The organism is Streptomyces sp. NPDC091209 (genome assembly GCF_044757755.1).
Lineage (GTDB): Bacteria > Actinomycetota > Actinomycetes > Streptomycetales > Streptomycetaceae > Streptomyces.
The window spans coordinates 113704-161262 of record NZ_JBIVVR010000019.1 but is presented as its reverse complement, the minus strand read 5'-3'; the positions used below and the strand labels follow the sequence as shown (position 1 = coordinate 161262).

General features: G+C 70.8%; 37 protein-coding genes, 1 tRNA gene and 1 rRNA gene (1 of these 39 only partly in view). 23 read left to right on the top strand and 16 right to left on the bottom strand.

Annotation, left to right across the window (positions count from 1 at the left end; translation table 11 throughout):
- The 3 genes from rrf to ACIQRL_RS37560 form a co-directional block, all read left to right on the top strand.
- A 5S ribosomal RNA gene (gene rrf, locus ACIQRL_RS37570) occupies positions 1–91 on the top strand; the annotation flags it as partial.
- A 113-nt stretch (positions 92–204) separates the two neighbouring features.
- On the top strand, positions 205–867 hold the full coding sequence (locus ACIQRL_RS37565; protein ID WP_401340224.1) for a DegT/DnrJ/EryC1/StrS family aminotransferase: 663 nt from the start codon (positions 205–207) through the stop codon (positions 865–867).
- 86 nt (positions 868–953) lie between these two features.
- Positions 954–1026: transfer RNA gene (locus tag ACIQRL_RS37560), tRNA-Thr, on the top strand.
- Positions 1027–1119: 93 nt separating this feature from the next.
- Here the strand turns inward: ACIQRL_RS37560 and ACIQRL_RS37555 are convergent.
- Complete coding sequence (locus ACIQRL_RS37555; protein WP_401340209.1) at positions 1120–3867, bottom strand: SpoIIE family protein phosphatase; 2748 nt, start codon at positions 3865–3867, stop codon at positions 1120–1122.
- 388 nt (positions 3868–4255) lie between these two features.
- On the opposite strand from ACIQRL_RS37555, the gene ACIQRL_RS37550 reads away from it, so the two are divergent.
- The 9 genes from ACIQRL_RS37550 to ACIQRL_RS37510 all read left to right on the top strand — a co-directional run bounded on the left by ACIQRL_RS37550 (position 4256) and on the right by ACIQRL_RS37510 (position 18758).
- Positions 4256–9754, top strand: coding sequence for a HAMP domain-containing protein (locus tag ACIQRL_RS37550; RefSeq protein WP_401340207.1), 5499 nt, complete (start codon positions 4256–4258; stop codon positions 9752–9754).
- Between the two features lie 325 nt (positions 9755–10079).
- A complete protein-coding gene (locus ACIQRL_RS37545; RefSeq protein ID WP_401340205.1) occupies positions 10080–10763 on the top strand; it encodes a two-component system response regulator in 684 nt (227 codons plus the stop codon).
- Positions 10764–10935: 172 nt separating this feature from the next.
- Positions 10936–13659, top strand: a complete 2724-nt coding sequence (locus ACIQRL_RS37540; RefSeq protein WP_401340202.1) for a DNA translocase FtsK — start codon at positions 10936–10938, stop codon at positions 13657–13659.
- A gap of 332 nt (positions 13660–13991) precedes the next feature.
- Positions 13992–14852 carry a helix-turn-helix domain-containing protein gene (locus ACIQRL_RS37535; RefSeq protein WP_401340200.1) on the top strand — a complete coding sequence of 287 codons (861 nt, stop codon included), beginning with the start codon at positions 13992–13994 and terminating at the stop codon, positions 14850–14852.
- A gap of 91 nt (positions 14853–14943) precedes the next feature.
- A complete protein-coding gene (gene rimO, locus ACIQRL_RS37530) occupies positions 14944–16419 on the top strand; it encodes a 30S ribosomal protein S12 methylthiotransferase RimO (RefSeq protein WP_401340197.1) in 1476 nt (491 codons plus the stop codon).
- Positions 16416–17174 (top strand): CDP-diacylglycerol--glycerol-3-phosphate 3-phosphatidyltransferase, encoded by a 759-nt coding sequence (pgsA, locus tag ACIQRL_RS37525; protein WP_401340195.1) that lies wholly within the window; start codon positions 16416–16418, stop codon positions 17172–17174. Before rimO ends, pgsA begins: the two co-directional genes overlap by 4 nt.
- A complete protein-coding gene (locus ACIQRL_RS37520; RefSeq protein WP_401340193.1) occupies positions 17171–17716 on the top strand; it encodes a CinA family protein in 546 nt (181 codons plus the stop codon). The genes pgsA and ACIQRL_RS37520 overlap by 4 nt, the downstream gene beginning before the upstream one ends.
- Before the next feature lie 109 nt (positions 17717–17825).
- Positions 17826–18203: a helix-turn-helix domain-containing protein gene (locus tag ACIQRL_RS37515; protein WP_401340191.1), complete on the top strand. Its 378-nt coding sequence runs from the start codon at positions 17826–17828 to the stop codon at positions 18201–18203.
- 249 nt (positions 18204–18452) lie between these two features.
- Entirely contained in the window at positions 18453–18758 is a 306-nt protein-coding gene (locus ACIQRL_RS37510; RefSeq protein ID WP_401340189.1) for a hypothetical protein, read from the top strand.
- On the opposite strand, the gene ACIQRL_RS37505 is transcribed toward ACIQRL_RS37510, so the two are convergent.
- From ACIQRL_RS37505 to ACIQRL_RS37495, 3 genes are all read right to left on the bottom strand, one after another.
- Positions 18706–19467 carry an SDR family NAD(P)-dependent oxidoreductase gene (locus tag ACIQRL_RS37505; protein ID WP_401340187.1) on the bottom strand — a complete coding sequence of 254 codons (762 nt, stop codon included), beginning with the start codon at positions 19465–19467 and terminating at the stop codon, positions 18706–18708. The two genes, ACIQRL_RS37510 and ACIQRL_RS37505, sit on opposite strands and share 53 nt — an antisense overlap.
- Before the next feature lie 199 nt (positions 19468–19666).
- Positions 19667–20539 (bottom strand): Fpg/Nei family DNA glycosylase, encoded by an 873-nt coding sequence (locus tag ACIQRL_RS37500; protein ID WP_401340184.1) that lies wholly within the window; start codon positions 20537–20539, stop codon positions 19667–19669.
- A 32-nt stretch (positions 20540–20571) separates the two neighbouring features.
- Complete coding sequence (locus ACIQRL_RS37495; RefSeq protein WP_401340181.1) at positions 20572–25671, bottom strand: ATP-dependent helicase; 5100 nt, start codon at positions 25669–25671, stop codon at positions 20572–20574.
- A 182-nt stretch (positions 25672–25853) separates the two neighbouring features.
- Here ACIQRL_RS37495 and ACIQRL_RS37490 point away from each other — a divergent pair, with 182 nt between their 5' ends.
- The 3 genes from ACIQRL_RS37490 to ACIQRL_RS37480 are packed head-to-tail and all read left to right on the top strand — an operon-like array spanning position 25854 to position 27861.
- Positions 25854–26846, top strand: a complete 993-nt coding sequence (locus ACIQRL_RS37490; RefSeq protein WP_401340178.1) for an AraC family transcriptional regulator — start codon at positions 25854–25856, stop codon at positions 26844–26846.
- Positions 26747–27556, top strand: a complete 810-nt coding sequence (locus ACIQRL_RS37485; RefSeq protein ID WP_401340221.1) for an AzlC family ABC transporter permease — start codon at positions 26747–26749, stop codon at positions 27554–27556. The genes ACIQRL_RS37490 and ACIQRL_RS37485 overlap by 100 nt, the downstream gene beginning before the upstream one ends.
- Positions 27553–27861, top strand: a complete 309-nt coding sequence (locus ACIQRL_RS37480; protein ID WP_401340175.1) for an AzlD domain-containing protein — start codon at positions 27553–27555, stop codon at positions 27859–27861. Before ACIQRL_RS37485 ends, ACIQRL_RS37480 begins: the two co-directional genes overlap by 4 nt.
- Before the next feature lie 138 nt (positions 27862–27999).
- Here ACIQRL_RS37480 and ACIQRL_RS37475 read toward each other — a convergent pair whose 3' ends face one another.
- Positions 28000–28944 carry a hypothetical protein gene (locus ACIQRL_RS37475; protein WP_401340173.1) on the bottom strand — a complete coding sequence of 315 codons (945 nt, stop codon included), beginning with the start codon at positions 28942–28944 and terminating at the stop codon, positions 28000–28002.
- Positions 28945–29024: 80 nt separating this feature from the next.
- On the opposite strand from ACIQRL_RS37475, the gene ACIQRL_RS37470 reads away from it, so the two are divergent.
- Together ACIQRL_RS37470 and ACIQRL_RS37465 are read left to right on the top strand one after the other, a co-directional pair.
- Entirely contained in the window at positions 29025–29219 is a 195-nt protein-coding gene (locus tag ACIQRL_RS37470) for a DUF3046 domain-containing protein (protein ID WP_266763371.1), read from the top strand.
- Between the two features lie 61 nt (positions 29220–29280).
- On the top strand, positions 29281–30492 hold the full coding sequence (locus ACIQRL_RS37465; RefSeq protein ID WP_401340170.1) for an AI-2E family transporter: 1212 nt from the start codon (positions 29281–29283) through the stop codon (positions 30490–30492).
- Positions 30493–30511: 19 nt separating this feature from the next.
- On the opposite strand, the gene ACIQRL_RS37460 is transcribed toward ACIQRL_RS37465, so the two are convergent.
- The gene (locus ACIQRL_RS37460; RefSeq protein ID WP_401340167.1) at positions 30512–31291 is read right to left on the bottom strand and encodes a hypothetical protein; all 780 of its coding nucleotides are present in this window, start codon (positions 31289–31291) and stop codon (positions 30512–30514) included.
- Between the two features lie 443 nt (positions 31292–31734).
- Here ACIQRL_RS37460 and recA point away from each other — a divergent pair, with 443 nt between their 5' ends.
- Together recA and recX are read left to right on the top strand one after the other, a co-directional pair.
- Positions 31735–32859, top strand: coding sequence for a recombinase RecA (gene recA / locus ACIQRL_RS37455; RefSeq protein ID WP_401340164.1), 1125 nt, complete (start codon positions 31735–31737; stop codon positions 32857–32859).
- A gap of 3 nt (positions 32860–32862) precedes the next feature.
- A complete protein-coding gene (gene recX / locus ACIQRL_RS37450; protein WP_401340162.1) occupies positions 32863–33795 on the top strand; it encodes a recombination regulator RecX in 933 nt (310 codons plus the stop codon).
- Positions 33796–33905: 110 nt separating this feature from the next.
- Here recX and ACIQRL_RS37445 read toward each other — a convergent pair whose 3' ends face one another.
- The 8 genes from ACIQRL_RS37445 to ACIQRL_RS37410 form a co-directional block, all read right to left on the bottom strand.
- Entirely contained in the window at positions 33906–34316 is a 411-nt protein-coding gene (locus ACIQRL_RS37445) for a rhodanese-like domain-containing protein (RefSeq protein WP_401340159.1), read from the bottom strand.
- Complete coding sequence (locus ACIQRL_RS37440) at positions 34313–34876, bottom strand: cysteine dioxygenase (RefSeq protein ID WP_401340157.1); 564 nt, start codon at positions 34874–34876, stop codon at positions 34313–34315. Before ACIQRL_RS37440 ends, ACIQRL_RS37445 begins: the two co-directional genes overlap by 4 nt.
- Before the next feature lie 75 nt (positions 34877–34951).
- Positions 34952–35023, bottom strand: coding sequence for a putative leader peptide (locus tag ACIQRL_RS37435; RefSeq protein WP_318658241.1), 72 nt, complete (start codon positions 35021–35023; stop codon positions 34952–34954).
- 296 nt (positions 35024–35319) lie between these two features.
- Positions 35320–37077 carry an FAD-dependent monooxygenase gene (locus ACIQRL_RS37430; RefSeq protein WP_401340155.1) on the bottom strand — a complete coding sequence of 586 codons (1758 nt, stop codon included), beginning with the start codon at positions 37075–37077 and terminating at the stop codon, positions 35320–35322.
- Between the two features lie 198 nt (positions 37078–37275).
- Positions 37276–38169: an amino acid ABC transporter permease gene (locus ACIQRL_RS37425; protein ID WP_401340153.1), complete on the bottom strand. Its 894-nt coding sequence runs from the start codon at positions 38167–38169 to the stop codon at positions 37276–37278.
- The gene (locus ACIQRL_RS37420; protein ID WP_401340150.1) at positions 38166–38834 is read right to left on the bottom strand and encodes an amino acid ABC transporter permease; all 669 of its coding nucleotides are present in this window, start codon (positions 38832–38834) and stop codon (positions 38166–38168) included. Before ACIQRL_RS37420 ends, ACIQRL_RS37425 begins: the two co-directional genes overlap by 4 nt.
- Positions 38835–39023: 189 nt before the next feature.
- The gene (locus tag ACIQRL_RS37415; RefSeq protein ID WP_401340147.1) at positions 39024–39866 is read right to left on the bottom strand and encodes a glutamate ABC transporter substrate-binding protein; all 843 of its coding nucleotides are present in this window, start codon (positions 39864–39866) and stop codon (positions 39024–39026) included.
- Between the two features lie 104 nt (positions 39867–39970).
- Positions 39971–40747 (bottom strand): amino acid ABC transporter ATP-binding protein, encoded by a 777-nt coding sequence (locus ACIQRL_RS37410; RefSeq protein WP_401340145.1) that lies wholly within the window; start codon positions 40745–40747, stop codon positions 39971–39973.
- Between the two features lie 285 nt (positions 40748–41032).
- On the opposite strand from ACIQRL_RS37410, the gene ACIQRL_RS37405 reads away from it, so the two are divergent.
- Both ACIQRL_RS37405 and ACIQRL_RS37400 read left to right on the top strand, forming a co-directional pair.
- Complete coding sequence (locus tag ACIQRL_RS37405) at positions 41033–41719, top strand: response regulator transcription factor (protein WP_401340143.1); 687 nt, start codon at positions 41033–41035, stop codon at positions 41717–41719.
- Positions 41720–41728: 9 nt separating this feature from the next.
- Complete coding sequence (locus ACIQRL_RS37400) at positions 41729–43135, top strand: ATP-binding protein (RefSeq protein WP_401340141.1); 1407 nt, start codon at positions 41729–41731, stop codon at positions 43133–43135.
- A gap of 18 nt (positions 43136–43153) precedes the next feature.
- Here ACIQRL_RS37400 and ACIQRL_RS37395 read toward each other — a convergent pair whose 3' ends face one another.
- Positions 43154–44152, bottom strand: a complete 999-nt coding sequence (locus tag ACIQRL_RS37395) for a TAXI family TRAP transporter solute-binding subunit (protein WP_401340139.1) — start codon at positions 44150–44152, stop codon at positions 43154–43156.
- 82 nt (positions 44153–44234) lie between these two features.
- Between ACIQRL_RS37395 and ACIQRL_RS37390 the strand changes: the two genes are divergently transcribed.
- The gene (locus tag ACIQRL_RS37390; RefSeq protein ID WP_401340136.1) at positions 44235–44744 is read left to right on the top strand and encodes a MazG nucleotide pyrophosphohydrolase domain-containing protein; all 510 of its coding nucleotides are present in this window, start codon (positions 44235–44237) and stop codon (positions 44742–44744) included.
- Between the two features lie 81 nt (positions 44745–44825).
- Positions 44826–45704 (top strand): alpha/beta fold hydrolase, encoded by an 879-nt coding sequence (locus ACIQRL_RS37385; RefSeq protein ID WP_401340133.1) that lies wholly within the window; start codon positions 44826–44828, stop codon positions 45702–45704.
- Between the two features lie 229 nt (positions 45705–45933).
- On the opposite strand, the gene ACIQRL_RS37380 is transcribed toward ACIQRL_RS37385, so the two are convergent.
- Positions 45934–47559 carry the 3' end of a LamG-like jellyroll fold domain-containing protein gene (locus ACIQRL_RS37380; RefSeq protein WP_401340130.1) on the bottom strand. The gene runs 4503 nt beyond the window's last position, so only the last 1626 of its 6129 coding nucleotides appear in the window; its start codon lies off the right edge, out of view; the stop codon is at positions 45934–45936.

Genomic DNA, 47559 nt, shown 5'->3' with positions numbered 1-47559 from the left:
GCCCGGTTACATTCCGAACCCGGAAGCTAAGCCTCACAGCGCCGATGGTACTGCAGGGGGGACCCTGTGGGAGAGTAGGACGCCGCCGAACAAATTTTAGAGAGCTGGTCCTCGAACTTCGGTTCGGGGACCAGCTCTTTTTTGTTTTACGTTACTTTGCGTTCACGTTGCGCGCCCAATATCCGGACCATGGGTACTGCTGCAATGCTCAGAGCCGCGGGCGTCGGAGCCGGTGACGAGGTCATCGTTCCGGCCTTCGGGAACGTGGAGGTCGCCGACGCCGTGGCCCAGGCCGGCGCCACGGTCGTCTTCGCCGACATAGACCCGGCGACGTACTGCCTCGACCCTCGCGCGATCGAGGGCGTCATGACGCCCCGGACGTCGGCGCTCGTCGTCGTGCACCGGTTCGGGCGTACGGCCGACATGGTGCGGCTGCGGGAACTCGGCCAGCGGCATGAGGTGCTGGTCCTGGAACAGGGCGAGTCCGAGGCGCCGTACGACGAGATCGCGCAGCGCAGGGAGCGGGCCGCCTACCTCGACGGCCGGCTGAGCGGCGTACGCACGCCCGTCAGTGGCGACGGACACACCTACCAGCAGTACGTCGTACGGGTGCCCGGCAACGGGCGGCCGGACCGGGACGCCTTCGCACGGGCCGTACGGGCCAGGGGAGTCGAGTGCCGGGTGCCGGTGAAGACACCGGTGCACCGCCTGCCCGGGTTCCGGCGGGACGTACAGCTTCCCGAGACCGAGCGGGCCGCCGACGAGACTCTTTCGCTGCCGGTGGACGGGGCGTTGACGAAGCGGGAGATGCAGCGGATCGTCTCCGCGTGCAACGCGCTCGGCGGACTGCTGCAGCCGGCCTTCTGATCCGGGGCTGGACTGGTTGGGAACACGGTTCAGTTCGGGGTATGATCTATCTCGTTGCCGCGAGGGAAACCTCGAAAAGGCGACAGGCCCCCCTAGCTCAGTCGGTAGAGCGTCTCCATGGTAAGGAGAAGGTCAACGGTTCGATTCCGTTGGGGGGCTCAGACAGAAAAGGCCTCCGCCCTTGTGGGCGGGGGCCTTTCGCATGTCCGGGACCGGTGGGGGCTCAGTCCGGGGGACTGAGCCCGTGCGGCCTCAGTCCGTCTGGAGGCCCGGGACACGCATCGCCAGGATCGCCATGTCGTCCGACGGGGCGTCGGAGGCGAAGCGCTCGACCGCGCGCATGATGCGTGCGGCGACCGCGCCGGCCGTCAGCCCGGTGCAGGTGGTGAGGACGTCCGTGAGGCCGTCGTCGCCGAGCATGCGGGTGCCCTCGCGGCGTTCGGTGACGCCGTCCGTGACGCACAGCAGGACATCGCCCGGATCCAGCGTGACCGTCTGCTCGTACAGCTCCAGGTCCTCCATGACACCGAGGAGCGGCTGCGGTTCTGCGGCCGGTTCGACCGTGCCGTCCTGGCGCAGACGCAGCGGGAGCGGGTGGCCGGCGCAGACGACCTTCAGGACCGCGCTGCCGTCCTCCTGGGGCCACAACTCGCCGTAGAGGAGGGTGAGGAAGCGACTGCGGGCGCCCTCGTCGAGGATCGCGGAGTTCAGCCGCTCCAGGACCGCGGGGCCGCCGTAGCCCTCGCGGGCCAGCAGGCGCAGTGCGTGCCGGGCCAGGCCGGTGACCGCCGCCGCCTCCGGGCCCGTACCGCAGACGTCGCCGATGGCGAATCCGTACGCGCCGTCGCGGATCGGGAAGAGATCGTAGAAGTCGCCGCCGACCTCGTTGCCCTCGCCGGCCGCGCGGTAGATGACCTCGACCTCGACGCCCTCGATGTGCGGGAGTTCCGGGGGCAGGAGGCTGCGCTGGAGGGACTGGCTGATGGCCGTGCGCTCCGAGTACAGGCGGGCGTTGTCCAGGGCGAGGGCCGCTCGACGGGAGAGGTCCTCGGCCAACTCCAGGATTTCCTGGCGGAAATGCTCGTCCGAGGGCTTGCCGAGCGTCAGCATGCCGATGACGCGGTTGCGGGCCACCAGGGGGAGGACGACGGTCTCGCCGCCGACCGCCGCGGCGGTCGCCAGCGTCGTACCGATGCCGGAGGTCACCGACGCCTGGTTGCCGAGGCCCAGGCTGCGCATGGAGGTCCGTAGGGCCGCTTCGTGGGCCGCCGCGGCGGGGGCCGACCAGACGCGGGCGCCCGGCGTGGGCACCGGGTCCGGCGGGGAGATCTTCGAGAGCAACGCCTTGAGGCCGTCGATGCGTTCCTCGTCCTCGTGCAGGACGTACGAGAGGTACGGCTCGGAGGCCTGGTCGGCGATCGTGTAGACGGCGCACCAGGTGGCGAGGGTCGGCACGGTCATCTGGGCCATGAGGGCGAGTGTCTGGTCGCGGTCCAGGGTGCCGGCGAGCAGGTCGGAGGCCTCGACGAGGAACGACAGCGAGCCGCGGCGCAGGCGTTCCAGCTCGCCGAGGCGGGCCGATTCCACCGCCAGGGCGATGCGGTCCGCCGCGAACTGGAGGCGCAGGGCCTCCTCGTTGGAGTAGCGGCCGGGCGATTCGGCCGCGACGCCGAGGGAGCCGGTGAGGCGGCCCTCGACCTTGAGCGGGACCGTGACGACCGAGCGCATGCCGGTCCCGCCGAGGAGCGGTACGGCACCGGGGACGACCAACAGGTCCTCGTGGACGGCGGGCATCCGGGCCGAGCCGTAGCGGCCGGGGCCCGCCTCGACGGGGACGCGGGCGAAGCGCTGACGCGCGGAGGGCAGGCCCGTGGAGGCGCGGACCTCCAACTCCGTCTCGTCGTCGGTCGCGAGGAGCAGGAAGGCGGAGTCGCCGTCGAGCATGTCGCGGGCGCGCTCCACCGTGCGCTGGAGCAGGCCGTCGAGGTCGTCCGGGGCCGGTGATCCGATGAAGACCTCGAACGGATCCGTGGCCTGGCCCTCGGAGTGGGTGCCCGAGTCGGAGGCGGCCCCGCGCAACGGGGTCTGCAGGACGGCGCGTTCGTGGTCGCGCACGAGGAGGCAGACGGTGGAGGGCTCGCCGCCCGTGTCGCGGACCCGCAGGTGCGACGCGTACACCGGTGTGACGCGGCCGTCGGCGCAGCGGACGCCGTAACTGCCTTCCCAGCGGGAGAGTTGGAGTGCCTCGACGATGCCGGTGCTGGTGCCGGGGGTGTGCGGCCAGGCCGCGAAGTCGGTGAGCGGTTTGCCGGTGACCTGCTCGGCCGCGTACCCGAAGAGCTCCTCGGCGTCCTCGTTCCAGGCGTTGATGGAACCGGTGCGGTCGATCTGGACGACCGCCACGCGGACGCGGCCGTCGGCCAGGGGGAGGAGGTGGGCGGGGAGCGAGGGGCCGGCGGTGCGGGTGCCGACGGCGCGCTCGGGGAGGTCGAGCTGGAACCAGACCTGCTTGTGGGTGGGCGTGTAGTCGACACCCCAGCGGCCGGCGAGGGCCGCGCAGAGCTGGAGGCCGCGGCCTCCCTCGCGGTCCGGGCTGCCCATGCTGACGGCGGTCGCCTGGAGGGGGATCTCGCGTTCGGGGTAGTGGTCCGCGACCTCGATGCGCACACCGTCGTCGCTGCGCAGACACAGAACGTCGGCTGCGGTGCCCGCGTGCACGACGGCGTTGGTGACCAGTTCGCTGGTCAGCACGACGGCGTCGTCGACGATGTCGGCGAAGCCCCAGCCCTGGAGCGTGTCCCGGACGAACGAGCGGGCGATCGCGACGGACCGTCCCACAGGTTCGAAACTGGCGGCCGCGCGCGCGGTGATCACAGAACTCCTTGTCCGGTTGTCGGCGTGCGGGGTTCCGGGGCCGACCCGCTCCTGCGTGGGCAGGGCGTGGTTCCCTGTCGGCCGGGGATCCTGAGGTGTTCCCCCAGGATGCAGTCCGGTGGTCATGGTGCGGTGCCCCTCCGATGCCTGCCCGCTCGTACTCGTGCCACCGCCCAGGCCGGACGGGACCGGCGCGGCTGGACAGCCGCATGCAAGGTTACTTACCTTCGCCGCCCCTGCGGATGCCGGTCACGAGTGTTTCCGTCTTGAAGAGTCCGGCGTTTCCCTTCTGACAGGTGCGTGTGATTGCCTCCGGCCAGGGCCGGAGTTCCGTCCCGAGGGTGTGCGGACCGTGTGCGAAGCTGCCGAACTGTTATGGCCTGGTTCAGCCGGGGTGAAACACTGGGCAGGCTGCAGGAGAAGGTCCGGGCAGGTCGAATGCCTTCCCCGCACCACGAGCATGAGTACCCGAGTACGCCGAGCAGTATTGGTCGACCCTTGCGGGAGGGACACAGTGGAGTCTGGCGCAGCGACGCGGGGCGGTAGGACGCGCGCGAAAGGCGGACAGTCCCTGAACAGCGGGCGCACACCGCGCACCGGCACCACCGAGGTGGACACGGCGGCTCTGAACCGCCTGCTGGCCGCCCTGGTGTCGATGCGGGACGGCAACTTCCGCAAGCGGCTCACCGTTTCCGGTGACGGCGTCATGTCCGAGGTCGCGGCGGTCTTCAACGAGGTCGCCGACCGCAATCTGCACCTGACCGGTGAGCTCTCTCGGGTCCGGCGTGTGGTGGGCCGTGAGGGAAAGCTCACGGAGCGGCTGGAGACGGGTGCCGGTGAGGGCGCCTGGGCGGCCGCGATCGAGGCGTCGAACGCGCTGGTGGACGATCTCGTACGGCCTGTCTCCGAGGTCGGCCGGGTGCTGTCCGCCGTCGCGGAGGGCGATCTGTCGCCGCGCATGGACCTGCGCGCGCAGGCCGCGGACGGCAACGGGCATCCGCTGCGCGGTGAGTTCCTGAAGGTCGGGCGGACCGTCAACAACCTGGTCGACCAGTTGTCGACGTTCACCGACGAGGTCACCCGGGTGGCCAGTGAGGTGGGCACCGAGGGCAAGCTGGGCGGTCAGGCCCGGGTGCGCGGTATGTCCGGTTCGTGGAAGGACCTCACGGACTCGGTCAACACGATGGCGTACCGGCTCACCGCCCAGGTGCGTGACATCGCTCTCGTGACGACGGCCGTCGCCAAGGGTGACCTGTCGCGGAAGGTCACGGTTCACGTGGCCGGCGAGATGCTGGAGCTGAAGAACACCGTCAACACGATGGTCGACCAGCTGTCCTCGTTCTCCTCCGAGGTGACGCGCGTCGCCCGTGAGGTGGGCACCGAGGGGGAACTGGGCGGTCAGGCGCAGGTGCCCGGTGTGGCCGGCGTGTGGAAGGACCTCACCGATTCGGTGAACCTCATGGCCGGCAACCTGACGGCCCAGGTGCGCGGGATCGCGCAGGTGACGACGGCGGTCGCGAGCGGCGACCTGTCGCAGAAGGTGACCGTCTCCGCGCGCGGTGAGGTCGCGCAGCTCGCCGAGACGATCAACCAGATGACCGAGACGCTGCGGACGTTCGCCGACGAGGTCACCCGTGTCGCCAACGAGGTCGGTGGCGAGGGCCGGCTCGGCGGTCAGGCGAACGTGCCGGGAGCGGCGGGAACGTGGAAGGACCTCACGGACTCCGTCAACACGGTGTTCCGGAACCTCACGACCCAGGTGCGTGACATCGCCGCCGTGACGACCGCGGTGGCCAACGGTGATCTGTCGCAGAAGGTCAGCGTCCAGGTCGCGGGCGAGATGCTGGAGTTGAAGAACACCGTCAACACGATGGTCGACCAGCTGTCGTCGTTCGGTGTCGAGGTCACGCGGGTCGCGCGCGAGGTCGGCGTCGAGGGTGAACTGGGCGGCCAGGCGCAGGTTCCGGGGGTGGCCGGTACCTGGAAGGACCTCACGGACTCCGTCAACACGGCGTTCCAGAACCTGACGGGCCAGGTGCGCAACATCGCCCAGGTGACCACGGCGGTCGCCAACGGCGATCTGTCGCAGAAGGTCACCGTCGACGTCTCCGGCGAGATGCTCCAGCTCAAGAACACCGTGAACACGATGGTGGACCAGCTGTCGAGCTTCGCCGACCAGGTGACGCGGATGGCCCGTGACGTGGGTACGGAGGGCCGGCTCGGCGGCCAGGCACGGGTGGACGGTGTGTCCGGTACCTGGAAGGAGCTCACCGACTCCGTCAACTTCATGGCGGGGAACCTGACTTCACAGGTACGGCAGATCGCCCAGGTCACCACGGCGGTGGCCCGCGGTGATCTGTCGCAGAAGATCGACGTGGACGCGCGCGGCGAGATCCTGGAGCTGAAGAACACCATCAACACGATGGTCGACCAGCTCTCCGCGTTCGCCGACCAGGTGACCCGGGTGGCCCGTGACGTGGGTACGGAGGGCCGCCTCGGCGGTCAGGCGCAGGTGCCCGGCGTCGCCGGTGTGTGGCGCGACCTGACCGATTCGGTGAACGGCATGGCCGGCAACCTCACCGCGCAGGTGCGCAACATCGCGCAGGTCGCGACGGCGGTGGCCCGCGGTGATCTGTCGCAGAAGATCGACGTGGACGCGCGCGGCGAGATCCTGGAGCTGAAGAACACCCTCAACACGATGGTGGACCAGCTCTCGAACTTCGCCGAGCAGGTGACGCGGGTGGCCCGCGAGGTGGGCACGGAGGGCATCCTCGGCGGGCAGGCCGAGGTGCAGGGTGTCTCCGGCACCTGGAAGGACCTCACCCAGTCCGTGAACTTCATGGCCAACAACCTGACCATCCAGGTGCGCAACATCGCCGAGGTGACGACCGCGGTCGCCAAGGGCGATCTGTCGAAGAAGATCACCGTCGACGCCAAGGGCGAGATCCTCGAACTGGTCACCACGGTCAACACGATGGTGGACCAGCTCTCCAACTTCGCCGAGCAGGTGACCCGGGTGGCCCGCGAGGTGGGCACCGAGGGCAACCTGGGCGGTCAGGCGCGGGTGCCGGGGGTCACCGGCATCTGGAAGGACCTGAGCGACAACGTCAACGTGATGGCCAACAACCTGACCAACCAGGTGCGGAACATCTCGCAGGTCGCGACGGCGGTGGCCAACGGCGACCTCACCAAGAAGGTCACGGTCGAGGCGAGCGGCGAGGTCGCGCAGCTCGCCGACACGGTCAACACGATGGTGAAGACGCTGAGTTCGTTCGCCGACCAGGTGACGCGGGTGGCCCGCGAGGTGGGCACGGACGGCATCCTCGGCGGCCAGGCGCGTGTACCGGGCGTCTCCGGCACGTGGAAGGACCTCACCGAGTCGGTGAACGGGATGGCGTCCAACCTGACCGGTCAGGTGCGCAACATCGCGATGGTCACCACGGCCATCGCCAAGGGCGATCTGACCAAGAAGATCGACATCGACGCGCGCGGCGAGATCCTGGAGCTCAAGACCACCATCAACACGATGGTCGACCAGCTGTCGTCCTTCGCCGAAGAAGTCACCCGAGTCGCCCGCGAGGTGGGCACCGAGGGCCAGTTGGGCGGCCAGGCGCGCGTGCGTGACGTCGACGGCACCTGGCGCGACCTCACCGAGTCGGTGAACGAGATGGCCGGGAACCTGACCCGGCAGGTGCGTGCCATCGCGCGCGTGGCGACCGCGGTGACCCGCGGCGACCTGAACCTGAAGATCGACGTGGACGCCTCCGGCGAGATCCAGGAACTTCAGGACTACATCAACAAGATGATCGCCAACCTGCGCGACACCACGATCGCCAACAAGGAACAGGACTGGCTGAAGGGCAACCTCGCCCGCATCTCGGCGCTGATGCAGGGGCGCCGCGACCTCGACGACGTGGCCTCGCTGATCATGAGCGAGCTGACTCCGGTCGTCTCGGCCCAGCACGGCGCGTTCTTCCTCTCGATGCCGCTGGTCGACGGTGGCAAGGACACGGCCGGCGAGGACGAGGAGGCGTACGAGCTGCGCATGCTCGGGTCGTACGGCTACTCGATGGGCTCCATGCCGACGTCGTTCCGGCCCGGTGAGGCGTTGATCGGCACGGCAGCGCAGGAGAAGCGCACGATCCTGGTGGAGAACGCGCCGAGCGGCTACCTGAAGATCTCCTCCGGGCTCGGTGAGGCACCTCCGGCGCAGGTCATCGTGCTTCCGGTGCTCTTCGAGGGGACCGTGCTCGGGGTCATCGAGCTGGCGTCCTTCACGCCGTTCACGCACATCCAGAAGGACTTCCTGAACCAGATCGCCGAGATGATCGCGACGAGCGTCAACACCATCTCCGTCAACACCAAGACGGAGGTACTGCTCCGGCAGTCGCAGGAGCTCACCGAGCAACTGCGCGAACGGTCGGCGGAGTTGGAGAACCGGCAGAAGGCCCTCCAGGACTCGAACGCGGAACTGGAGGAGAAGGCCGAGCTGCTGGCCCAGCAGAACCGCGACATCGAGGTGAAGAACACCGAGATCGAGGAAGCCCGGCAGGTCCTGGAGGAGCGCGCCGAGCAACTCGCCGTCTCCATGCGCTACAAGAGCGAGTTCCTGGCGAACATGTCGCACGAGCTGCGGACGCCGCTCAACTCCCTGCTGATCCTGGCCAAGCTGCTCGCCGACAACGCGGACACGAATCTCACCCCGAAGCAGGTCGAGTTCGCCGAGACGATCCACGGCGCGGGTTCCGACCTGCTCCAGCTCATCAACGACATCCTCGACCTGTCGAAGGTCGAGGCGGGCAAGATGGACGTGTCGCCGACCCGGATCGCGCTCGTCCAGCTCGTCGACTACGTGGAGGCCACGTTCCGTCCGCTGACCGCGGAGAAGGGGCTCGACTTCTCCGTACGGGTCTCACCGGAGCTGCCCGCCACGCTGCACACCGACGAGCAGCGCCTCCTCCAGGTGCTGCGCAACCTGCTCTCCAACGCCGTGAAGTTCACCGATTCCGGAGCCGTCGAGCTGGTGATCCGGCCCGCCGGGGCGGACGTGCCGGTGGCCATCAGGGAACAGCTCCTGGAGTCGGGGTCGCTGCGGGACGCGGACGCCGATCTGATCGCGTTCTCCGTGACGGACACCGGTATCGGGATCGCGGCCAGCAAGATGCGGGTGATCTTCGAGGCCTTCAAGCAGGCCGACGGCACGACCAGTCGCAAGTACGGCGGTACGGGTCTGGGGCTGTCCATCTCGCGGGAGATCGCGCGGCTGCTGGGCGGCGAGATCTACGCCCAGAGCGAGCCGGGACGCGGTTCCACCTTCACGCTGTACCTCCCGCTGCACCCGAGCGAACTGCCGCCGCAGGGTTACGGGCAGCTCGCGCCGGCGCTGGAGGCGGGGGAGCTACTGGCCTCCGAGGCGGAACTGCACGACATCGGGATGCCGGCCGAGGTGAGGTCGTACCAGGACGCCCAGAACGGGCCCGCCGCGCTGTTCAGGAGGCGCCGCAGGGCCCTGCCCACGGCCGAGCAGCGCACCGCCGTCCCCGGGCAGCCGGACGGTGCCGCGGGCGCCCCTCAGGAGCCGTGGACGGCCGCGGGCCGGCAGGACGCGGGACCGCAACAGGGCCGGGGCATCCGCTTCGAGGGCGAGAAGGTGCTGATCGTCGACGACGACATCCGCAACGTCTTCGCGCTGACGAGCGTCCTGGAGCAGCACGGGCTTTCGGTGCTGTACGCGGAGAACGGCCGCGAGGGAATCGAGGTCCTGGAGCAGCACGACGATGTCACGGTCGTTCTGATGGACATCATGATGCCCGAGATGGACGGCTATGCCACGACCACGGCGATCCGGCGGATGCCGCAGTTCGCGGGGCTGCCGATCATCGCGCTCACGGCGAAGGCAATGAAGGGCGACCGGGAGAAGGCGATCGAGTCGGGTGCCTCCGACTATGTGACCAAGCCGGTCGATCCCGATCATCTGCTGTCCGTGATGGCGCAGTGGATGCGTGAGGGGTGACACACTCGTACACGATGACGCGTGGCTGTCACGTGCTGTTGGGCACCAGGACACCGTGCGGAACGGCGGCCCGGTGTCGGATGACTGACTGTGCCCGAAGCCGTGTAGAAGCACGGGATTCGGGGAACCTTCTGGTCCCCTGCTGCGTTTTTGCTACGTGCACAGTGACATCGCGGTGACAGGGTGTGGCGACGGGCGGGGTGCAGCTAGCATGACCGGCACAAGGACGGACGGCGCAAGGGAGTCGTCCCCTGGGGCGGCGCCCGGTGCCACCCCAAGTCCTGCGGACAGGGGAGGCCCCATGCCGGGGCGAGGAGGGCGGGCCATGGTGCAGAAGGCCAAGATCCTCCTGGTCGATGACCGGCCGGAGAATCTGTTGGCGCTGGAGGCGATCCTCTCCGCGCTCGATCAGACACTGGTACGGGCATCGTCCGGGGAGGAAGCGCTCAAAGCGCTGCTCACGGACGACTTCGCGGTCATTCTGCTGGACGTTCAGATGCCGGGCATGGACGGATTCGAGACCGCCGCGCACATCAAGCGGCGGGAGCGGACCCGGGACATCCCGATCATTTTCCTCACCGCCATCAACCACGGCCCGCACCACACCTTCCGGGGGTACGCGGCCGGCGCGGTGGACTACATCTCCAAGCCCTTCGACCCGTGGGTGCTGCGCGCGAAGGTCTCGGTGTTCGTCGAGCTCTACATGAAGAACTGCCAACTCCGGGAGCAGGCGGCCCTGTTGCGGCTCCAGTTGGAGGGTGGCGGCAAGGTGGCGCTCGGCGAGGCCAAGGAGCCCGCCGGACTTCTGGCCGAACTCTCGGCGCGGCTCGCGGCCGTCGAGGAGCAGGCCGAGGCGCTGTCCAAGCAGCTCGACGACGACTCCGCGGACGCGGCGGCGGTGGCGACCGCGGCGCACCTCGAACGCAAACTCACCGGACTGCGCAGGGCGCTGGACGCCTTGGAGCCGGGCACGGGGAGCGGGGCACCCTCGGTGCCCTCGCCGAACTGAGGCCCGCCCGGACACCTCCGGGCGGCGACGGGACGACGTGAGGAAGCGTCAGTTCCGCTGCCGGTAAGGGTGACACGATCGGGTGAAGCTGCGGATCCCCCTGTTCGAGCGAAGTCGAGAACTTGGGGGAGGCACACGTGTCGCTGTCGTCTCCACCGGTAACCTCACACACATGGCCTCACGTCAGTCCGCAGCCAAGAAGCCGCCCGCGAAGAAGGCGGCCGCTCCGACGAAGGCTCCGGCGAAGAAGGCCCCCGCGAAAAAGGCAGCCGCCAAGAGGGTCGCGGCGAAGAAGCCCGCTCCCCCGCCGGCGCCCAACCCGACCGCGGGCGTGTACAGACTCGTACGCGCCCTGTGGCTGGGCATCGCCCATGCCGTCGGAGCCACCTTCCGCGGGATAGGGCGGGGCGCGAAAGGGCTCGACCCGGCGCACCGCAAGGACGGACTCGCGCTCCTGCTGCTCGGCCTCGGGCTGATCGTCGCGGCGGGCACCTGGTCCAATCTGCGCGGGCCCGTCGGCGACCTCGTCGAGATGCTGGTCACGGGCGCCTTCGGCCGTCTCGACCTCCTCGTGCCGATACTCCTCGCCCTCATCGCGGCCCGGCTCATCCGGCATCCCGAGCAGCCCGAGGCGAACGGCCGCATCGTGATCGGCCTGTCGGCGCTCGTGATCGGCGTGCTCGGGCAGGTGCACATCGCGTGCGGATCGCCCGCGCGCAGTGACGGGATGCAGGCGATAAGGGACGCCGGCGGACTCATCGGCTGGGGGGCCTCCACCCCGCTGACGTACACGATGGGCGACGTCCTCGCCGTACCGCTCCTCGTACTGCTCACGGTCTTCGGGCTGCTGGTCGTCACGGCGACCCCGGTCAACGCGATTCCGCAGCGGCTGCGGCTGCTCGGCCAGAAGCTCGGCATCGTCCAGGCCGACTTCGACGAGAGCGCGTTCATCGAGGACGAGGAGCGCTACGACGAGCAGTGGCGCGACGGGCTTCAGGGGGGCTCCCGCAGGCGCTCGCGCGCCCCCGAGGCGTACGACGCCGACAGCGCCGAGCGGGAGGCGCTCACCAAGCGCCGGAGCCGCCCCCGGCGGCCCGGGGCTCCGCAGCCCGACATGAACCGACCGATGGACGCCGTGGACGTCGCCGCGGCCGCGGCGGCGGCGCTGGACGGTGCCGTGCTGCACGGGATGCCGCCCTCGCCCCTGGTCGCCGATCTGACGCAGGGCGTCAGCGTGGAGCGCGACGGGTACGAGGAGACGACGCCCGTTCCCGCCGCCCGCGCCAAGGTCGTACCCGGCGCCAAGCGGCCCCGGCAGGAGGCCCTGCCGGTCGAGTCCGTCGTGCCCGACCTCACCAAGGCCGCACCCGACGCCCCGCGCGAGCTGCCCCCGCGCGCGGAGCAGCTCCAGCTCTCCGGGGACATCACCTACGCGCTGCCCTCGCTCGATCTCCTGGAGCGGGGCGGCCCCGGCAAGACGCGCAGCGCCGCCAACGACGCGGTGGTCGCCTCCCTGCAGAACGTCTTCCGGGAGTTCAAGGTCGACGCCGCCGTCACCGGATTCACCCGCGGACCGACGGTCACCCGTTACGAGGTCGAGCTCGGCCCCGCCGTGAAGGTCGAGCGGATCACGGCGCTCACCAAGAACATCGCGTACGCGGTCGCCAGCCCCGACGTGCGGATCATCAGCCCGATCCCCGGCAAGTCGGCGGTCGGCATCGAGATCCCCAACACCGACCGCGAGATGGTCAACCTCGGTGACGTGCTGCGCCTCGCGGACGCGGCGGAGGACGACCATCCGATGCTGGTCGCGCTCGGCAAGGACGTCGAGGGCGGCTACGTGATGGCCAACCTGGCGAAGATGCCGCACGTCCTCGTCGCCGGAGCCACCGGTTCCGGCAAGTCGTCCTGCATCAACTGCCTGATCACCTCGGTCATGGTCCGGGCGACCCCCGAGGACGTACGGATGGTCCTGGTGGACCCCAAGCGGGTCGAGCTGACCGCGTACGAGGGCATCCCGCACCTGATCACGCCGATCATCACCAACCCGAAGCGGGCCGCCGAGGCACTGCAGTGGGTCGTACGGGAGATGGACCTGCGCTACGACGACCTCGCGGCGTTCGGATTCCGGCACATCGACGACTTCAACCAGGCCATCAGGAACGGCAAGGTCAAGCTGCCCGAGGGCAGTGAGCGCGAGCTGACCCCGTACCCGTACCTCCTGGTGATCGTCGACGAGCTCGCCGACCTGATGATGGTCGCGCCGCGCGACGTCGAGGACTCGATCGTGCGCATCACCCAGCTCGCGCGCGCGGCCGGCATCCATCTGGTGCTCGCCACGCAGCGGCCGTCCGTCGATGTCGTCACCGGCCTGATCAAGGCGAACGTGCCCTCCCGGCTCGCCTTCGCCACCTCGTCCCTCGCGGACTCGCGCGTCATCCTCGACCAGCCCGGCGCCGAGAAGCTCATCGGCAAGGGCGACGGACTCTTCCTGCCGATGGGGGCCAACAAGCCCACGCGTATGCAGGGTGCCTTCGTCACCGAGGACGAAGTCGCGGCGATCGTCCAGCACTGCAAGGATCAGATGGCGCCCGTCTTCCGGGACGACGTCACCGTGGGAACCAAGCAGAAGAAGGAGATCGACGAGGACATCGGCGACGACCTCGATCTGCTGTGCGCGGCGGCCGAACTGGTCGTCACCTCGCAGTTCGGGTCCACCTCGATGCTTCAGCGCAAGCTGCGCGTCGGCTTCGCCAAGGCCGGCCGGCTGATGGACCTCATGGAGTCGCGCGGGATCGTCGGGCCCAGCGAGGGTTCCAAGGCGCGTGACGTTCTTGTGAAGGCCGACGAGCTGGATGGAGTGTTGGCCGTGATGCGCGGGGAAGCAGAAGCGTAGAGCCCTCGGCGAGGAGGGGCGGAAAGCCGGCAACGGCGTGGTGGGCGCGGGGCGGTCGCTCGGGAGCGGCCGGCCTGTCGGGCGGATGGCGGAACGTCATGTTCCGCACCTGGCTGATATGTGAACGTGACTCACCCGTAAGGAGTCGGTGGGCAACCGTTTCGCCTTGTCGCACGTCAAGTTGAGCGAAGGGACGCCACCATGTCCCTATATCAGGATGACCGGCCATTCTGATGGCGTACAAAGTCCCACCGCCCGGTTGCCCCACCCTTTCGTACCCCCCCTAGACTGAACTTCCAGCACAGGTGGCTACACGCTCGAAAGGCGCCCCCGTGTCCATCGTCAACTCACCTGACGGCAACTCCCCCGAAGACGAGCGTCCGTTCGAAGACGACCCTGCGGCCGAGCGGCCCTCGATCGGACGTGCCCTTCAGCAGGCACGCATCGAGGCCGGTCTGACCGTCGACGACGTCAGTAACGCCACCCGCGTCCGTATCACCATCATCCACGCCATCGAACAGAACGACTTCGCTCCCTGTGGCGGCGACGTCTACGCGCGCGGGCACATCCGCACCCTGGCCCGCGCCGTCCGCCTCGATCCGGCCCGGCTGCTCGCGCAGTACGACGCCGAGCACGGCGGACGTCCCGCGCCGACGCCCGCCGCCCCGCTGTTCGAGGCGGAGCGCATCCGGCCCGAGCGCCGCGGACCGAACTGGACGGCCGCCATGGTCGCCGCGATCGTCGCGGTGATCGGCTTCGTCGGGTTCACCATGGTCAAGGGCGGCGGCAACGGGGACGACTCGAAGACCCAGGTCGCCGAGGGGTCCACGCCGATCACCAAGAAGGCATCCTCCTCGCCCAGCTCGGTCGCCACCAAGCCCGCCGACCCGAAGCCCGAGCCGTCCGACAGCGCCATCGCGGCCGCCCCGCAGGACAAGGTGACCGTTCAGGTCAGCGCCGCGGACGGACGCAGCTGGATCTCCGCCAAGGACCACAACGGGCGGATGCTCTTCGACGGGCTGCTGAACAAGGGCGAGTCCAAGACCTTCCAGGACAGCTCCAAGATCAACCTCATCCTCGGGGACGCCGGAGCCATCCAGCTCTTCGTCAACGGCAAGAAGATCGAGGATCAGTTCCAGCCGGGCGCGGTCGAGCGTCTCACGTACACGAAGGGCGACCCGCAGGTCGGCTAGGGTCCCGAGAAGTACGCCGTCGACGGGGTTGGCCAAGATCGGCCAACCCCGTCGACGTGGGCTGTCGGTGAGACAAAGTAGTCTTGAGCCCATGCCTGAACGCCGTACCGTCGCACTCGTCACCCTTGGCTGCGCCCGTAACGAGGTGGACTCGGAGGAGCTCGCAGGCCGCTTGGAGGCGGACGGCTGGCAACTCGTGGAGGACGCCGAACAAGCGGATGTCGCCGTCGTCAACACCTGTGGCTTCGTCGAAGCCGCCAAGAAGGACTCCGTCGACGCCCTCCTCGAAGCCAATGACCTCAAGGGGCACGGCAGAACCCAGGCCGTCGTGGCCGTGGGCTGCATGGCCGAGCGGTACGGCAAGGAACTCGCCGAAGCGCTCCCCGAGGCCGACGGCGTGCTCGGCTTCGACGACTACGCCGACATCTCCGACCGCCTCCAGACCATCCTCAACGGCGGCATCCACGCCTCCCACACCCCGCGCGACCGGCGCAAGCTGCTGCCGATCAGCCCGGCCGAGCGGCAGAGCGCCGGCGAGGAAGTGGCCCTTCCCGGCCACGGCACCCCCTCCGACCTCCCCGAGGGCGTCGCCCCCGTCTCCGGCCCCCGTGCGCCCCTGCGGCGCCGTCTGGACGGATCCCCGGTCGCCTCGGTGAAGCTGGCCTCCGGCTGCGACCGCCGCTGCACGTTCTGCGCCATCCCGTCCTTCCGCGGTTCGTTCATTTCGCGCCGCCCCAGCGACGTCGTGAACGAGGCCCGCTGGCTCGCCGAGCAGGGCGTCAAGGAGGTGATGCTCGTCTCGGAGAACAACACCTCGTACGGCAAGGACCTGGGTGACATCCGTCTCCTGGAGACGATGCTGCCCGAGCTGGCCGAGATCGACGGCATCGAGCGCGTGCGGGTCAGCTACCTGCAGCCCGCCGAGATGCGCCCCGGACTCATCGACGTCCTCACCTCGACACCGAACGTCGCGCCCTACTTCGACCTGTCCTTCCAGCACTCCGCGCCCGACGTGCTGCGCTCGATGCGCCGCTTCGGCGACACCGACCGGTTCCTGGAACTGCTCGACACCATCCGTTCCAAGGCCCCGCAGGCCGGCGTGCGCTCCAACTTCATCGTGGGCTTCCCCGGCGAGAGCGAGGCCGACCTCGCGGAGCTGGAGCGCTTCCTCACCGGAGCCCGCCTCGACGCGATCGGCGTCTTCGGATACTCCGACGAGGACGGCACCGAAGCGGCGACGTACGAGAACAAGCTGGACGAGGACGTCGTCGCCGAGCGCCTCGCGCGCGTGTCCCGGCTCGCCGAGGAGCTGGTCGCCCAGCGGACCGAGGAGCGCGTGGGCGAGACCGTGCACGTGCTGGTGGAGTCCCTCGACGGCGAGGAGGGCGCCTACGGCCGCGCCGCGCACCAGGCGCCGGAGACGGACGGCCAGGTGCTGTTCACGAGCGGCGAGGGTCTGACCGTCGGCCGTATCGTCGAGGCCAAGGTGGTCGGTACAGAAGGTGTCGACCTGGTGGCCGAGCCGCTTCCGGGCTCGCTCGCGTGTACCGAGGAGGCGGCCAGATGACCGGAGTCCCGGCATCCGCGGCAGGCGGCTCCCCGGGCGCCAAAGGCGCGACGGGCGCCCCCGGCGCATCCGGTACTCCCGGCGTCTCCGGCACTCCGGGCGCATCCGATGCTCCGGGGGGCGCGAAGCCGGCGCGGGGCGGGAAACTGGGCGCTGCGGCCGTCAATCAGGCCAGTCTCTGGAACATCGCCAACATCCTGACCATGATCCGGCTCGTCCTCGTGCCGGGCTTCGTGGCGCTGATGCTGGCCGACGGCGGATACGACCCCGCCATGCGTGCCTGGGCCTGGGCGGCCTTCGCCGTCGCCATGATCACGGACATCTTCGACGGCCACCTGGCGCGCGCGTACGACCTCGTCACCGACTTCGGGAAGATCGCCGACCCCATCGCCGACAAGGCGATCATGGGCGCGGCGCTGGTCTGCCTGTCCGCCCTCGACGATCTGCCCTGGTGGGTCACCTTGGTGATCCTCGGGCGCGAGCTGGGCGTCACCCTGCTGCGCTTCGTCGTGATCCGCTACGGAGTCATCCCGGCGAGCCGCGGCGGCAAGCTGAAGACGCTGGCCCAGGGCACGGCGGTCGGCATGTACATCCTGCCGCTGACGGGCGCGCTGGCCACCCTGAGGTTCTGGGTGATGGGGGTCGCGGTCATTCTGACCGTGGTCACCGGACTCGACTATGTGAGACAGGCCATTGTGCTGCGCCGCCGCGGAATCGCCGAGCGGCGGGCGGCCGCCGCGGAGGCCGAGCGGTGACTTCCACGGCCGCCGAGGTGGTGCGACTACTCACGGTGAGGGGCGAGACCCTCGCCGTCGCCGAGTCGCTCACCGGTGGCCTGGTGGCGGCGGAGATCACCGCGGTGCCGGGTGCCTCCAAGACGTTCCGGGGCTCGGTGACGGCGTACGCCACCGAACTGAAACACGAACTGCTGGGCGTCGACGTCACTCTCCTGGCCGAGCGCGGAGCGGTGGATCCGCAGGTCGCGGCACAGATGGCGGCCGGGGTGCGCAAGGCGCTCGGCGCCGACTGGGGGATAGCGACCACCGGTGTCGCCGGTCCCGACCCCCAGGACGGGCAGCCGGTCGGTACGGTCTACGTGGCCGTCGACGGACCCTCCGAAGCACCTTTCATCACCGCCCGTGGCGGGAAAGTGGTGCCGCTGCGGTTGAACGGCGACCGGGCGGAAATCCGTATGGAGAGTGTACGCAGCGTACTCGCGCTGCTCCTTCAGGAGCTCGCGGGCGAACAGACCGGGAATGAGCGGGCACAGGATACGGAACAGAACGGGGGGTTTTGATGTTTGCAGCCCTGAGTGAACACGACATCGCTCCCCGCACGGCCGCGGCGCAAGGCGGTACGGTGGGGCGTGAAGGATGCGGCTACGCGGTCCGAGGAGGGAGCCACCGATGATTCTGCTCCGTCGCCTGCTGGGTGACGTGCTGCGTCGGCAGCGCCAGCGCCAGGGCCGTACTCTGCGCGAAGTCTCCTCGTCCGCCCGAGTCTCACTCGGCTATCTCTCCGAGGTGGAGCGGGGGCAGAAGGAGGCATCCTCCGAGCTGCTCTCCGCGATCTGCGACGCGCTGGACGTACGGATGTCCGAGCTCATGCGGGAAGTGAGCGACGATCTCGCCCTCGCCGAGCTGGCACAGTCGGCTGCGGCCACCGCACCGGTGTCCGCACCGGTGCGTCGCCCGATGCTCAATTCCGTATCGGTGACCGGTGTGCCACCGGAACGAGTCACGATCAAGGCGCCTGCCGAAGCGGTCGACGTCGTCGCCGCCTGACGCTCACCAGCTCGCGTTTCCTGAGCTGAGAACGCGTGACGAGAAGCCCCGGCCGGGGCTTCTCCGGGGAGACCTGGAGGAGCCGGGCCGGGGCTTTCGCGTTCCACGGCGTCCCGCGTGGGTCCATTTGCCGGTATCCGGCGCGGCCTCCATGGTGGAGGGACGCGGTGAGGCCCGTTGCGCGTGCCGTCGGCGCGCCCTGCTCGCGTGTGAGATCGGCGGCCCGGTGCCGCGCCCGGAGGAGGGACCATGGCAGGGCGAACAGTGCGCCGGGGGGCTGCCCTGGTGTTCGGCGCGCTGTGGTGGTTCAGCGTGCTCCGGCTCGTGCTCGTGCCGGATGCCGGGGTGCTCGAAGGGGCGGTCGCCGCGGGCGGGTGGGGCCTCAGCCTGCTGCCGGTCCACTGTGTGCCCAAGTCCCGCGCGGTCGGCGCCGTGGGGTCGGACCGCTGGCGCGAGCGCTGGCGGGAGGTCCGGCGCCGACGGGCGAGCGGCGGGGCGCGGGCTACCAGGGCATGGCGACGCCGCCGTTCGGGCGGAGGATCTGACCCGTGGTGAACGCCGAGGCGTCCGATGCCAGGTACAGCACGGCGTGGGCGATGTCCTCGGGTTCCCCGACGCGGCCCAGCGGTGACAGGCGGGCCATGAACGCCTCGGTGTGCGCCTGCCGCTCACCGTGACGGTTGGTCATGGGGGTGCGGATCCATCCGGGCGCCACGGCGTTGACGCGAACGCCGTGCGGTCCGATCTCGGTCGCCAGCGTCCGCGTCAGCTGGACGACGGCCGCCTTGGCCGCGCTGTAGCACAGCAGGCCCGGACCGCCGGTGTCGATCGCGCCCGAGGCCATGGTGACGATGCTGCCCCGGACGCTGTTCGCGATCATGGAGCGAGCGGCCTCCTGGCAGGCGTACAGCACCCCCTTGAAGTTGACGCTCAGCACCCGGTCGAGATCCTCGTCCAGCGTCTCCAGGACCGGGCTGCTGTGCATGATCCCGGCGATCGCCGCCATGACGTCGACACGGCCGCACGACGCGACGGCCTGCTGGAGCCGGGCGCGGTCGGTGACGTCGAGGGGGTGGCTGTGGGCGGTGCCGTCCTGGCCCTTGATCAGCGTCGCCGTCTCGTGCAGGCCCTGCTCGTCGACGTCCGCGCAGTGCACGGTGGCGCCCGCCTCCGCGAGCAGGAGGGCCGCCGCGCGGCCGATGCCGCCGGCCGCGCCGGTGACGAACGCGGTGCGTCCGGTGAGGTCGTACGCGGGGAGGGCCATGAAGGGACGGTACGAGGGTTTCTGACGGGGCGTCAATTGGTCGCGCGGGACTTGATGCATGGTCGGGCGGGACTTGGTACGTGGTCGCGCGGGACTTGATACGTGGTCCGGCGGGACTTGGTACGTGGTCGGGCACGCGGTCCGGTGCTCGCTTCGACGCCCGCTCGGATCGGGGCGGACGCGCTGCTCGATGCGGGCCCTAGCGGTTCCGGCCGCCGGGTGCCGGGGACGCGTACCCGGTGGGGCGGTGCGCCGTGGCGGTGCGGGGGCCGCCCGGCGGTGGGGTGGGGCCCGTCTGGCAGCGCGGGCACCAGTACGTGGGGCGCTCGCGGGAACCGTCGCCCTGGTCGCCCGAACGGATCGGCGTCGCACAGCGCAGGCAGGGGCGCGTGGCGCGGCCGTACACGAAGAGGTTCTGGTCGCGGAGCCCGGTGGTGACGCGGACCGGACGGTCGCGGTTGAACTCCAGCAACTTCTTTGCGAGGAGCGGCAGTTGGACGGCACGGTCGGTGGGCAGGGCGCTGACGGGGAGCCAGGGGGTGACGCCGAGCAGGAAACACAGCTCGCTCTTGTACACGTTGCCGATGCCGGCGAGGTTCCGCTGGTCGAGCAGGGCCTCGCCGAGGGGGCGGCCGGGGTCGCGCAGGAGGTTCTCCAGGGCCTTGCCCGGGTCCCAGTCCGGACCGAGGAGATCGGGGCCGAGGTGACCGACCGCGCGGGCCTCGTCGGTGGTGCGGAGCAGTTCCAGTACGGGCAGGCGGTAGCCGACCGCCGTGCGGTCCGCCGTGCCGAGGATGGCCCGGATCTGGTGGGCGGGACCCCCGCTCCAGCGTCGGCCGGGCTCGTACACCTTCCACGAACCGTCCATCCGCAGATGCGAGTGCAGCGTCAGACCGCCCTCGATCCGGGTGAGGAGGTGCTTGCCGCGCGGGGTGACGTCCAGGACGGCGCGACCCGTGAGGTCGGCCGTGGCGTACCGCGGCACACGCAGGTCGGAACGGGTCAGGACCTTGCCCGCGAGGGCTGCGTGCAGCCGGCTCGCGGCCTGCCGGACGGTGTCTCCTTCGGGCATGACTCCAGGGTGGCACGGGTGGGGCCGGCCGGTCAGGCGCGCAGGCGGAGTCCGCGCGGGGTGGCGATGAAGCCCGCTCCTTCCAGGAGGGCGCCGAGGGGGGAGGTGAGAGCCGAGGCGCCGTTGACGCGCTCGACGGTGACGGTGCCGAGCGAGCCGGCGCGGGCGGCCGCGGCGAGGGCGTCCGCCGCCGCACGCAGGCGCGTGTCCTGCGCGGCCGAACCGTCCGGGTCCGCGGGCCAGGCCAGCAGGGTCTTGCCGCCGCGCTCCATGTAGAGAGCCAGCTCACCGTCGACCAGGACGACCAGGGAACCCGCCTTGCGGCCCGGCTTGTGGCCCGCTTCGGTCGGGGACTCGGGCCAGGACAGGGCCGCGCCGTAGGCGTTCGCCGGGTCCGCGGCGGCCAGAACGACGGCCGGGGCGGCGGTACGGGTCCGGGGACGGGCGCCCGGGAAAACCGAACCGCCGGGATGGCCGGAGCCGTTCGCCGGGTACGGCGAGCCGCTGCGGTTGGACGGGGCGTTCCCGCGGTGCGAGGCGTCGGGGTGGGGGGAGCCGGGCGGGAAGGCGGAGTCGGCGGAGAAGGTGTGGTCGTCCCCGAAGTCGAAGCCGAAGTCGAGGGCGGTTCCGGGGCCGGGGCGGGATTCGGGGCCAAGGCCGGGGCCGGACCCCAGAGCGAGGTCGGGATCGGCGTCGAGGGTGGGGCCGGGGGTGGGGTCGTTCAGGGAACCCGGATCGTCCGCGACATCGGGCCGGTCGACGAAGTCGTCCCCTCGGCCCGTGCCGTCGAAGCCCGAGCCCGAGCCCGAGTACGGGAAGACGGAGGTGTCCGGGAAGCCGTGTGCGGCGGGGGAGTTGTCCGGGAGGGCCGGGTCGGGCAGGGCGGCGCCCCGGTCCCGTGCGTTCGCCGCCGCGCGGAGCCGGTCCACCGCGCCGTCCATCGCGAACTGGGCGGCGCCGAGACCCTCGACCACATAGCCGCGCCGCGCCTGGCCGCTGTCCTCGAAGGCCGACAGGATGCGGTACACCGCGGAGAAGCCGCCCTCGACGCCCTCCGCCGCGACGGCGCCCCGGGTCACCACCCCATGCCGGTCCAGCAGCGTGCGGGCCAGGGCATGGGCGCGCACGGTGGGGTCGGGTTCGCGCTCGGGCAGCAGTGACCAGCGGCCCGCGACGGTGGGGGGACCGGTCCGCGACTGGGGACGGGCCCCTCCCGTCGGAGAGCCGTAGCGCCCGCGGGGGACCGAGCGCTTGGCGCGGTGGGCCGTGGACCCCGCGGTGCGGCCCGATCCCAGGAGGGAACGCATGGGGGCGAGCGTGTCGTTCGTGAGGCGCCCGGACCAGGCCAGGTCCCAGATCGCGTCGGCGAGCTGCGGATCTGTGGCGTCGGGGTGCGTGGTGGCGCGGATCTGGTCGGCGATCTGACGGAAGAACAGGCCGTAGCCACCGGAGAGGGCGTCGAGGACCGACTGATGCAGCGCGGTCGGCTCCAGCGGGTGCGCGGCCGGCAGGAGCAGAGGGGCGGCGTCCGCCAGATACAACGAGACCCAGCCGTCCTTGCCCGGCAGTGAACCCGCCCCGGCCCAGAGGATCTCCCCGGCGGCCGTCAGCTCGTCGAGCAGCGCGGGTGTGTAACCGGCGACCCGGGACGGCAGGACGAGCTTCTCCAGCGCGGACGCCGGCACGGACGCGCCCTGCAACTGCTCGACGGCGCGCACCAGCCCGTCGATGCCGCGCAGCCCGTGACCGCTGCCCACGTGCTGCCACTGGGGCAGGAACTGGGCGAGCGCGGCGGGCGGGACGGGCTCGAGTTCATGACGCAGCGCCGCGAGTGAACGGCGGCGCAGCCTGCGCAGAACCGCCGCGTCGCACCACTCCTGGCCGATGCCCGCCGGATGGAACTCCCCCTGGACCACCCGGCCGCTCGCGGCGAGCCGGTGCAGCGCGCCGTCGGTGACGGCCGTACCGAGACCGAAGCGGGCGGCGGCCGTCGTGGAGGTGAACGGCCCGTGGGTGCGCGCGTACCGGGCGAGGAGATCGCCGAGCGGATCCTTGACCGGTTCGGTGAAGGCTTCCGGGACGCCGACCGGCAACGCCGTGCCGAGCGCGTCGCGCAGCCGGCCCGCGTCCTCGATGGCCGCCCAGTGGTCGGCTCCGCCGATCCGGACCCGGATGGCGCGGCGGGCGGAGGCCAGCTCCTTGGCCCATCGCGGCTCCGCGCCCCGCTCGGTCAACTCGGCATCCGTGAGCGGCCCCAGCAGACGCAGCAGGTCGGCGACACCCTCCACGTCCTTGATGCGGCGGTCCTCGGTGAGCCACTGGAGCTCGCGCTCCAGGTCGGTCAGGACGTCGGCGTCCAGGAGCTCGCGCAGCTCGGCCTGGCCCAGGAGCTCGGCCAGCAGACGCGAGTCCAGTGACAGCGCGGCGGCCCGCCGCTCGGCGAGCGGTGAGTCGCCCTCGTACAGGAACTGCGCGACGTATCCGAAGAGCAGGGAGCGGGCGAAGGGGGAGGGCTCGGGGGTGGTGACCTCGACGAGCCGTACCTTGCGCGACTCGATGTCGCCCATCAGTTCCGTGAGGCCCGGGACGTCGAAGACGTCTTGGAGGCATTCGCGTACCGCTTCCAGAACGATCGGGAACGAACCGAACTCGCTGGCCACCTGCAGCAGTTGAGCGGCGCGCTGCCGCTGCTGCCACAGGGGGGTGCGCTTGCCGGGACTGCGGCGCGGCAGGAGCAGGGCGCGGGCGGCGCACTCGCGGAAGCGGGCGGCGAACAGGGCCGAACCGCCGACCTGGTCCGTGACGATCTGGTTGACCTCGCCCTTGTCGAAGGCGACGTCCGCCGCGCCGACGGGCGCCCGGTCCGCGTCGTACTCCGTGCCCGCCTTCGTGGGTGCCTGGTCGAGCAGGTCCAGGCTCATGAGGTCGGCGTCGGGCAGCCGCAGCACGATGCCGTCGTCGGCGTGCATGACCTGGGCGTCCATGCCGTACCGCTCGGAGAGCTTGGCGCCCAGGGCGAGGGCCCAGGGGGCGTGGACCTGGGCGCCGAAGGGCGAGTGCACGACGACCCGCCAGTCGCCCAGCTCGTCGCGGAACCGCTCGACGACGATCGTGCGGTCGTCCGGGATGTGGCCGCACGCCTCGCGCTGTTCCTTCAGGTACGCGATGACGTTGCCGGCGGCCCAGGCGTCCAGGCCGGCGGCGAGCAGGCGCAGGCGGGCGTCGTCCTCCGGGAGCGAGCCGACCTCGCGGAGGAACGAGCCCACCGCGCGCCCCAGTTCGAGCGGACGTCCGAGCTGGTCGCCCTTCCAGAACGGCAGTCTGCCGGGGACGCCGGGCGCCGGGGAGACCAGGACCCGGTCCCGGGTGATGTCCTCGATGCGCCAGGAACTGGTGCCGAGGGTGAACACATCGCCCACCCGGGACTCGTAGACCATCTCCTCGTCGAGCTCGCCGACCCGGCCGCCGCCCTTCTTGGGGTCGGCCCCCGCGAGGAAGACCCCGAAGAGCCCGCGGTCGGGGATGGTGCCCCCGGAGGTGACGGCGAGACGCTGGGCGCCGGGGCGGCCGGTCACCGTGCCCGTGACGCGGTCCCACACCACGCGGGGCCTCAGCTCGGCGAAGGCGTCCGACGGATAGCGGCCCGCGAGCATGTCGAGCACGGCGGTGAACGCCGATTCCGGGAGCGAGGCGAAGGGGGCCGCCCGGCGGACCGTGGTGAGCAGGTCGTCCACCTGCCAGGTGTCGAGCGCGGTCATGGCGACGAGCTGCTGGGCCAGCACGTCCAGAGGATTGGCGGGGACCCGGAGGGACTCGATGGAGCCGGTGCGCATCCGCTCGGTGACCACGGCCGCCTGCACCAGGTCGCCCCGGTACTTCGGGAAGACCACGCCGGTGGAGACCGCGCCGACCTGGTGACCCGCGCGGCCCACACGCTGCAGCCCCGACGCCACGGACGGCGGTGACTCGACCTGGATGACGAGGTCCACCGCGCCCATGTCGATGCCCAGTTCGAGGCTGGAGGTGGCGACCACGGCGGGGAGACGGCCGGCCTTCAGGTCCTCCTCGACCTGTGCCCGCTGCTCCTTGGAGACCGAACCGTGGTGGGCGCGGGCGATGACCGGCGGTGCCCCCTGGGCCGCGCCCGAGCCGCCCATCAGCTCGGCCGGGGCATGCGCCTCCTCCAGGGGCTCGCCGGTCGCCCGTTCGTAGGCGATCTCGTTGAGCCGGTTGCACAGACGCTCGGCCAGGCGGCGCGAGTTGGCGAACACGATCGTCGAGCGGTGGGACTGGACGAGGTCGGCGATCCGCTCCTCGACGTGCGGCCAGATGGAGGGCTTCTCCGCGCCCTCCTTGCCGTCGGAGGCCGGGGAGCCGCCCAGCTCGCCCAGGTCCTCCACCGGGACGACCACGGAGAGGTCGAACTCCTTGCCGGAGGGCGGCTGGACGATCTCCACCTTGCGCTGCGGCGAGAGATACCGCGCCACCTCGTCCACGGGACGCACCGTCGCGGAGAGGCCGATACGCCGGGCGGGCTTCGGCAGCAGCTCGTCGAGGCGCTCCAGGGTGAGCGCGAGATGGGCGCCGCGCTTGGTGCCCGCGACCGCGTGCACCTCGTCCAGGATCACCGTCTCGATGCCCGTCAGCGCGTCGCGGGTGGCCGAGGTCAGCATCAGGAACAGCGACTCGGGGGTCGTGATCAGGATGTCCGGCGGGCGGGTGGCCAGCGCCCGGCGCTCGGCGGGCGGCGTGTCGCCGGAACGGATGCCCACCTTCACCTCCGGCTCCGGCAGCCCGAGCCGCACGGACTCCTGCCGGATGCCGGTCAACGGGCTGCGCAGATTCCGCTCCACGTCGACCGCGAGCGCCTTGAGCGGTGACACGTACAGCACCCGGCAGCGCTTCCTCGGGTCCGCCGGAGGTGGTGTCGAGGCCAGCTGGTCGAGCGCGGCGAGGAACGCGGCCAGCGTCTTGCCGGAGCCGGTCGGGGCGACGACCAGCACGTCCGAGCCCGCACCGATGGCCGCCCATGCCCCGGCCTGGGCCGCGGTGGGCGCGGAGAAGGCCCCCGTGAACCAGCCGCGGGTCGCGGGGGAGAAGCCGTCGAGGGCCCGGTGTGCGGAGCTGACCATGCGTCCATCCTGCACCCGCCCACTGACAATCGCGCTGACCTGCGAGAACGCAGCGAGAACGCCGGGTGGGAGCAGTGCGGGGCAGGTCGGCGCCCGACGGCGCACAGCGGACCGCAGTGGGGCGAGAATCGGCCCGGCGGGCGTCGGCGGCGGGTCCCGGCACGGTGGCGGAGAATGAGGGAGTGGCAGGTTCGGGGCAGGAGCGGGCGCGGCACTGGCGGTACGCGGAGCTGCCCGGTGTCGATCTGCTGCGGGCCCGCTACGTCGAGAAGATCTTCGTGCGGCACACCCACGAGAACTTCGTCATCGCCGCTGTCACCGAGGGTGTCGAGGTCTTCCACCACGGCGGCGCCGACCAGTACGCGGGCCCGGGCTCGCTGGCACTCGTCAACCCCGACACCCCGCACACCGGGCGCGCGGGCGTACCCGAAGGCTGGAAGTACGGCGCCGTGTACCCCTCGCCGGACATGGTGGCTGAGATCGCCGCCGAGACCACCACCCTTCGCGGCACCCCCGGATTCACCCGTCCGGTACTCGACGACCCTTACGCGGCGGGCCTGGTCCACCAAGTGCTCCGGGCCGCGGAGGAGGGCAACGCGCTGGCCGCCGACACCCTGCTGCGGGTCGCCGTGACCCGGCTGCTGCGCCTGAACGGAGGGCCGCTCCCGCAGCGGGCCGTGCGTACCGCGGGCGCCCGTCTCGCGGCACGCGCGCGTGCCGTGCTGGAGGAGCGGATGGCCGAGCCGCCGACCCTGGAGCGGCTCGCCGCCGACCTCGGCACCAGCTCGTTCGCCTTGCTGCGCGCGTTCCGGGACGCCTACGGCATGCCGCCCCACACCTGGCTGACCGATGCGCGGGTACGCCGGGCCCGCCACCTTCTGGACGCCGGTTCCGCGCCCGCCGAGGCGGCCGTCGCCGTCGGCTTCACCGACCAGCCGCACCTCAACCGCCACTTCAGCCGGATCGTGGGCGTCCCTCCGGGCGCCTACCAGCGGGAGCGCAAGAACGTACAAGACACGGAGGGGCGACTCCTCGTACCGTCCGAGGCGTGGTACAACAGACAGCTCTCGCAGACATACGCAGTGAAGAAGGCGGAAAACCCGACGCCGCCGTCGTCCGCGACGCCCTCGGAGTCGGGGTCGCCGTCGGACTGTCCGGTTTCGCCTTCGGGGTGACCTCGGCCGGCAGCGGGCTCACCCTGCTCCAGACCTGCGCCCTCAGCCTCCTGGTGTTCACCGGGGCGTCGCAGTTCGCGCTCGTGGGCGCGCTCGCGGCCGGGGGCAACCCGCTCACCGCCGCCGCGGGCGCGTTCTTCCTCGGGGTCCGCAACGCCTTCTACGGGCTGCGTCTGTCCCAGCTCCTCGCCCTTCCGCGCGCGGTGCGCCCGTTCGCCGCGCAGTGGGTGATCGACGAAACCACGGCCGTCGCGCTCGCGCAGCGCACCCGCCGCAGTGTCCGCATCGGCTTCACCGTCACCGGCCTGTCCCTCTACCTGCTGTGGAACCTCACCACCCTGCTCGGCGCGGCCGGCGCCGAGGCCATCGGCGACACCGACGCCTGGGGGCTCGACGCGGCCGGGCCCGCCGTGTTCCTGGCGCTGCTCGCGCCGATGCTGAAGACCACCACGGAACGCGCCGTCGCGGGAATCGCCGTCCTTCTGGGGCTCGGTCTGCTGCCCGTGCTGCCCGCCGGAGTGCCGGTGCTGGTGGCCGCCCTGGCCGCTCCCGCCGTGCTCTACGTGACCGGGCGCCACGGCGCGACGACCGCCGCCGACGTCTCGGCCGGCGTGTCGAACGAGGCACCGGCCGGTGCGGTGAACACGCCACCGGCCGGCGACCAGAACGACGTGTCAGACGTTTCGTACGCATCAGGGGAAGACCGTTGAACATCTGGATCGCCATCGTCGCCACCGCCGTCGGCTGTTACGTCCTCAAACTCGTCGGTCTGCTCATCCCCGCGGGCGTACTGGAGCGGCCGCTCGTGCAGCGCCTCGCCGCCCTGCTGCCCGTCGCGCTCCTGGCCGCCCTCACGGCCCAGCAGACCTTCGCCGAAGGGCATGTCCTCGTCGTCGACGCGAAGGCCGCCGGGCTCGCCGCGGCCGCCGTGGCACTCATCCTGCGCGCCCCGTTCCTGGTGGTGGTCGCCGCCGCCGTGGTGGTGACGGCAGGAGTCCGCGCGATCACAGGCTGACACCTGGAGGGGCGGGCCCGGAACCCGCGCGCGCCGGCTTGGCACGCGGGCACGCGGGCACGCGGGCACGCGGGCACGCGGGCACGCGGGCACGCGGGCACGCTGGGTGCTGGGCAGGGCCCCGGGCCGGCGGTGACCTCAGGTGATGGACCGGCCGTACGCCCGGAGTGTGCGCAGTGCCTCGATCGTCACCATGGGGCGGCACTCCAGGGCGGTGCCCGGTGCCCACTGACGCCATCGGATCGGCCACCCGCCGTCCTCCCGCTGCTCGTCCGCGAGGTGGTCCAGCGAGCGCGCCATCTCCTCGTCGGTGAACCACGCGCGCGCGAGCGAGTCCGGGGTCCGCGCGTAGTCGTGCGGGAAGTGGTGCTCCCCCGGCGCGTAACCGGGCGGGACGGGGTACGCCTCCAGGCGTCCGGGGTCCAGCGCGGCGAGCCGCTGCTCACGGACGAGGCGGCCCAGCCGGTCGGCGCTCGCCTCCGCGCGCGGGCGGTCGGTCGCGGAGTCCAGGAAGGCGACCGCCGCCTCGACCTCGTACGGATGGGACTTCTCCAGGGACTCGACCTTCTGCCAGCAGAAGTCGGTGGCCCGGAACAGCCAGGCGTTCCATACCTCGTTGCGGTGCAGCAGGCCCACCACCGGGCCGGTGGCGAGGAGTTCGCTCGGCGGGTCGTCGACGATCGGCACGAACGGGGCCGTCGGATAGCCGCGCTGGCTGGGACGGATGGCGGGCAGCGCGCCGTCCGCCGTCGACACGGAGGTCAGATAACGGCACACCCGCTCCACGCGCTGCCCGTCGCAGCGGCCGATCGAGTCGAGCACACGCAGCGCGTGCCCCGTGTGCAGCGGCTGGCTGACGGGGCCGCGCAGATCGGGTTCGAGCGCGTGACCGTACCCTTCGTCGTCGTTGAGGTAGGCGGCCAGCGCGGTCTCCACCGCGTCGGCGCCGCCGCCCAGGAAGTGGTAGGCGAAGCGGCGCTGTTCCAGCACCCGCGCGGTGAGCCAGACGAAGTGCTCGGCGCGGGCGAGTGAGGAGTGCGCGGGGGGCGTCTGGGGGAGTGGAGATGCTCCGGTTTCGGCCATGCGTCAGACCGTAGGGCGGAAAGCGGTCTCGGCACGTGGTCCCGGCGCGGGCCCACTCTCAGGGGCGGGATACTGGAGTCATGCGGTTGACGGTCTTCTGGCAGCGAATGGCTGATCACTTCGGCGCGGGGTACGCCGAGACGTTCGCGCGCGATCATGTGATGACGGAACTCGGCGGGCGCACCGTCCACGAGGCGCTGAACGCGGGCTGGGAGGCCAAGGACGTGTGGCGCGTGGTGTGCGCGACCATGAACGTTCCGTACGAAAACCGCTGAAGCGGACCGAAGACCGGGGGGACGTGGACCCGGTGTCGGTGGCGTGGGCCAGACTTGCCGGGTGGCCCCGACAGACGAGAACACGCAGGTCGATCACCAGGCATCACCATTGGGCACGACGCCGCCCGAACCGCCGGGCGGGGACGCGGCCGGGCAGGGCGCGCGCATGCCGCGCTGGCTGCCGCGCGCCATGGTGCTGGCGCTCACGCTCATAGCCCTGTTCCAGCTGGGCAGTTGGGCGTTCCATCAGCTCACCGGCCTGCTGATCAACATCCTGATCTCGTTCTTCCTGGCGCTCGCGATAGAACCCGCGGTCAGCTGGATGGCCTCGCGGGGCATGCGCAGAGGGCTGGCCGCCTTCCTCGTCTTCCTGGGCTCGTTGATCATGATCGCCGGTTTCATCACCCTGCTCGGGTCGATGCTCGCGGGCCAGATCATCAAGATGATCGAAGGGTTCCCCGACTACCTCGACTCCGTCATCAACTGGGTCAACACGCACTTCCACACCGAGCTGAGACGGGTCGACATCCAGGAAGGCCTGCTCCACTCCGACTGGCTGCGGAAGTACGTGCAGAACAGCGCCACCGGCGTCCTGGACGTGTCCGGGCAGGTGCTGGGCGGCCTCTTCCAACTGCTGACGGTGGCGCTGTTCTCGTTCTACTTCGCCGCCGACGGGCCGCGACTGCGGCGCGCGCTGTGCTCGGTGCTGCCGCCGGCCCGGCAGGCCGAGGTGCTGCGCGCCTGGGAGATAGCCGTCGACAAGACCGGCGGCTACCTGTACTCACGTGGTCTGATGGCGCTGATCTCGGGCGTGGCCCACTACATCCTGCTGGAGGCGCTGGGCGTGCCCTACGCGCCCGTGCTCGGTGTGTGGGTGGGGCTGGTCTCGCAGTTCATCCCGACCATCGGCACCTATCTCGCGGGCGCCCTGCCGATGCTGATCGCCTTCACGATCGACCCCTGGTACGCGCTGTGGGTGCTCGTCTTCGTCGTGGTCTACCAGCAGTTCGAGAACTACGTGCTGCAGCCCAAGCTGACCTCCAGGACGGTGGACATCCACCCGGCGGTCGCCTTCGGATCCGTCATCGCGGGCACGGCGCTCCTCGGAGCCGTCGGCGCGCTGATCGCCATCCCCGCCGTCGCCACCCTCCAGGCGTTCCTGGGGGCGTATGTGAAGCGTTACGAGGTGACGGACGACCCGCGCGTGCACGGGCACCGCACGCGCGGCTCGGCAGGCGTCCTCGCGCGCGTGCGGCGGCAGTTCGGCGGGTGAGCGGGTCCCCGCCGCGCGGTCACCAGGTGAGGACGGCGTGGACACCGGCGACGACGACGGCCGCCGCGTAGCAGCCGACGGCTCCGTACACGACCCGCTCCTTGACCGTGTCGCTCCACCGGGTGCGCGACAGCAGCCAGGCCAGCGCGGGCAGCACCAGGACGGCGTGCAGACTCACGCCGTGCAGCGGCTTGAGCGGAGCCGTCGAGTGGTACGCGGCCTCTTGGTGGCCGGTCCGGGTGAGGACGACCCCGCGCGCGATCATCGCGGCGCCCGAGGCCAGCGCGACGAGCAGGATCGCGAACCCCGAGCGCACGGCGAGCGGCATGCCGACGGGGCCCGTGGGCAGGCTCCGGAACGAGGCGACGGCGAACAGGGTCAGCACCACGACCAGGACTCCGCCGCCCACCGCGAGCATCATGGACACCGCCGTGTCGAAGCCGGTCTCCATGTTGAGATGTGAGGGCACCCGGCGCCACGCCTGGAGGGTGATCCCGCCGACCTCCACCACGCAGTCCGCGGCGAACACCACGAGCAGTGCGGTGCGCGGCCTCGCTTCCACGCGCACGTACGACGTGACCCAGGTGATCGCGATCAGGGTCAGCCCGAAGGAGAACCCGAAGGTGACGGGCTTGCGCCAGGAGACGGGGCCGTCCCACGGGCCGCCGTCGACGGCGAAGACCAGCAGATGCAGGAAGCCCGAGAGGACGAGCAGGGCGCCCGTCGCGCAGCAGAGCCACTCGGCGGGCCGCAGCGAGGGCTTCGTCGGTATCAGGGGGCGGGTCCTCGTCGTTCGCATGGCGCACAGCCTGCCGGACGGGCCGGGTGGCGTCGTCGTCCGGCCGAAGGCACTGGCGGTACGCCGGGGAGAGTAGACCGGGCTGGGAGTGAGCGCCGGCTCCGGGACGGGAGCAGGGGCCCGTGCGGGTGCGGGTGCGGGGTCCGGGGCAGGTGCGGGACCGGGTGCCGGGACGGGTGCGGGACCGGCCCGGTGGGATCTTCGGGGCGTTGTCGGAGCGTGAACGTAGTCTCGGAGGTGCCGCGTGGTGCGCTTGACACGAAAATCGAACATCCATTCTTATGGAGATTCCGGCGGAGCTCTCGACGGGGGATTCGGCACGGTTTCGACGGAGATGTGCCCGAGTTATCCACAGGCCGGACGGGCGTCGGGGCGCATTGTCAGTGGCAGGCGTTAGCGTCTTTGACGTGAAGCGATCGACTCAAGCAAACCGGGTGGAACCCATGGCAGGAACCGACCGCGAGAAGGCGCTCGACGCCGCGCTCGCGCAGATTGAACGACAGTTCGGCAAGGGTGCAGTGATGCGCCTGGGCGAGCGGCCGAATGAGCCCATCGAGGTCATCCCCACCGGGTCGACCGCGCTCGACGTCGCGCTCGGCGTCGGCGGCCTGCCGCGCGGCCGAGTGGTGGAGGTGTACGGCCCGGAATCCTCCGGCAAGACGACCCTGACCCTGCACGCGGTGGCGAACGCGCAGAAGGCCGGCGGCCAGGTGGCGTTCATCGACGCCGAGCACGCCCTCGACCCCGAGTACGCGAAGAAGCTCGGCGTCGACATCGACAACCTGATCCTGTCGCAGCCGGACAACGGCGAGCAGGCCCTGGAGATCGTGGACATGCTGGTCCGCTCCGGTGCGCTCGACCTCATCGTCATCGACTCCGTCGCCGCCCTGGTGCCGCGCGCGGAGATCGAGGGTGAGATGGGCGACTCGCACGTGGGTCTGCAGGCCCGTCTGATGAGCCAGGCCCTGCGGAAGATCACCAGCGCGCTCAACCAGTCGAAGACCACGGCGATCTTCATCAACCAGCTCCGCGAGAAGATCGGCGTGATGTTCGGCTCCCCGGAGACCACGACGGGTGGCCGGGCGCTGAAGTTCTACGCCTCGGTGCGACTCGACATCCGCCGCATCGAGACGCTGAAGGACGGCACGGACGCGGTCGGCAACCGCACCCGCGTCAAGGTCGTCAAGAACAAGGTCGCTCCGCCCTTCAAGCAGGCCGAGTTCGACATCCTCTACGGGCACGGCATCAGCCGCGAGGGCGGCCTGATCGACATGGGCGTGGAGCACGGCTTCGTCCGCAAGGCCGGCGCCTGGTACACGTACGAGGGCGACCAGCTCGGTCAGGGCAAGGAGAACGCTCGCAACTTCCTGAAGGACAACCCCGACCTCGCCAACGAGATCGAGAAGAAGATCCTGGAGAAGCTGGGCGTCGGTGTGAGGCCCACGGCGCCCACCGCCGAGCCGGGCGCGGACGCGGCGGTCTCGGCCGCCCCGGACGACGCCGCGAAGACGGTGCCCGCCCCGGCCGCCAAGACCACCAAGTCCAGGGCCGCGGCGGCCAAGAGCTAGGCCATGACGCGACGAACCGACTGGGCCGAGTACGCCCACCCCCTCACCCCCGGGGGGACGGGGCCGGGGTACGGCGGGGGAGACGGCGGTCCGGCCGGAGACGGTGACAGGTCGTACGGCGGTGCCGGGGGGTACGGCGGTCAGCCGTACGGCACCGACGGCGGGCTCTACGGAGCCGACGGTTTCCACGGCGTCGGTCCGGACGACGGTGATCCGGACGGCGGCGGTTCGACGGGCGGTGACGCGCGGTGGGGTGACGGCCTGCCGGGCGGTCACGGCGCGCCGGACACGGCCTCCCGGCGCGGTGGACGCGGTGAGGGCGGACCGCGTGCCGGACGGGGTCGTCGACGGCGTGGCGGCTTCGGCGAGCCGTCCGGCGACCCGCAGGACGGAGGCACCTCCTCCTCGTCGAGGGCCGAGAAGGGGGAGCCCCCGGGGGACCCGGCTGAGCGGGCGCGCGCGATCTGTCTGCGCCTGCTCACCGGGACCCCGCGCACCCGGAAGCAGCTGGCGGACGCGTTGCGCAAGCGCGAGATCCCGGACGAAGTGGCGGACGAGGTGCTGTCACGGTTCGAGGAGGTCGGGCTGATCAACGACAGCGCCTTCGCGGACGCCTGGGTCGAGTCGCGTCACCATGGCCGGGGGCTGGCCAGACGGGCGCTCGTCCAGGAGTTGCGGACCAAGGGCGTGGAATCGACGCTGATCGACGAGGCCGTCGGACAGCTGGACTCCGAGCAGGAGGAGGCGACCGCGCGTGAGCTGGTCGCCCGCAAGTTGCGCTCCACCCGCGGACTCGACCGCGACAAGCGGCTGAGACGCCTTGCGGGCATGCTCGCCCGCAAGGGCTACTCCCAGGGCATGGCCCTGCGTGTGGTCCGCCGGGCGCTGGAGGAAGAGGGCGAGGACACCGAAGGCCTCGGCGACGAGGGGTTCTGATCCCGCGGGCTTCGGCAGGAGCGACCCCGAGGGCTGCCGTATGACAACGGTTCGACCGGGTCACGGTCGCCATTGATGCCGTTGATGCAGTTTGTGAGGGCGGGCGGCGGTCAGGTCTCCGTGTCGGCGGCCGTCACCGGAAGGCCGGCGCTCTTCCACGCCTGGAAGCCGCCGACCAGATCGGTGGCCCGGTGCAGTCCCAGACGGCGCAGGGACTCGGCGGCGAGGCTCGACGCGTACCCCTCGTTGCAGAACAGCACGATCCGCAGGTCGTGGCTGGTGGCCTCCGGGACGCGGTGGCTGCCCGTGGGGTCGAGCCGCCACTCCAGTTCGTTGCGCTCGACGACGAGGGCGCCGGGGATCAGGCCGTCGCGTTCGCGCAGGGCGGCGTACCTGGTGTCGACCAGAAGGGCTTCGCCACGGCGTACGGCCTCGAAGGTCTCCTCGGCCCGCATCCGGTCCAGGCCCGCGCGGACCTGCTCCAGCAACGCGTCGATGCCCACGGGCTGCGGGGTGTTCACTGCCAGTCCTCCGGACGCTCGACGTGCTCCAGGCGCAGGATCTGGCCCGTACGGCTGTAGCGGCGGATCTGCGGGAGCGGCGGGTAGTAGGCGTGGACCGAGATCGCGTGCTCCTCGGCGGACTCGTTGAGCACCTCGTGCACATGATGACGGCCGAAGCCGCGGCCGCTGCCCGCGGGCAGCTTGCGCTGCCGGTCGATCTCCTCGGTGAGTTCCAGGGTCTTCCAGCCGTCGGCGGGCAGCCGGGCGGCGAGTGAGTTCTCCTTGAGCTCGCCGGACGCGGTGAGGAAGGCACCCACCGATTCGGCGTGGTCGTGCCAGCCGGTTCCGCTGCCCGGCGGCCAGCCGATGAGCCAGGCCTCGCTGCCGCCCGGGCCTTCGAGCCGCACCCAGGTGCGGCCCTCGGGGTCGAGCGGGAGCGAGGCGATCAGTTCGGCATCGGCCGCCGTACGGCGTACGAAGGCGAGCAGGTCGGCCTGGGTCGGGGTAGGGGGCCCGGCGAAGGCGGCGGCCTCGGCGGAGACGGGGGCAGACGTGGCGACAGCAGGGGACACAGACACGGGGACCGTCCTGAGAGTTCGCGAGAGGAGCGCGCGGCGGCACGCGTGCGGCGCGCGGGAGAGGAGGATGCGAAGTCAGAAGGACGGACGACACACGCAGCCCGCATAGCGGACGAGGTCCATATGGACCCTCCGCCACAGGCGCACACAGGTGTCGGTCACGATCCGGAGTACACCACGGTGGCGCAGACCGGTCAACTCACCGTCACTATTTGGACCATGGAGGCCCGAGCGGCCGGGAAACCGCAGGTCGGGTGGTTACCGAGCGTTCAACTCCTTCCCGTCGCCGTTCAACTGCTTCCCGTCGTCGTTCGGCTTCTACCCGCCGTCGAGCGGGTCCGGCCCGCTGTCTTCCAGGCCCGTGCCACCGTCTTCCAGCTCCGGCCCGACGTCGTTGATCTCCGCCCGTCATCGGTCAGGTCCGCGTTGTTCATCGGTCAGGGTCAGGTCCGGCCCGCTGTCGCCTCCGCGGCGCTCTCCGCCCCCGCCGCTGCCGGTCCGCCGAGAGTCGCCTCGGCCGCCTCGTACAGGTCGGCCGGGCGGACTCCGCCGAGCGCGGTGACCAGATGCCCGTCGGGGCGGACCAGCAGCACGGTGTGCGCCGCGGCCCCCGGGTAGCTCTCCGCGACGAGCAGCTCCGCGGGGTGCGGCAGCGCGGTCACGGCGGCGGCGAGCCGGGGCATGATGCCGGCCGTCACCCAGTGCTTGCGCTCCCAGACCCCCGTACCCGGGGCGATCAGGACGACGAGCAGGACCCCCCGCCCGAGCCGCTCCCGCAGCGGTACGAACGAGCCGTCCTCCGCGGTCACCCGGACATCGACGACCGGTGCGCCGGGCTCGGTGTCGACGGGGGCGTGCGACTCGGCGGGTGGGGGTGTGAGCGGGGAGTCGGCGTACGCCCCCGGCGCGCCAAGGGGGCCGCGCCCCAGGTGGCCGTCCGTCAGCAGGGCGTCGTGGCCGCGGGCGGACCCGGGGACGTACGCGCGCAGGCCGCCGCCGCTGCGCAGCAGGGGCAGTGCCTGGTCGGCGGCGCGCAGCCGGGCGGCGACCACGGCCCGCCGCTCCGCCTGGTAACTGTCGAGGAGTGTCTTGTGCGGGCCGTGATGCCAGGCCAGTCCCAGCTTCCAGGCGAGGTTGTCGGCGTCCCGCAGCCCTTCGTCCAGCCCCTGGGTGCCGAGGGCGCCGAGCAGATGGGCCGCGTCCCCGGCGAGGAAGACCCGGCCGGCCCGCCAGCGGCGGGCGAGCCGGTGGTGGACGGTGTGGACCCCGGTGTCGAGCAGCTCGTACGCGGGTGTGGTGCCCCCGCTCCAGGCTCCGAGGGTCTCCCGGATACGCGCCACCAGCAGATCGGGCGTGACCAGGTCCTTGCCCGGGGGCAGCAGCCAGTCCAGCCGCCACACGTCCTCGGCCAGCGGGCGTGCGCTCACCTCGCCCGCCGAGGGGCCGGAGGTCCGCCACGGCGTCATCCGGTGCAGCAACGCCTCGCCGGGCCAGGGGAGTTCGGTACGCAGGGCCGCCACGGCGTGCCGTTCGACGGCGGTACGTCCGGGGAAGCGGATGTCCTGGAGCTTGCGCACCGTCGAGCGTGGTCCGTCGCAGCCGACCAGGTAACTGCCGCGCCACCAGGTGCCGTTGGGGCCACGGGTGTGTGCCGTGACGCCGGAGGCGTCCTGCTCGACGGTGTCCAGGCGGCTGTGCACGGCTACCTTGACGAGCCGCTCGTGGATGATGGCCTCGCGCAGGGCGCCGGTCAGCGCGTGCTGGGCGATGTGCAGCGGCGCGGTGAACTCCTCGCCGTCCGCCGGGCTTTCCGCGCCCCGCGAAGGACCGGGGCCGCGTGCGGCGACGGCCCCCCGAGGACCCTCGCCCCAGGCGGTCCCGGCGCCCCGGGAATCGGCGGCTCCGTTCGTGGTCTCCGCGCCCCCGGAACCCTGTCCGTCGAACGTGATCTCGCGCATCACCTGCTTGCGCCGCATCGACCGCCATCCGGCCCAACGGAAGCCCGCGTCGTCGAGGGGGAGACCGGTCAGCCGCTCCACGAGCGCGACCGTGTCCTCGCGCAGCACCACGCTCCGCGCGAGCCGCAGTTCGTCCTTGCCGGGGCCCTCGTCGAGGACCACGGAAGGGACCTCCTGGCGGGCCAGCGCAAGGGCGAGCGTGAGCCCCACGGGCCCGGCTCCGACGATGATCACCGGGTCCACGGCGCGGTGCCCCCTGCACGGAGCTGTGTCCTGAGGGACGTACGGGAACAGGCAGGTGGAGCGGGGTGCACGATCACAGAACGTATGCAACCCATTGCCGCTGCTTGCGTCAAGTGACGGGGGCAGCAGTGATCATGTCACCGGCCCCGCCGGTCACACCGGTCGCGCGTTCTTCGGGACGATTCGTCGGACCGCGCCCTATCCGCCGCCTCCACCCGCCTCCGTCGCAGCCGTACCGGCGATGGTCGCGTCGTTCGGTGAGAGCACCGCGCCGGTCGTCTTCCTGCCGCGGCGCAGCCGGCCCTCCAGCCAGGAGGCGAAGCTGGTGATCGAGAAGTTCAGGACGATGAAGATGACGGCGACCACGACGAAGCTCGGGACGACGTTGGCGTAGTTGGCCGCGAGCGTGCTGCGCGCGGTGAGGAGTTCCGCGTAGCCGATCATCACGCCGCCCAGCGCGGTGTCCTTCACGATGACGACGAGCTGGCCGACGATCGCCGGGAGCATCACGGTGACGGACTGCGGCAGCAGGATGCTGGTCATCGTCTGGCCCTTGCGCAGCCCGATCGCGTACGCGGCCTCCGTCTGGCCCTTGGGGAGGGCGAGGATACCGGCCCGTACGACCTCGGCGAGGACCGAGGAGTTGTAGAGCACCAGACCGGTGACGACCGCGTAGAACGGGCGGTCCTCACTCGCGATGTTCGGGGACTTGGCGTAGAGCTCGTTCGCGAACAGCATGAGCAGCAGGACCGGGATCGACCGGAAGAACTCGACCACGGCGCCCGCCGGAACGCGCACCCAGCGGTGGTCGGACAGGCGCGCGATGCCGAAGACGGCGCCCAGGGGGAGGGCGATCACCATGCTGAGCGCGGCGGCCTTCAGCGTGCCGAGCAGACCCGGCCACAGATACGTGCTCCAGGCGTCCGACGTGGTGAACGGCTCCCAGAGGGCCCACTTCAGCTGGCCCTTGTCGTCCATCGTCAGCCATATCCACCACAGGAGCAGTGCGAGCAGGACGACGAAGAGCACCGAGAAGACCACATTGCGGCGCTTGGCGCGGGGGCCGGGGGCGTCGTAGAGGACGGAGGTCATCGCTTCACCGCCAGTCGCTTGCCCAGCCGGCCGAGGATGAGGCCGGTGGGAAGGGTCAGGACCACGAACCCGAAGGCGAAGACCGCGGCGATGAGGACCGTCTGGGCCTCGTTCTCGATCATCGTCTTCATCAGGGCGGCGGCCTCGGCCACGCCGATGGCGGCGGCCACCGTCGTGTTCTTGGTCAGCGCGATCAGCACGTTCGCCAGCGGGGCGATGACGGAACGGAACGCCTGCGGCAGCACGACGAGCCGGAGGGTCTGGCTGAAGCTCAGCCCGATCGCGCGGGCCGCCTCGGCCTGTCCGACCGGAACGGTGTTGATGCCGGAACGCAGCGCCTCGCAGACGAAGGCCGCGTGATAGCCGACGAGACTGAGGACCGCCAGCCGGAAGGCCTGGAGCTTGAAGTCGTCGGAGGCGCCCATCGTCACACCGAAGATGTCCGCCAGGCCGAGCGAACTGAAGACGATGATGACCGTCAGGGGGATGTTCCGGACGATGTTCACGTAGGCGGTGCCGAACCCGCGCATGAGCGGGACCGGGCTGACCCGCATCGCGGCCAGCAGGGTGCCCAGGACCAGGGAGCCGAGGGCGGAGAAGACGGTGAGCTTCACCGTCATCCAGAACGCCCCCAGGACGTCATAACCTTGAAGAAAGTCGAACACGATCTCCCGCGCTTCCGGGTGGTGGCGTACGTGACGGACGGGGTGGCCGGGTGTGCCGCCACCGTGATCGCGGTGGGCGGCGGCACACCTGCGCAACCCCGCGGGAACCGCGGATTCCCGCGTTGCCCGAGGGGCCCTGCGTGACTCGGTGATCCCCTGCGTTACTCGACGGCAGTCAAGTCCCCTGTGCTACTTGACGATCGCGCCGATCTTCGGGGCCGGCTCGTACTTGTAGCCGGCGGGGGCGAAGTTCTTCTCGACCGCCTTCTGCCAGGAGCCGTCGCTCACCATCTTCGCCAGCGCGGCGTTGATCTTGTTCACCGTCGCGGTGTCGCCCTTCTTGACGCCGACGCCGTAGTTCTCGTTGCTGAGCTTGAGGCCGAGGAGCTTGAACTGACCCTTGTACTTGTCCTGCGCGGCGAAGCCCGCGAGGATCGAGTCGTCGGTGGTCACCGCGTCCACGGCGCCGCTCTGCAGACCCGCGATGCACTCCGAGTAGCCGCTCAGCTCACGCAGTTGGGCATGAGGGGCGATCGTCTTCTGGACGTTCTGCGCCGAGGTGGAGCCGGTCACGGAGCAGAGCTTCTTGCCGTTGAGGTCCGTGCCCTTGGAGATCGTCGAGTCGGACTTGACGAGCAGGTCCTGGTGGGCCAGCAGGTACGGACCCGCGAAGTCGACCTTCTGCTTGCGCTCATCGGTGATCGAGTAGGTGGCCGCGATGAACTTCACGTCGCCGCGGGCGAGCGCGTTCTCACGGTCGGCGCTCTTCGTCTGGACGAACTCGATCTGGCTGGGCTTGTATCCGAGCTGCTGGGCGACGTACGTCGCGACGTCCACGTCGAAACCGGCGAAGGAACCGTCCGGCTTCTGCAGGCCGAGACCGGGCTGGTCGAACTTGATGCCGATCTTGATCTTGCCGCCGCCCGAGGACGAGGAGCCGCTGTCGTTCTTGTCGCTCGAACCGCACGCGGTGGCGGTCGCGGCGAGCGCGAGTACGGCGGCCGAGGCGGCGGCTGCCTTGCGGAGCTTCATGATGAACATCCTTCGAGTAAGGGCGAAGTACGGCCCGTCGGCGGGCGGGTGACGAGAGGGGTCCCCCGCGCGCGGGGAGGTCAGGTTCCCCACGCGCGGGGACATCAGTGGTGAAGGATCTTCGACAGGAAGTCCTTGGCACGGTCACTGCGCGGATTGCTGAAGAACTGGTCCGGCACAGCCTCTTCGACGATGCGGCCGTCGGCCATGAAGACGACCCGGTTGGCAGCCGAACGGGCGAAGCCCATCTCGTGGGTGACGACGATCATCGTCATGCCGTCCCGGGCGAGCTGCTGCATGACTTCGAGGACCTCGTTGATCATCTCGGGGTCCAGCGCGGAGGTCGGCTCGTCGAAGAGCATGACCTTGGGGTCCATCGCCAACGCCCGTGCGATGGCGACGCGTTGCTGCTGGCCGCCCGACAACTGAGCCGGGTACTTGTCCGCCTGCGAGCCGACGCCGACACGGTCGAGCAGGGCGCGGGCCTTCTCCTCCGCCGCCGGCTTGCCGGTCCTGCGGACCTTGATCTGCCCCAGCATCACGTTCTCGAGCACGGTCTTGTGTGCGAAGAGGTTGAAGGACTGGAAGACCATGCCCACATCCGCCCGCAGCCGGGCGAGCGCCTTGCCCTCCTGGGGCAGCGGCTTGCCGTCGATCGAGATGTCACCCGAATCGATGGTCTCCAGGCGGTTGATGGTGCGACACAGGGTGGACTTCCCGGACCCGGAGGGCCCGATGACCACGACGACCTCGCCACGGGTGATCGTCAGGTCGATGTCCTGGAGCACGTGCAACGCGCCGAAGTGCTTGTTGACGCTCTTCAGGACGACCAGTTCGTCGGTCGCGGCCATGGCGTCCTTGGCCACCGATACTTCGGTCATCGCTCTTGGGCTCCGTCCTCCTCGGTTTCGGAGGACAGTAGTGATGCCGCATGACCAGCGTCATTACATCTGAGGGGAACTTGAGCATCACGATCCGGTAGCAATCGGACACGTGTCGTAGCTGTCCGTACAGACGCGCGTACCGGCTGGGTAACGGAAGCCCCGAGCAACCCGAAGCCCCTTGACGCCGTCCTTGTCCATCGGCGTGACTTCCTTGGTGCACGCGCAGTGTGCACCAAGCTCCATAAAAGAGATCGTACGACCGATGAACCGGAGGGGGTCGGAATGAGACTGCTCCTCGTCGAGGACGACAATCACGTCGCTGCCGCCCTGTCCGCGGTGCTGGCACGGCACGGCTTCGACGTCACCCACGCCCGCAGCGGCGAGGAAGCCCTGCGGGCACTGGTCCCGGAGAGCGACGGCTTCGGTGTCGTCCTGCTCGACCTCGGGCTGCCCGACCAGGACGGCTACGAGGTCTGCGGCAAGATCCGCAAGCGGACCGCCACGCCGGTGATCATGGTCACCGCGCGCGCGGACGTACGGTCCCGCATCCACGGCCTCAACCTCGGCGCCGACGACTACGTGGTGAAGCCCTACGACACCGGGGAACTGCTCGCCCGGATCCACGCCGTCGCCCGGCGCACCGCTCACGACGACGCCTCGGCCCCCGGCGAGACCGTGCTGCTTCTCGGCCCGGTACGCATCGAACTGCCCAACCGCCAGGTCACCGTGGCCGGTTCGACGGTCCAGCTGACCCGCAAGGAGTTCGACCTGCTCGCGCTGCTCGCCCAGCGACCCGGCGTGGTGTTCCGCCGGGAGCAGATCATCAGCGAGGTGTGGCGCACCAGTTGGGAAGGAACCGGACGCACCCTGGAGGTGCACGTCGCGTCGCTGCGCTCCAAGCTGCGGATGCCGGCGCTGATCGAGACCGTACGCGGCGTCGGGTACCGGCTCGTCGCCCCGGCTGCGTAGCGGGCACGGGTGCGCACACGTCTTCTCCCGCTGCTCATCGTCCTGATGGCAGCCGTGCTGCTGGCGCTCGGCGTGCCGCTCGCGGTGAGCGTCGCGGCGGCCCAGCAGCAGCGCGTGGTCGTCGACCGCATCGACGACACCGCGCGCTTCGCGGCCCTCGCCCAGTACGTCAGCGAGCCCCCCAGCCGCTCGCTGGGCGGCTACCCGGACGAACGCGGCGAGACCCTGCGCACCGAACTCGCCCGCTACTACGAGGTGTACGACATCCGGGCCGGCGTCTTCTACCGCAACGACAAGCCCATGGCCAACGCGCCGGACAACTGGCTCCTGCCCAGGACCGGCGTGGCCCGCGACGCCTTCAACGAGGCGCTCGTCAGCCGCCGCAGCCATGACCCCGTGCAGGTCTGGCCCTGGCAGCGTCACCGGCTCGTCGTCGCCTCCCCGGTCATCAGGGACGGCGACGTCATCGCCGTCGTCGTCACCGACTCGCCCACCGGGCAGATGCGTTCCAAGACCCTGCACGGCTGGCTGATCATCGGCGCCGGCGAGAGCGCCGCGATGCTTCTCGCGCTGGGCGCCGCGCTGCGCCTCACCGGCTGGGTGCTCAAGCCCGTGCGCGTCCTCGACGCCACCACCCACGACATCGCGACCGGCCGTCTGAAGTCCCGGGTCGCGCCCGCCGGTGGACCGCCCGAACTCCAGCGCCTGGCACGGTCGTTCAACGAGATGGCGGACAACGTCGAGGACGTACTGGAACAGCAGCGGGCCTTCGTCGCCGACGCCTCGCACCAACTGCGCAACCCGCTCTCGGCGTTGCTGCTGCGCATCGAGCTGCTCGCCCTCGAACTCCCCGAGGGAAACGAGGAGATCGCCTCGGTCCGCACCGAGGGCAAGCGCCTCACCCAGGTGCTCGACGACCTGCTCGACCTGGCGCTCGCCGAGCACGCCGAGGCCGATGTGCGGCTCACCGACATCGGCGCGCTGACCGCCGAGCGCGTGGCGTCCTGGCAGCCCGTCGCCGAGAGCCGAGGTGTGCGGCTGGCGGGGGACTGCCCGCCCGTCACCGCCTGGGCCGACCCCGTCACGCTGTCCAGCGCGCTGGACGCGGTGATCGACAACGCGGTCAAGTTCACGCCCGAGGGGGAGAGCGTCGAGGTTACGGTCGCTTCGAACGGTGAGTCCTCGACCGTCGTGGTCACCGACGGCGGCCCCGGCCTCGGCGACGAGGATCTGGCCCGCATCGGCGACCGTTTTTGGCGCAGCGCCGTCCACCAGAACGTCAAGGGCTCGGGCCTCGGCCTCTCCATCTCGCGGGCCCTGCTCGCCGCGGGTGGCGGCTCCATCGCGTACGCCCACCACGAACCGCACGGCCTGCGGGTGACGGTGACCGTACCGAGGTCGGGGCCGGTGACCTGAGCGACCTGGCGGGCGGCGCTACGGCTTGATCGAGCGGTAGTAGCGGCTCGCGCCCTCGTGCAGGGGCAGCGGGTCCGTGTAGATCGCCGTGCGCAGGTCCACCAGCTGGGCCGCGTGCACCACGTCGCCGATGTGGTCGCGGCTGGCGATCACCGTGCGGGTGAGGTCCTCGGTGAGCTTCGGGTCCGCGTCCTCCCGGGTGATCAGGAAGTTGGCCACGGCCAGGGTCTGCACGGAGGAGCCGCGCTGCGCCTCGGGATAGGCGTCGGCGGGCATCACCGCGGACCGGTAGTAGCGGGACGCGCCGCCCTGCTCGTGCAGCTTCTCGACGATGTTGCTGCCGATCGGCACCAGCCGGATGTCGGAGGCCTTGGAGAGCTCCGTAACGGCGTTCGTCGGCAGACCGCCCGACCAGAAGAAGGCGTCGATCTTGTGGTGTTCGAGCAGGTCGGGCATACGCGCGATGCCGTCGCTGAGGGGCTTGATGTCGGTGTCGGGGTCGAGACCCGCCGCCTGGAGCACATGGTCCGCGATCAGCCGCACCCCGGAACCGCCCGGTCCGACGGCGACCCTCCTGCCCTTCAGATCCGCCACCGACCGCACCGGCGAGGAGCGCGGCACCACCAGGTGCACGTAGTCGTCGTAGAGCCGCGAACAGCCCCGCAGCCGGCCCGATCCCGGCTTGTTCTGGAGGATGTACGTCTCCACGGCGTCGGCCGCCGCGATGGTGAAGTCGGCCTCGCCCGTGGCCACCCGCCGGACGTTCTCCTGGGATCCGTCGCTGCTCACCAGCTTCACGTTCAGGTGGGGCATGTCCTTGGCGATGGCGCCCTGGAGGAGCTTGCCGTACATCTGGTAGACCCCGGTCCGGGTGCCCGTACTGAAGGTGATCGTCCCGCTCGGGGACTCCTCGCCCAGCGGCAGGAGCCACCACAGCAGCAGCCCGACGACCGCGAAGACGGCCGCCGAGCCGCACAGCGCGCGGCGCCGGCCGATACGGGGGAGTGCCTGGAACATGCGCGCGATCCTGCCAGCCCAGGCCGGTCCTGGCCAGGGCCGGCCCCCCGAGGGGGTTCCGGCGGATCGGTAGGCTCGCCGAATGCAGTCGTCCTCCCCGTCGCAGATCCCCTCGCCCCTCGCTCCGGTGTCTCCCGCCACCCCACTGCCTTCCCCGGCTTCCCCTGTCACCCCGGCTTCCCCTGTCACCCCGGTCTCCCCGGTCTCCTCGGTCCGTGAGTTCCATCTCGCCTTCGGCCTCGATGTCCGCGCCACCCCGACCGAGGTCTCTCCGGAGCTGGCCGCACACCGCGGCGAGCTGCTGGCCGAGGAGGCGGCCGAGGTCGCCGAGGTCTCGGTCGACGGCCCGCTCGACCGGCTGGCGCACGAGCTCGCCGATGTCGTGTACGTGGCGTACGGCACGGCCCTCGTCCACGGGATCGACCTCGACGCGGTGATCGCCGAGATCCACCGGGCCAACATGACGAAGCTGGGCCCCGACGGACAGGTCGCCCGCAGGGCCGACGGCAAGGTCCTCAAGGGGGAGCACTACCGGGCGCCCGACGTGGCGGAGGTGCTGCGGCGGCAGGGGTGGAGCACCCCGGACGCGTGACACCCGGGGCTCTCCGGACGGGGAGGCAGCCACGGCCGCCGCCACCGCCGGGAAGCCCACCAGCGACGACCAGGAGAACGCATGAACGAGCCGGCCGAACTCGATCTGCCCGTCGAAGGCGGAACCCTCCGTGTCCTGCGGTTCGGCACGGGGCCGCGGATCGCTCTCGCGGCACACGGCATCACCGGATCCGGGATGTCCTTCCGTGCCATGGCCCGTCGACTCCCCGGCGAGTGGAGCCTGTTCGCTCCCGATCTGCGGGGCCGCGGCGGCAGCGCGGGCACCCCGGGACCGTACGGCCTCGACCGGCACGCCATGGATCTGTGCCGCCTGGCGGAGCACCTGGGCGCGGGCCGGCCGGTCGCCCTCACCGGGCACTCGATGGGCGCGTACGTCGCACTGCGCGCGGCCGCGCGCCGGCCCGGGCTCTTCGACCGCCTGCTGCTCGTCGACGGCGGGCTGCCGCTGCCCGTGCCGCCCGGCGCCGACCTAGACGCCCTCCTCGGCGACACCCTCGGCCCCGCGCTGGCCCGCCTCAGCCGCACCTACGAGACCGACCAGGCCTACGTCGACTTCTTCCGCGCGCATCCGGCGCTCGGCCCCCACTGGAACGCGGACATCGAGTCGTACGTGCGCTACGACGTCACAGGGAGCCGGGGCGCCCGGCGTTCGAAGGCGCGCGAGGAGGCCGTACGGCACGACGGGCGCGATCTGCTGACGTCCGCCGACCTGTTCGCCGCCGACCTCGCGGGGCTCGGTGTCCCGGCCCTGCTGCTGCACGCGCCGCTCGGACTGCTCGGCCAGGAGCCGCCGATGCTGGGGGCGCCCGTCGTCGAACGCTGGACCGGCCCGTCCCGCGGTCTTCGCGCCGAGCTGATCGAGGGCTCCAATCACTACACGATCCTGCTCGGTGCAGGCGCGAGCACGCTCGCGGAACGGTTCGCGGGACTGGGCGAGTGATCCGGGGCGCGCGGGTTCGTGGGTGAGAGTCGGGCATCGGTTCGTTCGGCCGAGTCCGCCGGTGTCCGGCTGCGGGGATGCGTGGTCCCACCCCTCGCCCCCGCCGCTCACCCGGTCCCGGATGTCGCTGGAGGGCGTTCTGAGCGCGGCGCGGGGACTTCCGGCCGCGGACGCGGGCGGGCCCCCGCCGCTCCTGCTGGGAGTGGCGGGGGCCCTGTCGGTGATGGGGTCAGTGAAGTGCGCCGACTTCGGTCGCCGACAGCGTTCGCGGGTAGACGTGGACGTCGGCCACGGAACCCGGGAACGCCAGGTAGGGGCTGGTGGCCGACGCGCTGTTGACGCAGCCGCCGACGGTCAGGGGCAGGGAGGAGTCGTACTGGGGGCTGAGGTTGGTGGCCGTCCCTATGAGGGTGCCGTTCTGGTAGAGGGCCATGTTGCCGGTGTTGGAGCTTCCGGCGACCGGTGCGCGGAAGGCGGCGACGAGGTGGGTCCAGGTGCCGATGGGGGCGGTGTTGGCGTCTCCTTCCGCGGTGGGGAAGTCGGAGTTCTCGTCGTTGGTGGTGGTGGTCTGGAACATCCAGGCCTTGTTGGGCTTGTCGTACGAGAGGTAGAACGCCTGGTGCTGGGTGGTGCCCTGGCAGACGGCGGTGGTGCCGAGCGCTGAGTTGATCTTCACCCAGGTCGAGACGGTGTAGTCGCCGAGTGTGTTCACCGCGCTCTGTTCGCTCTTGAGGAAGCCCGTGCTTCCGTCGAACGCGACGCTGCCGGCGGCCCCGGTCGGCGCGTCGGTGCCGAAGGTGGCGCTTCCCGACGGGGTGAGCGGGTTGAGGGCGGCGGTGTCGGTGCCGTTGGCGGCGAGCTTCCACTCGTCCTCGGGCATGCCGTTCTGCCAGCCCGTCGGCATGATCACGCTGAGCGCGCCGGCCTCGCTCGCCGAAACGGCGTACGGGTAGACCTGCACGTCCGAGACGGAGCCGGGGAAGGCGTTGTACGGCGAGGTCGCGTCAGGGCTGTTGACGCAGCCGCCGATGGTCAGGGGCATGGAGGAGTCGTACTGCGGGGTGAGGTTGCTGGCCGTCCCCATCAGGCTGCCGTTCTGGTAGATCGACATCACGCCCGTGTCGGCGTCGCCGTCCACGGGAGCGGTGTAGGTGACCAGGAGGTGGGTCCAGGTGCCCAGGGCGCCGGTGTTGGCGTCTCCTTCCGCGGTGGGGAAGGCGGAGTTCTCGTCGTCGGTGGTCGTGGTCTGGAACATCCAGCCCTGGTTGCCTCTGTCGTAGCCGAGGTAGAACGCCTGGTGCTGGCTGGTCCCCTCACAGATGGCGGTCGCCGGGTTGTCCGCCGAGTCGAGCTTCACCCACGTGGAGATGGTGTAGTCGGCGAGGGTGTTGACGGCCGTGTGGTCGCTCTCCAGGAATCCGGTGCTGCCGTCGAAGCGGGTGGCACCGGCGGGCGCGTTGACCGCGTCCGGGCCGGCCGCGCCGAAGGTGGCCCCGCCGACCGGGGTGAACGGGTTGTCGCCGCGGGCGTCGGTGCCGTCGGCGGCCGCCTCCCACTCGTTGTCCGGGGTGTCGCCACCGGTGGCGAGCGGGACGATGAGGTTCGGCGCGATGCCGACGACCTGGGTGTTGGTGTCGTTGAGATACCGGTTGGCGAGGTCGGTGTAGTAGGCGTCGGACGGGTTGCCGGCCGAGAGGTCGGCAGCCTTCACGGTCGACGAGGTGGCCGTGCCGTCGGTGGAGACCGCGGCGGCGAGGTCGATGACCTGGGTCGGGTAGTTGTTGAGCAGGTCGGTGTTCACCTGCTGGCGTGCCGCCTCCTGGGTCGCGGTTCCCGGGTGGGCGGCGGTGAACGG

Bases quoted from the DNA above. Each gene is read 5' to 3' on its own strand.
- ACIQRL_RS37565 (WP_401340224.1), top strand. From the start codon at position 205: ATGCTCAGAGCCGCGGGCGTCGGAGCCGGTGACGAGGTCATCGTTCCG.
- ACIQRL_RS37555 (WP_401340209.1), bottom strand. From the start codon at position 3,867: ATGACCACCGGACTGCATCCTGGGGGAACACCTCAGGATCCCCGGCCG.
- ACIQRL_RS37545 (WP_401340205.1), top strand. From the start codon at position 10,080: ATGGTGCAGAAGGCCAAGATCCTCCTGGTCGATGACCGGCCGGAGAAT.
- ACIQRL_RS37540 (WP_401340202.1), top strand. From the start codon at position 10,936: ATGGCCTCACGTCAGTCCGCAGCCAAGAAGCCGCCCGCGAAGAAGGCG.
- rimO (WP_401340197.1), top strand. From the start codon at position 14,944: ATGCCTGAACGCCGTACCGTCGCACTCGTCACCCTTGGCTGCGCCCGT.
- pgsA (WP_401340195.1), top strand. From the start codon at position 16,416: ATGACCGGAGTCCCGGCATCCGCGGCAGGCGGCTCCCCGGGCGCCAAA.
- ACIQRL_RS37515 (WP_401340191.1), top strand. From the start codon at position 17,826: ATGATTCTGCTCCGTCGCCTGCTGGGTGACGTGCTGCGTCGGCAGCGC.
- ACIQRL_RS37510 (WP_401340189.1), top strand. From the start codon at position 18,453: ATGGCAGGGCGAACAGTGCGCCGGGGGGCTGCCCTGGTGTTCGGCGCG.
- ACIQRL_RS37505 (WP_401340187.1), bottom strand. From the start codon at position 19,467: ATGGCCCTCCCCGCGTACGACCTCACCGGACGCACCGCGTTCGTCACC.
- ACIQRL_RS37500 (WP_401340184.1), bottom strand. From the start codon at position 20,539: ATGCCCGAAGGAGACACCGTCCGGCAGGCCGCGAGCCGGCTGCACGCA.
- ACIQRL_RS37495 (WP_401340181.1), bottom strand. From the start codon at position 25,671: ATGGTCAGCTCCGCACACCGGGCCCTCGACGGCTTCTCCCCCGCGACC.
- ACIQRL_RS37475 (WP_401340173.1), bottom strand. From the start codon at position 28,944: ATGGCCGAAACCGGAGCATCTCCACTCCCCCAGACGCCCCCCGCGCAC.
- ACIQRL_RS37470 (WP_266763371.1), top strand. From the start codon at position 29,025: ATGCGGTTGACGGTCTTCTGGCAGCGAATGGCTGATCACTTCGGCGCG.
- ACIQRL_RS37460 (WP_401340167.1), bottom strand. From the start codon at position 31,291: ATGCGAACGACGAGGACCCGCCCCCTGATACCGACGAAGCCCTCGCTG.
- recA (WP_401340164.1), top strand. From the start codon at position 31,735: ATGGCAGGAACCGACCGCGAGAAGGCGCTCGACGCCGCGCTCGCGCAG.
- recX (WP_401340162.1), top strand. From the start codon at position 32,863: ATGACGCGACGAACCGACTGGGCCGAGTACGCCCACCCCCTCACCCCC.
- ACIQRL_RS37425 (WP_401340153.1), bottom strand. From the start codon at position 38,169: ATGACCTCCGTCCTCTACGACGCCCCCGGCCCCCGCGCCAAGCGCCGC.
- ACIQRL_RS37415 (WP_401340147.1), bottom strand. From the start codon at position 39,866: ATGAAGCTCCGCAAGGCAGCCGCCGCCTCGGCCGCCGTACTCGCGCTC.
- ACIQRL_RS37410 (WP_401340145.1), bottom strand. From the start codon at position 40,747: ATGACCGAAGTATCGGTGGCCAAGGACGCCATGGCCGCGACCGACGAA.
- ACIQRL_RS37405 (WP_401340143.1), top strand. From the start codon at position 41,033: ATGAGACTGCTCCTCGTCGAGGACGACAATCACGTCGCTGCCGCCCTG.
- ACIQRL_RS37395 (WP_401340139.1), bottom strand. From the start codon at position 44,152: ATGTTCCAGGCACTCCCCCGTATCGGCCGGCGCCGCGCGCTGTGCGGC.
- ACIQRL_RS37390 (WP_401340136.1), top strand. From the start codon at position 44,235: ATGCAGTCGTCCTCCCCGTCGCAGATCCCCTCGCCCCTCGCTCCGGTG.
- ACIQRL_RS37385 (WP_401340133.1), top strand. From the start codon at position 44,826: ATGAACGAGCCGGCCGAACTCGATCTGCCCGTCGAAGGCGGAACCCTC.